Below are 57,671 nucleotides of genomic sequence, written 5' to 3'. Positions count from 1 at the left end.
AAGAGGCAGTTTTTTTATTAGAAAAATAGCGTCAAATATTGTTGGTAAGTCGATATTTTGAAATAATCGTTTATATAATTTCACGTACCATAATAAAAATATACAAAAAAGGAGCACCACATAATTAAAAAGGGCGCTCCTGCATTAAAATGTTACTTCTTCTTGTCTTTATCCAATATATTTTGTTCTTCAGCAAACTCCGTACCATATGCAAAGCGGCGATTAATACGAATGTTATCATTGTTGTGCCTTGTATGAGAGTTAGAGAAGCGATGAACGATTACTTCAGATAAAGTGAAGACGATGGCAGAAAGGATACTGCCCCATGCAATTTGCATATAGTTGTCTAATAAAATATTACCGAAAATCCATACGCTTAAATATGTTAATAAGAAATCCGACATAATGGCACCAGTATTGCCAATTCGATTTAAAATAATTTTATCAACGAACATGTAGGATACGATTGTAACAAAGAGACTGAATGAAATAATTTGAACAAACGTTGCAGGGAAAAATAAAGCAAGCCCAATGCTAAATGCGATAATGCACGATATAAACTTGATAAGCACTACTGTGAAATCATTCAAAATTTACACCTCCGATTTATACATAGTTTTGCAATAAATTCTGGAGTTCATACATTGTAACGGATTTATTTACATAAAACTTTTTCATGTTCGGAATTTAGTCTAAATATTATAAAAATAACGAAAAAATGTTATAGTAAAATGAGAGTGTATGACATTTTTAGGTAAGGGGGAATCCAGGATGTGGATTACTTCAGAAGTAGAAATTCCAGATGAGTTAATTGATCACATTGAGCAAGGAAAGTTAGTGTTATTTGTTGGAGCGGGAGTTTCTATGAAAGGGAAATCAAACTTACCAAATTTTGATGATTTAGTTGATGAAATTGCAAAAACGTTATATGTCGAAAAGCGTGAAATAACAGAACCACATGATTATTATCTTGGTAAAATTGCGAAAACAAAAGATGTACATCAAGTCGCAAGAGATCTTGTTCATATAGAGAAATCAAAACCGAATCCATTACATTATGCAATTCCAAGGTTATTTCCTTTAGATACAGATATCCGCATTGTAACAACAAATTTTGATCAACATTTTACAACTGCAATTAAAGAAATAAATAGAGATATCAATGTTTATTACGCTCCAGCTTTACCGACTGGGAGAGCTTTTAAAGGTCTTGCTTATATACATGGTAATGTAGAACAGGAGAAAGAGGCTTTAATTTTAACAGACGGTGATTTTGGAAGGGCTTACTTAACGGAAGGGTGGGCGAGAAGATTTTTAGTCGATCTATTCTCAAATTACACCGTTTTATTCGTTGGATATAGTCATAATGACCCAGTAATGAAATATTTAGCAACTGGTTTACCACCAAGTACAAGACGATTTGCTTTCGTCGCACAAGGAGAAAATACGTACCACTGGGAACATTTGGGGATAAGACCGATTGTGTATCCGAATAAAGTGAATAATCATCAATCCCTCGTAAAAGCGGTAAAACGCTGGGCGGAATTAATGGGTGATAATTATATTACGAAAAGAATGCGTATTCGGGATATTGTAACGGTTCCCCCGTCAGTAGAACAGGAACAATTATCATACATAAAGCAATCAATTAAAAAAATTGAAACAGTTCGTTACTTTGTGGAATTTGCTCACGATTATGAATGGGTCGAATGGTTAGAAGCAGAAGGTAAATTACAAAATTTGTTTATGCTTACGCCAAACTATAATGAAGTAGATGAATTACTTGCAGAATGGTTAGTGGAACAATTTCTTTTTAGTCATCAGATAGAATTATTTCAATTAATTTATAAAAACTATTCTAAAATATCACCGTTATTATGGAGAACAATTTGTAACTACTTAAACGAAACGAAGAGTAAGATGGACCCATTGTTGTTTGCCAGGTGGACACTCCTTTTATTAGAAACTGCTGAAAAAGATAGTAGCTCTATAGAAAAGATTTCTAAGTTACTGCAAAAATGTTCTTTTCCTGAGCATAAGGAAATTGCGTTATTGTTACTAACTTTTATTTTAGACGGAAAGCTGAAGTTGAAACGTGTAAGAAAATGGGGAAATGATACGCAAGAAGCAATAGAACTCGAGGAATCGAGTCGCTTGCCAGTATCAACATTTTCTCATGTGGAGCAAATTTGGAATGAAAAGATGAGGCCATATATCGCCTATTATGCTGTTCCAATTATGATGATTGGATTAGAAAAATTGAGAATGTTGTCATTAAGACAAACGGCACTGAAAAAAAGAAATACGGAAGATGTAGAAAAAGAGTTTCATCAAAATGATCTTGCATTTTTAATACAAATTGTAAAAGAGTGTCTAACTTATTTATGTGAAAACAATGAGAAAAAAGCGGATTATTATATTACAGAAATGATAGAAGCGAATAGTGTACTTCAAAAGCGAATTGCAATTGATGCGATGAATAAAAATATTTTTGTTCGTGTAGATGACAAAATGAAATGGTTGTTACATGAAGGACTTCTTTTAGATTTCACTTATAAACACGAAGTTTTCCAACTTTTAAAAAGTCATTATGCAAATTGTTTGGAAAAAACAAAAGAAGAAGTCACTCGAACTGTAATAAAGCGTCTTACAGAAGAGAGAGTATTTGATGCATGTCTCGTATTAGACTTATTATTCAAGTGTGATTCAAATAGTCCATCTACGGCAAATGGGTATGAGTTAATGAAGCAAAAGCATCCTCATTTTCATTCTGAACAATACAGTGTACAAAAGAAAGAGGATACAGCGCAAAGCATTACTTGTAATGTAACAGCTGACGGATTATTGCAGCTGAAAGATGTTGAAATTATGAAGCAAGTTCGGCAATTTTCGCAAGATGGTGTTTTTGAACAACGCCATTTTTTAGAGATGTTATCAAAAGCATGTAAATTGAATACGGAGTGGAGTATTTCATTCGCATATCAATTAGTAGGAGTGCAAGAAATAAGTAATGAAGTATGGTTTGTTTGTATTAGAGAATGGCGAAATAACAGAGGATTGACAAATGATCAAATCCAAAAAATTATTCCGTTATTGCAGAAATTTGTTAGAAATACTGCTTTTCATTGGTTAATTAGTAGTTTTCTATATGAAATTAGTAATCGACTAGAAGAGTTAGAAGAGAATAGTATACGTGTTGTAAAACGCTTTGCTTTTTCAGTGTTTCCTCAAGTTATGAAGAGTGATACGGATTTTAAGCTTGGAAAACAAGATTTTTACAATGAATCAATTCAGCATCCTGTTGGAAAAATGACGGCTGTATTATTAAAGTTGTTATCATATGATCATTTATACGATCGTAATGTATATGAATATTTATTTTTATTTGAAGAACAAGTAAGAGTTAATTCAGTACGAACAAACTTTATGTTTGCTCGTTTAATAGCAGATATTACATTTCTATATCATATTGAAAAGCAATGGTGCCGAAAATATTTGTTACCATACTTAGATTTAAAAAAACAAAATGAAATTACGGAATATGCATGGGCTGGTTTATGTTACACGCAAATAAATTTACCTTTATTTACAGAAATGAAGCGTTTTATTAAGTATGCGATAGAACATTTGGAAGTATTACATCCGCATACGAGGGAAGCTTTCTTGAAGTGGCTTAGCTTTGTATTTATTAAATGTGTACTATATTGGGAGCAAAAAACAGATTGGTTATACCCTTTACTCGTATTAGAAAATGAAGAAAATAAAATTAAATTTATGCAGTTTTTATGCTATTACGTCAAAACATTAAGTGTAAAAGAACAACAAAAATTTTGGACAGCTTGGCTCAGTGTATTTTTGCGAGAACGACCAAAAATGGGTGAGATAACAGCGAGAGAATATGTAATGCTTTTACGTATTATTTTATACATGGATGAAATATTAGAAAAAGGATTATGTATTATGTCTCGTGCATTTTCAAGTGTAAATGGTAAATGTACAGGTGAGGAAATGAAGCAGTTATTGATTGAAATGCTTCATAAGAAAGAAAGTATGAAAGCGCATAAAGAAATGTTTGCAAATGTGTTTTTTATTTTACTACAAACATGTCAAGAAGCCGTTTTATTTGAAAAAGAAATCATAAAAATAAAAGAATTATTAGTTCAGTATGGAGTAGAGGAATATGTTTTACATTTACTAGAAAATGAAATAATTCGCATAGGAATTGTAATGGGTGATTTACAAGAAGAATTATAGGACGAAAGTGGAATTTTAAAAAATATATAAAAAGTTGTTGACAGTGTTTTGAAAAGCGTTCTATAATACGAATCATACTTATTCAATTTCAAAAACATTTGAATAAACAAAGTGCAATGAAGAGATCACAGTAGTGGTTAGTCTTACTGTAACAGAGAGCTGGTGGTTGGTGTGAACCAGTACAGGGATAATCATGAATTACAGTCTTGGAGCATCTTTTTCGTAATAAAGATAGTTTGTCTTTATGAGGAAAAAGCGGTCAATTGATCGTTAACAGTGAAGAGAGGTAGACAGAAAGTTAGTCTACAACTAGGGTGGTACCGCGATAAATATCGTCCCTACTGATTTATTCAGTAGGGACTTTTTGTATTTTAGTGGTCCAACTTGAAAATAAAATAGTCATGCATTGAAAGGAAAAGCAGTAGTTGTTGTTTCCCTGTAACAGAGAGCTGGTGGTTGGTGCGAACCAGTACAAAAACAAGAGCGAATTACAGTCCTGGAGCATCTTTTTCGTAGTAAAGATAGTATTGTCTTTATGAAGGGAAAGACGGTCAGATGATCGTTAACAATGAAGAGAGGTAGACGAAAGAAGTCTACAACTAGGGTGGTACCGCGATAAATATCGTCCCTACTGATTGGATCAGTAGGGCTTTTTTGTACAAAAAAGTGGCTTTTTAACTAGTAGTTCATGTCTTTGTACGAATTATTAGTTTAAAATAAGAAGAGGTATCGATTCCACTATAAATTTGTATAATTAACCAGTTCAGAAAATAGAGAATCTTTTATTCTCTTACTATACTTTTAAAACATTAGAGGAGGATTTCCAAATGGCAAATCATGAATTAGATCAATTACGTAAACAGGTAGATGAAATTAACTTACAACTATTACACCTTTTAAACAAACGTGGTGAAATCGTTCAAAAAATTGGAGAACAAAAGCAAGTACAAGGTACGAAACGCTTTGATCCAGTACGTGAGCGTGAAGTACTTGATATGATCGCAGAGCATAACGAAGGACCATTCGAAACATCAACAGTTCAACATATTTTCAAAACGATTTTCAAAGCAAGCTTAGAGTTACAAGAAGATGATAACCGTAAAGCGTTACTAGTATCACGTAAAAAGAAACAAGAAAATACAATCGTTGATGTAAAAGGTGAATTGATTGGAAACGGAACACAAACGTTCATCATGGGACCTTGTGCAGTAGAAAGCTTAGAGCAAGTTCGTCAAGTAGGGCAAGCGATGAAAGACCAAGGCTTAAAATTAATGCGCGGTGGTGCATTCAAACCGAGAACATCTCCATACGATTTCCAAGGTTTAGGAGTAGAAGGACTACAAATTTTACGCCAAGTAGCAGACGAGTTCGACTTAGCAATTATTAGTGAAATTTTAAATCCGAACGATGTTGAAATGGCATTAGACTACGTTGATGTAATTCAAGTTGGCGCACGTAACATGCAAAACTTCGATTTATTACGAGCTGTAGGTAAAGTTAACAAACCAGTATTATTAAAACGTGGATTAGCAGCAACAATTGATGAGTTCATTAATGCAGCGGAATACATCATTGCGCAAGGTAACGATCAAATTATTCTTTGTGAGCGTGGTATCCGCACATACGAAAGAGCAACACGTAACACATTAGACATTTCTGCAGTACCAATTTTAAAGAAAGAAACACATTTACCAGTTATCGTTGATGTAACACATTCAACTGGACGCAGAGATTTATTATTACCAACAGCGAAAGCGGCACTTGCAATTGGCGCAGATGCAGTAATGGCTGAAGTTCATCCAGATCCAGCAGTTGCATTGTCAGATTCTGCACAACAAATGGACATTCCAGAATTCCATAGATTCATGGATGAGTTAAAAGGTTTCAAAAATAAATTATCTTAATTCCATATTATATATGCGTTGAAGAGGAAACAGTAGTGCTTATCTCACTGTTAAAGAGAGCTGATGGCTGGTGTGAATCAGTACAAAGGTAAGCATGAATTACAGCCTTGGAGCATCTTTCTCGACAACTTATGGAGGGGAAGACGGTCAAACGATCGTTAAAGAAGAAGAGAGGTAGACGACAGTTGTCTACAACTAGGGTGGTACCGCGATAAACATCGTCCCTACTGAGCGCTCAGTAGGGACTTTTTTGTACAAAAAAATAGTAAAGGGGCAAGAGAAATGAGATACATTACAGCTGGAGAATCACATGGACCGCAGTTAACAGTTATTTTAGAAGGTGTACCAGCAGGTTTGACACTTACGGCGGAACATATTAATAAAGAATTATTAAGAAGACAAAAAGGTCATGGACGCGGAAGACGCATGCAAATTGAAACAGATACAGTTGAAATTGTAAGTGGTGTTCGTCACGGGATGACACTTGGATCACCGATTACGTTAATCGTAAAAAATGATGATTTCAAACATTGGACGAAAGTAATGGGTGCTGAGCCAATTTCTGAAAAAGAAAGTAAAGACATGAAACGTACAATTACAAAACCACGTCCAGGACATGCGGATTTAAATGGAGCAATTAAATATGGTCATCGTGATATAAGAAACGTATTAGAGCGCTCATCTGCAAGAGAAACGACAGTTCGTGTAGCTGCTGGTGCAGTTGCAAAACAAATTTTAAGCGAATTAGGCGTAAAAATTGCAGGACATGTTCTTGAAATTGGTGGAGTAAAAGCAAAACATATTTCAAACTTACCGATTGAAGAAATTCAAACGATAACTGAAAACTCACCAGTTCGATGTTTAGATAAAGAAGTAGAGCAAGAAATGATGGATGCGATTGACAACGCAAAAAGTAGCGGAGATTCAATCGGTGGTATTGTGGAAGTTATTGCAGAAGGTATGCCAATTGGCGTTGGTAGTTACGTTCATTACGATCGTAAATTAGATGCAAAACTTGCTGGTGCAATTATGAGTATAAATGCATTTAAAGGTGCTGAAATTGGCGTAGGTTTTGAAGCGGCAAGACAACCAGGAAGTAAAGTGCATGATGAAATTCTGTGGGATGAAGAAAAAGGATACACGAGAAAAACGAATAATGCCGGCGGTTTAGAAGGCGGTATGACAACAGGTATGCCAATTGTCGTAAGAGGCGTTATGAAGCCAATTCCTACATTATACAAACCGTTAGCAAGCGTTGATATTGATACGAAGGAAGCATTCCAAGCGAGTATTGAAAGATCTGATAGTTGCGCAGTACCAGCAGCGGGTGTAGTAGCTGAATCTGTTGTAGCATGGGAACTTGCAGATGCACTAGTCGAACAATTCGGAAAAGATCGTATGGAATTATTAAAACAAAACATTATGCAACACAATAACTACGCAAAAGAATTTTAATAAAAAGGTGGGTTTAACGTGCAAGTAAAAGATCAACTATCATCATTACAACCATATAAACCAGGTAAATCACCAGAACAAATGAAAGAAGTGTACGGAGATCATTCGTTTGTGAAATTAGCATCGAATGAAAATCCATTCGGTTGTTCACCGAAAGTTTTAGAAGAGTTGCAAAAATCTTGGTTGGAACATGCTTTATATCCTGACGGAGGTGCTACGACGCTCCGTCAAACAATCGCGGATAAGTTGCATGTGCAAATGGAACAAGTACTTTGTGGTAGTGGTTTAGATGAAATCATTCAAATAATAAGTCGCGCCGTATTACGAGCGGGAGATAACATTGTAACAGCAGGTGCAACATTCCCGCAATACCGTCATCATGCGATTATTGAAGGCTGTGAAGTGAAAGAAATTCCTTTAAATAATGGTGTATACGATTTAGACGAAATTTTGTCAGCGGTAAATAATAATACGAAAATCGTATGGATTTGTAATCCGAACAACCCGACGGGCACATATGTGAATGAGCAAAAATTAACTCAATTTATTGAAGGCATTAGTGAAAATACGTTAATTGTCATTGATGAAGCGTACTATGAATACGTAACAGCAAAAGATTTCCCTGAGACATTACCGCTTTTAGAAAAACATAAAAATATTCTTGTACTTAGAACGTTTTCTAAAGCATACGGATTAGCTTCTTTCCGCGTTGGATATGCGATCGGACAGGAAGAGCTAATTGAGAAATTAAATGTCGTACGTTTACCATTTAACGTATCTTCATTAGCGCAAAAAGCAGCGACGATTGCTTTTGGTGATAACGAGTTTATTGAAGAAATAGTTCACGTGAATACAGAAGGATTACAGCAATACGAGAGTTTCTGTAAGGAAAACGAAATACCATTTTATTCGTCACAAACTAATTTCATCTTCTTACCGGTAGAGAATGCTGGAGAGATTTATGAAGCTTGTGCACATGCAGGGTTTATTATTCGTCCATTCCCAAATGGTGTCCGTATTACAGTTGGAACAAGGGAGCAAAATGAAGGAGTGATTTCAGTGTTAAAACAACACTTTGAAAACAAAAAAAGTAAGTCTCGAGATGAGACAAATGCGTAAAAAGGTAGTATTAATTGGAACAGGTTTAATAGGAGGCTCTCTCGCCTTAGCAATTAAGAAAGAGCACGATGTAACGATAACAGGGTACGATATATTTCAAGAGCAAGTAGAGCGTGCAAAAGAATTACACGTAGTAGATGAAATAGCAGTTGATTTACAGCGTGCATGTGAAGAGGCACATTTAATTGTTTTTGCTTCTCCAGTTGAAGAAACGAAGAAGCTATTACACAAACTTGCGTCATTCCGTTTACGAGAAGATGTTATAGTGACTGATGTTGGTAGTACAAAAGGGTCTATTATGAACGAAGCGGAAACTTTATTTTCAAAGGAAGTTTCTTTCATTGGGGGACATCCGATGGCGGGTTCTCATAAAACGGGAGTTGAAAGCGCAAAGGCGCATTTATTTGAAAATGCATTTTACATTTTAACACCGATGAATCATATACCAAATGAACAAGTGGAAGACCTTAAAGTATGGTTAAAAGGAACAGGATCTCATTTTCTTGTTTTAAATACAGAAGAACATGATTATGTAACAGGGATTGTTAGTCATTTCCCGCATCTTATCGCAGCAGGTTTAGTAAAGCAAGTTGAGAAACATGCAGGAGATAATCCGCTCATTCATCAACTCGCTGCTGGTGGTTTCAAAGACATTACACGTATCGCATCTAGTAGTCCTAAAATGTGGAGTGATATTGTAAAGCAAAATCGAGAGCATTTAATGGTATTATTAAAAGAGTGGATCTCTGAAATGGAAGGTTTATATAAGACAGTTTCTACCGGAGATGCAGGCGAGATTCAAAACTATTTTGCAGATGCGAAAGAATACCGTGATTCTTTACCAGTAAGAAAGAGTGGTGCAATTCCTGCCTATCACGACTTATACGTTGATGTATTAGATAAGGTGGGGGCATTGGCTCATATTACGAGTATTTTAGCGCGCGAGGAAATTAGTATTACGAACTTGCAAATATTAGAAGCGCGTGAAGGACTGCTTGGGGTATTACGTATTAGTTTCCAAAGGGAAGAAGATCGTATGAAAGCAAAGCTAGCGCTTGGAGAAGAAGAATACCAAACTTATGAAACAATTTAAATGAGAAGGTGAAAAACGTGAAAGAAAGAACAATACAACCTGTTAATAACGGATTGAATGGCAATATTACAATCCCAGGTGATAAATCCATTTCACACCGTGCTGTTATGTTCGGTTCGATTGCAGAAGGGAAAACAACAATTAAAGGTTTCTTGCCCGGTGCAGACTGTTTAAGTACGATTTCATGTTTTAAAGAAATGGGAGTAGAAATTACGCAAAACGGTGATGAAGTTACTGTAGTTGGTAAAGGATTAGAAGGTTTACAGGAACCGAAAGCTGTATTAGATGTTGGTAATTCTGGTACAACAATTCGATTAATGTCAGGTATATTAGCTAACACACCATTTTTCTCTTGCGTACAAGGTGATGAGTCAATCGCAAAAAGACCGATGAAGCGTGTAACAAACCCATTAAAACAAATGGGTGCAAACATTGACGGCAGAGAAGAAGGAACATTTACACCGCTAACAATACGTGGCGGAGATTTAAAAGCAATTGAATATATTTCTCCTGTTGCAAGTGCACAAGTAAAGTCAGCTATTTTACTTGCAGGTCTTCGTGCAGAAGGTGTAACAGCTGTTACAGAACCACATATTTCACGCGACCATACGGAAAGAATGCTTGAAGCATTTGGTGTTAAAGTAACTCGCGAAGGGAAAACAGTGAAGCTGTCAGGTGGACAAAAATTAACAGCAACAGACATTCAAGTGCCAGGTGACGTATCATCAGCAGCATTTTTCTTAGTAGCAGGTGCAATCATCCCAAATAGTAAACTAGTATTACAAAATGTAGGAATGAATCCAACTCGTACAGGTATTATTGATGTTTTAGAGAAAATGGGTGCTACGTTCACTGTAGATCTAATTAACGAAGGGGCATCAGAACCAGCTGCAAATATTACAATTGAAACATCTTCATTAAAAGGAATTGAAATTGGCGGAGATATTATCCCTAGATTAATCGATGAGATTCCTGTAATCGCATTAGCGGCAACGCAAGCGGAAGGAATTACAGTAATTAAAGATGCACACGAATTAAAAGTAAAAGAAACAAATCGTATTGATACAGTCGTTGCTGAGTTAACGAAACTAGGAGCTCGCATAGAAGCAACTGATGACGGCATGATCATTTACGGAAAATCAGCTCTAAAAGGCAATACAGTAAATAGTTATGGTGATCATCGCATCGGAATGATGCTTGCGATTGCTGGCTGCCTGGCAGAAGGAAAAACAATTATTGAAGATGCAGAAGCAGTAGGTGTATCATATCCTACATTCTTTGATGAACTTCAAAAGTTAGCTAAATAATAAGGATGGAAAGCAGATACGTGATGTATCTGCTTTTTTTGTTAAAACGTCTTTCTAATTTCACTTACCGAACTACAATAGAAAGAATTGTGATACAATTCAAACAGGGAATGGAGGAGAATTATATGAATGTCATACAATTAAAAGAAGATAAGTTCAGAGAAGCATTATGTTTATCAGAATACGCTTTTCAATATAAAGTAGATGAGGAACGATTACAGCAGCAACTTACAAAGATGAAGGAAAGTCATGAAATATACGGCATTATGGAAGGGGAAGACTTAGCAGCAAAACTACATCTTATTCCGTTTCATATTTACATAGGTAAAGAAAAATTTAAAATGGGTGGCGTTGCAGGGGTAGCGACGTATCCTGAGTATAGAAGAAGTGGGTATGTAAAAGAGCTACTTCAATATTCACTTCAAACGATGAAAAAAGATGGCTATACAGTCTCTATGTTACATCCATTTGCGGTTTCATTTTACCGTAAATACGGCTGGGAACTTTGTGCGAATTTAGTCACATGTCATATGACTAAGAGCGATTTAGTGATGAAAAAACAAGTAAATGGCACTGTGAAACGTTTCAATAAAGAAAATCATCCAGAAGAAGTCGAGAAGCTCTATGAAGCATTTGCAGAACGTTTTTCAGGTATGTTAGTTCGAGAGAAGAACTGGTGGTTTCAAGCGGTTTATGATGATTTAACATTAGCGATTTACTATGATGAAAATAAAAAGGCAGCCGGTTACATGTTATACAAAATAGAAAACTATAAAATGACAGTAGAAGAATTTGTACCACTGCATAATGAAGCACGAAATGGTCTGTGGAACTTTATTTGCCAGCATGATTCTATGATTAAAGAACTTGAAATGACAGTAAGTGAAAACGAACCGTTGCTATATTCATTGCAAGAGCCACGCGTGAAGACAGAAATAAAACCATATTTTATGGGAAGAATTGTAGATGTAGAGCAGTTCTTAAAACAATATGAGTTGAGCTGGAACAATGTACAGCAAGAAGTGATTCTACACATTACAGACGCATTTGCTCCGTGGAACAACGTATCAGTGAGGCTTGCGAATCATGAAATAACAATTATGAAAGAGGAAACAATAGATAAAGGAATTAAGCTGGATATTAACGCATTATCTACAATAATGTTTGGCTACAAGCGTCCGTTAGAACTTAATGAACTAGAATTCATTAGCGGAAGCGAAGAGGAAATACAAGCATTTGAGAATATAGTTCCAGTACGTAAAGCTTTTATTTATGATTTCTTTTAAGCTTTAAATAGGAAATGGGGCTGTCCCAAACAAAATTTGGGACGGTTTTCTCTTTGGTTCTCGTTTTTGTCGGTAAGTGGATGTATTCTAAAAACCGCTGATATAAATTGATTCACAAACAAGGGATTAAAATTGCAACTATACGTAGTTACGCACTTGACTTTTAGTCCTTGTAATTTATAATTAAAAACGGAATGAATTTTCATTCCTAAAAATAGAGGTGGAAAAAATGGCTAAAAACAAACAAGAGGATATTTTTGATGCTGCGATGCAACTTTTTGCAGAGCGTGGTTACGATGGTACGACAATTCCAATGATCGCTGAAAAGGCAAAAGTCGGTGCGGGTACTATTTATCGCTATTTTGAAAATAAAGAGGCACTAGTTAACTCATTATTTTCAAAAAGTATGTTAGAGCTTTCTGAAATGATAAAAACAGATTTTCCTGTTGAAGCAAATATTCGTGAACAGTTTAGTCATACGTACAACCGTTTATTTGAATTTGCGAGAAACAATGTGGACGCTTTTTTATTTACAAATTCTCACTGTGACAGTTATTTTCTTGATGAACAAAGTAAGAAAATATTTGACGATTTTATAGGCTTCTTTATGAATATTATTGAAGATGGAATCGCAAAAGGTTTTCTTCGTCCATTGCCTCCAGTTGCTTTAATTATTATTGTATATCAGCCGCTAGAAGCATTAACGAAAGTAATTGCAACAGGGCAATTAGAATACTCGAAAGAGTTAGTAAAAGAATTGGAAGAAAGCTCTTGGAATGCTATTAGAATCATTTGATTCTATAGCTTTATAAGGACAGGAATGAACATTCATTCCGGAAAAGATTAGTTTAATAGGGTCTATAGAATAAATCAATAGAATGATAGGAATGAACGTTCATTCCTAAAAATAGTTTCGAAATAATAGGAATGAATATTCATTCCGGAACTAACATTATACTTTCAAAACGGGAGATGATTAAAATGAGTAAGCTAAAAAATTGGAGAAGTTTATCTTTTCTATTATGGATAGTTATTACTATTACAATGATCGTAACGATGCCTAATATGGATAAATTAGTGAAAGAAAAAGGGCATATTACGATTCCGAATACAGAGCAAAGTAGTATCGCTGACAAAATGATAAGAGAGATGGATAAAGACGGGACAGAAAAATATGATGTTATAGCTGTTTTTAATAGTGGAAGTAAAGCAGCTTTAACAACTGAGCAAAAAGATGAAATAATAAAAACAATCAACGCTTTACAAAATGAAAAAGAGCAATTAGGAATTAAGGAAGTTGTTTCACATTTAGATAATAAAGACTTGGAAAAACAATTGATATCTAAAGACAATACGACCATTTTAACGCAAATTTCTGTAGATAAAAAACATGGTGAAATATCAAAAATTGCAAATGGGCTTCATAATAAAATTAAACCGAAGGGAGTTAAAACGTACTTAACAGGAAGTGATTTAATAGCGGGTGATTTTCTTACATCCTCTCAAGAGGGAGTGAAAAAGACAGAAGTTATTTCTATCATTTTCATTTTAGTTGTATTAATCATTGTATTTCGTTCACCAATTGTTCCAATCGTTTCTCTGCTTACAGTGGGTGTATCATATTTAGTTTCAATGGGGATTATTGCCCATCTAGTAGATCAATTTAATTTTCCGTTTTCTAACTTTACACAAGTGTTTGTAGTTGTTGTCCTGTTTGGGGTTGGAACAGACTATAACATTTTATTATATACAAGGTTTAAGGAAGAATTAAGTAAACAAGAAAATGCATTTTTAGCTACGAAAGAAACGTTTAAATCGGCAGGGAAAACCGTTTTATATAGTGGGATAGCAGTACTAATTGGTTTTGCATCTCTTGCTTTAGCGAGTTTTAAATTATATCAATCTACTTCAGCCGTAGCAATTGGTGTCGCAGTATTATTACTCGTATTAACTACGTTAAATCCATTTTTTATGGTGCTTTTAGGAAAAGGAATGTTTTATCCAGTAAAAACATTTAAAGGTCATGAGGATAGTCGTTTATGGGGATTTCTTGCGAAAAACTCAGTAGTAAGACCATTCGCAGCTTTAATCATTGTATTTGTGATATCGATTCCTTTCCTAATGAAATATTCTAACACACTAAATTACAATGATTTATTTGAAGTAGATAATAAATATGAATCGAAAAAGGGGATTAACGTAATAGAAGAACATTTTCCACCTGGTTTTTCTTCACCAAGTACGTTAGTCATTCAATCGGATAACAAGTTAGACGAGGCGAGTTCTCTTCAAACTTTAGATGAACTAACTGATAAGATTTTGAAAGTGAAAGGTGTGTCAGAAGTATATTCACCGACGCGTCCAACTGGGGAAAGGATAAAAGAACTATATATAAATAAACAAGCTGGAGAACTAAATACGGGGTTAGGAGATGCCAATGGTGGTATAAAGGACATTAATGATGGGTTAACTGCTGCGAAAGATAAAATGGGTAGTAAAGACTCAAATAGTCTTGCAAACGTTCAAAAGTTAATTGATGGAACAAACGAAGCGAAAAACGGTGTAACGGCATTAGGAACAGCTTTACATCAACTATCAAGTGGTATAAATGACGGAGCACAAGGTGCGCAACAAATTGAGGGTGGATTAACTTCAGTAAATGAAAATATAAATGTTTTATCTAATGCAACTTCACAACTTCATGCTGGTTATGCACAGTTAGAAAAAGGTTTAAGCTCTTACGATCAATACTTTGGAAGTATTTCTCAAGCAATTGATGGTGCGAAAAAAGGTTATGAACAAATTGAAGTGTTAATGACCAATTTTATTCAAACGAAACCAGAATTAGCAAATGATCCGAACATACTACAAACGATAGGAATTGCTAAAGAGGCTCAGAAGCAATTAGGTGTGCTTTCAAATGAATTAAATCAATTAGCAACGCATCATAAAGCGGCGATGGGCTCATTTAAAGAAGCGAATCAATCGTTATTGAAAGTGGATAACGGTTTAAAAGAAATGAACAATGGAGTTACTAAATTACAAAAAGGAGCAGCTGATCTTAAAAATGGATTAGATGAAGGTGCTTCAGGTTCTAAACAAATTGCGAACAAGTCATCTGAGTTACAAACCGGATTAACAAAAATAAATGATGGGCAAGGCCAGTTATTAACCGGGCTGAAAGACTTGCAAGAACAGATGGGGCAATTACAATCAGGATTATCTAAAAGTACAGAAGGGCTCGAAAAGATAAGTAACGGACTAGGGGATGCTCAGAAATATTTAGGAGAATTGAATGAATCAAAAAGCTCTGAGAAATTTTATATTCCAAAAGAAGTTTTAGAGGGAGAAGATTTCCAAAAAGCATTGAATACGTACATGTCACATGATAGAAAGACTGCTAAAATGACAATCATTTTAGACGTAAATCCGTATTCAAAAGAAGCGATGCCAATCATTGAAGAAATTAATAAAACGATAGACGGTACATTAAATGGTACAGAATTAAAATCAACAAAAAAAGCGATTGGCGGTACAACAGCAAGAAACGTTGATTTAAAAGAAGTAACGGGCCAAGATTTCTTACGTACAGCTACAATTATGTTAATTGGAATTGCGGTTGTATTACTCGTTATTACACGGTCATTTTTAAATACAATCTTCATTATTGGATCTTTAATATTAGCTTATTTTGCATCACTTGGTATAAGTGAACAAATTAGTACACACATACTAAACGTAGAGTCATTGAGCTGGAATGTACCATTCTTTAGTTTTATAATGATAGTCGCTTTAGGTGTGGATTATAGCATTTTCGTAATGATGAGATACAATGAGCTAGAGGGGGACCCAGCAACGAAAATTGTAAATGCATCTCGTCACATAGGAGGAGTCGTATTATCAGCGGCACTTATTTTAGGTGGTACATTTGCTGCATTAATCCCTTCAGGTGTATTGACGCTTATACAAGTAGCATCTGTTGTTGGTGTTGCACTGTTATTATTAGCTATTATTGTGATGCCAATATTGATACCTGCGTTAATAGGGTTAACGAATAAAATGAAGAATTATACGAAAAAATTAAGTAAAAGAAAGTAAAGAATCCCCTTTTAAAAGGGGATTCTTCTTATTTAATAAATTTGTCCATCACATCTTTATATTTTGCGAATTTTTCATCTTTCATATCTCTGTTCATTATGAAATATGCTTCTATATAATATTATTTCGTTAAAAACGTACATTTTATTCAAGATAGAAAAGGGATGAATAGTAATCAACCGTTGCTATTCATCCAGCTTCTACTATATAATAGCTATAGTCTACAATAATTGAGTCGTAATATGCGATTTTTTAAGACAATCGGTGAGAAAACGCTGAAATAAGCGGTATTAGTAGGAGGACACAAATGATTACAGTAAGTAACGTTAGTTTGCGTTTCGCGGATCGCAAATTATTTGAAGATGTTAACATAAAATTCACGCCAGGTAACTGCTACGGTTTAATCGGAGCAAACGGTGCTGGTAAATCAACATTTCTAAAGATTTTATCTGGAGAAATTGAACCATCAACAGGTGATATACATATTACGCCAGGTGAGCGTCTAGCAGTATTAAAACAGAACCACTTCGAATATGAAGAGTTCCCAGTATTAGAAACAGTAATTATGGGTCACACGCAACTTTACAAAGTAATGCAAGAGAAAAATGCTATTTACATGAAAGAAGACTTTAGTGATGAAGATGGAATGCGTGCTGCAGAACTTGAAGGTGAGTTCGCTGAGCTTAACGGTTGGGAAGCTGAGTCAGAAGCTGCAATCCTTCTAAAAGGTCTTGGTATTGGTGAAGATCTTCATGACAAAAAATTATCAGAATTGACTGGTGCAGAGAAAGTAAAAGTATTACTTGCTCAAGCATTATTCGGTAAACCTGATATTCTATTACTAGATGAGCCTACCAACCACTTGGACTTAAAAGCGATTCAATGGTTAGAAAACTTCTTAATGAACTTTGAAAATACAGTAATCGTTGTATCCCATGACCGTCACTTCTTAAATAAAGTATGTACGCACATGGCTGATCTTGATTTCGGTAAAATTCAACTTTATGTTGGTAACTATGACTTCTGGTATGAGTCAAGCCAATTAGCTTTAAAATTAACACAAGATGCTAATAAGAAAAAAGAAGAGAAAGTAAAAGAGTTACAAAACTTCATTGCACGCTTTAGCTCAAACGCATCTAAAGCGAAACAAGCAACTTCTCGTAAAAAATTATTAGATAAAATTACATTAGATGATATTAGACCATCATCACGTCGTTACCCATTCGTTGGCTTCACACCTGAGCGTGAAATAGGAAATGACTTATTAACTGTTGAAGGCCTTTCTAAAACAATTGATGGCGAAAAAGTGTTAGATAATGTGTACTTCACTTTAAATAAAGGTGATAAAGTTGCATTTATCGGTCGTAACGATATCGCGATGACAACATTATTTAAAATCCTTATGGGTGAAATGGAGCCAGATAGCGGTTCATTCAAATGGGGTGTTACAACATCTCAATCTTACTTCCCAAGAGATAACTCTAAATACTTTGAGAACAGTGACTATAACTTAGTTGATTGGTTACGCCAATTCTCTCCACAAGATGAGTCAGAAAGCTTCTTACGTGGTTTCTTAGGCCGTATGTTATTCTCAGGTGAAGAAGTTAAGAAGAACGTTTCTGTATTATCTGGAGGCGAAAAAGTTCGTTGTATGTTATCTAAAATGATGTTAAGTGGTGCGAACGTAATCACACTTGACGATCCAACGAACCACTTAGACCTTGAGTCTATCACTGCATTAAACAACGGTTTAATTGCTTTCAAAGGTACAATGTTATTCACATCTCATGACCATCAGTTCGTACAAACAATTGCAAACCGCATTATCGAAGTAACACCAAACGGTGTAATCGATAAAGAGGCAACTTACGATGAGTACTTAGAAAATGAAGAACTTCAAAAACAAGTAGATGCAATGTACAAAGGTCAATAATATATCATGAAAAAACTCGCTCTTTTTAGAGCGAGTTTTTTTGTCGAGAAAACATAACACCACTGGTGGGGCAAATGAATAATTATTCAAATATAATATTAGTGAACATGAGGATTTTTCATGTACGGAAGAGATGTAATGACTTTAAGATTTAGTTGAAGCAGGGGAATGTAAGGTGAGCAATATAATTAAATAACATTATTTTGTCATGTGAAATATGTACCAAAATTGGAGATAGAATAGTTTGCGAATGAGTTTATAAAGGTATATAGTATGGGATGTCATAATTAGTGGATTAATCTTGGGAGAAAACAGGAAATGTTACAAATTTATTTTGTTAAATAGAAACCAAGGTCAAAATGTTTAAAAAGAAATAGTTGAATAAATACTAGCTTCAAATTATAATTACTAATATTCTTCATATAGTTAAATAAAGATAATCTATTTGAAGAAGAAAATTTGAATAGAGAGACAGACTTATAAAAAATAAGCCTTGGATGATTAAAAGAGGTGGAGAAATGAAACAGTTCTTATTAAAGAGCAAAAGTGTGTTAAGCAATCATTTTGGATTCTTTCTGTTTGCCGTTATTTTATTTTGGCTCAAAACATATGCCGCGTATGTAACGGAATTTAATTTAGGAATTTCAAACACAATCCAAAAATTCTTGCTGTTTTTCAACCCGCTTAGTTCAGCAGTTCTATTTTTAGGACTTGCATTATTTGCAAAAGGGAAACGATCTTATATTTGGTTAATCGTTATCAACTTGTTATTGTCGATTCTTTTATACGCAAACGTAGTATACTATCGCTTTTTCAGTGACTTTATTACGTTCCCGACATTAACACAAACGAATAACTTTGGAGATTTAGGTGGTAGTATTCTTGCGTTGCTACATCTTTATGATCCACTATACTTTTTAGACACGATTATATTAATTGTGTTAGTCGCAACAAAATTTGCAAATCCAAAACCAATTCGTGTTGCGAAGCATAAATTATCTCTAGTATTTGTAGCAGGTATTTTATTATTCAGTGTTAACTTAGGTCTTGCAGAGTCTGACCGTCCTGAATTATTAACAAGAACGTTTGACCGTAATTATATTGTGAAATATTTAGGGGCATACAACTACACAATTTATGATGGAATTCAAAGTGCGAAAGCAACGACAGAACGAGCATTAGCTGATGGCGATAATATGACAGAAGTACGAAATTATTTAACATCAACTTATGCAAGTCCAAATCCTGAGTATTTCGGTAAAGGAAAGGGAATGAACGTAATTTATATTCATTTAGAGTCATTCCAAAACTTCTTAATTGATTACAAATTAAATGGTCAAGAAGTTACACCGTTCTTAAACTCATTTACAAAAGATGCGAATACACTATACTTTGATAACTTCTTCCATCAAACAGGACAAGGGAAAACATCTGATGCGGAGTTTATGTTAGAGAATTCAATGTTTGGTTTACCGCAAGGTTCTGTCTTTACAACGAAATCTCATAATACGTATCAATCAGCACCAGCTATTTTAGGACAACAAGGATACACATCAGCAGTATTCCACGGTAACTACAAAACATTCTGGAACCGTGACGATATTTATAAATCATTTGGTTTTAATAAATTCTTTGATGCGTCATACTACGATATGAATGAAAAAGATGTAGTAAACTACGGATTAAAAGATAAACCGTTCTTTAATGAATCTATTCCGTTATTACAAACGTTGAAACAGCCTTTCTATACGAAGTTTATTACGTTATCGAACCATTTCCCTTATCCAATCGATAAGGCAGAAGCAACGATTGAACCAGCAACAACAGGTGATTCATCAGTAGATACGTACTTCCAAACAGCACGCTATTTAGATGAATCTGTAAAAGGCTTCATCAATTACTTGAAACAATCTGGTTTATATGATAACTCAATTATCGTTATGTACGGAGACCATTACGGTATTTCAGATAATCATAATGCAGCAATGTCAAAAGTAATGGGTAAAGAAATGAACTCATTTGAAAATGCACAGTTACAACGTGTGCCTTTAATCGTTCGTGTACCAGGGGTGAAAGGTGGCGTACAACATCAATATGGCGGTGAAATTGACGTTCTTCCTACGTTATTACACTTACTAGGTACAGATACGAAAAACTATGTTCAATTCGGTTCAGATTTATTATCACCAGAGCATAAACAAGTCGTTGCGTTCCGTAACGGTAACTACGTAAGCCCAACTGTTACTGCACTAAACGGCAAATACTATGATACAACAACTGGAAAACCTGTAGAATTTACAGATGAAATAAAGAAAAATGAACAAATGGTTCAAAACTCACTAAAATACTCTGACCAAGTCGTAAATGGTGACTTATTACGATTCTACACACCGGAAGGATTCACTCCAGTAGATCGTTCGAAGTATAACTATAACAATCGTGATAAAAACAAAACGAAGGTAAAAACGACTCCGGAAGGGGAAGCTAAATAATAAAAGGCGCTATTCATATGAATAGCGCTTTTTATTTGTAAATATACCATCATTATTAGACAGAACTAGCTGTTGCTTTTTGTTTTGCTTTTCCGAAGAAAACTACACCGACGATGATAATAATGATAAATGCCCATTTAATGAAAGGGTTACTTTCGAAAAATCCAGCAAACCATTTCTCATCTACAATCATTTTTGCAGCAGTATAAGCTAAAACGGCTGCTCCAATCGTAATGATGACAGGAAAACGATCCACCCATTTTAAAATCAATGTGCTGCCCCATACGACTACAGGAATAGACACTAATAATCCAATGATTACTAAAGAAAAGTTACCATGGGCAGCTCCTGCAACAGCGAGTACATTATCAATGCCCATTAACGCATCAGCGATAATAATGGTTTTAATAGCAGACCAAAATCCTTCTTCGGCTTTAATATCATGATTTTTACCCTCAGCAATCAACTTGTAAGCGATCCATATAAGAAGTATACCGCCAATTAGGAGTAAACCAGGTATTTTTAATAACCAAACGACAACTAAGGTAGCGAGGGCTCTAATAGCGATCGCCCCGACAGTACCCCATATGATAACTTTTTTTTGTTGGTCTTTCGGTAATCTTCTTGCTGCTAATCCAATTACGATGGCATTATCTCCGGCTAACACTAAATCGATTACAATGATGGCAAGCAAGGCAGACAAATATTCAGATGAGAGAAACTCCATATACATATCACTCCTTATGGTTAATATGTGCTAAAGTGTTGATAATATAAAAAGGGTTGAAATTTTATATTCAATCCATAATTTCTTAATATATTTTGATAAATCTGTTTTAATTTCGTATAAGTCGCTTTTGCAATCTTTTTTGTTTTTCGATTCTTTTTCTTAATTTTCGATTCATCTTTTTAATACGGTTTTCTTTTCTACTATCCCAGTTATCACTTCTGATTTCATTAATAGATGTATCTTCCTTAGCGCGAAAACGCCTTACTTTTTTTACGAAGGAAAGGGGGATGTTGCCGATAACACCTTGTTTTTCTAACGAATCCTCTTTACCTAGACACCAATCAGGATGAGATAATAAATAATCGAAATCAAATATTATCTCGTATTTTTTATCCATATATGTATACCATTCATCTAAAGTACACTTATTTTTTGTATGTAAATATATTGATCCATCAGTCATAGCGCAGCACCAATAGTCAAAATAGCTCCATAGTACCCATTCTTTCGGTACATCTAGTGTTAAAATTACCATTTTTGAATTTGTTCTACCCCAAGCTTTATGATTTCGATTTGGGTGATTATTTGCTTCCCAGACCCAAATAGGATAGTTACCTTCGTAATGAGGCAATCTTGTTTTAGCAACGCGCACCATCCAGTCATATGAATATAAATCGTCTGGATCGATGAATTCTTTATTACCTTCTAAATAATCAAGTTTCTTAAATTGTTTCCAAGCTTCTTCAGTTTGTACTGTATATACGATCATATGGCACCTACTTATTTAAACTAAATTTTAGTATAACATGTGATTTTGAATTTTTATTGATATTAGAGAAGGGGGAATTTGAGTCGAATATACGAAGAGAAATTCCCAAAACGACAAAAAGGCTTGATTCCCAGCTAAAGGGAATCAAGTCTTTTCATTACATACGATTATCATGCCAGAAGTTTAATGGGAAATGTTCGTTCTCATTATATGCTTCTAATTCATATCCTTTTTCTTTCAGTCCTTTAATAATTCCAGGTACTGCTTTTACTGATTGTGGATGAATATCATGCATAAGGATAACTTCTGTTGGATTTGTAGCACCATGTAACACGTTCTCTACAATTTTAGCAGATGCAGCATCAACTTGCATTTTGTTGTATTTCCAGTCTAAAGAATCAATTGTCCAATCCCAAACTTTTAAGCCATTTTCTACAACTTTGTTGCGAAGAGCTTCGTTTAATCCTGGCATAGAGCCGTAAGATGGACGAGTTAATACTGGTGATTTACCTAAAACACCAGCGATTAAGCCTTGGTCTTCCTTCATTTCATCTACGTAATGACCTTCTGTGTAAAGTTTCTTGTAGTTATGAGTCATACTGTGCATCCCAACGTAGTGGCCTTCAGCATCTTCGCGTTTTACAAGATCAGGGAAAGCTTTTACGTTTGAACCAATTAGGAAGAATGTTGCTTTTGCATTTTCTTTCTTTAACATATCTAAAAGCTCAGCTGTGTATTTTCCAGGACCATCATCAAATGTTAAATAAGCGACTTTTCTAACTTGCCCGTTATAATGTTTAGGAGCTTCTTTCGGAGCAAGAGATGTTTGAATCTCACTTACAAGTTGAACAGATTTTGCTTCATCCTCTGTACTAGCTAGAGCAGTATGTACTGATCCCAAAGCCGCTTCGTATGTGAATAATACCCCCGCACAAACTAACATAGCCCTTTTTACTAAAGTTGTCATTCGAATTCCATTGTGCATAATTTTCCTTCTCTCTATAAAAGTTCTACTCTACTATATTAGCAATTATAGGTAGGGAAATGCAAAAAAACTTTTTTACAAGTGTAAAAAAGTTTACTCAAAAGTATGCAAGATTGTATATCAATTGCAGTTTTGAAAAATAGGATGAATTTAAACTTTATTATTTAAACTTTCAATCATCAAATTTAAATCTTCTAATAAGGATGCATGCGCTTTTTTAGGAGAACCTGTATCAAAGGGAGGCTGAGGGTCGTATTCTAACATGAGTTGAACTGCTTTGCTTTTTTCATCTCCAAATTCCCAAGCTATTAACTGAAGGGCCATATCAATACCTGCAGATACACCAGCAGCTGTTATAATTTTTTCATGGCGCACGAATCTCTCTTCAGTTGGAACAGCTCCGAGAGAACGAAGTAAGTTAAAACAGCTCCAATGACTAGTAGCATTAACACCATTTAGTAGACCAGTAGCACCTAAGATTAAGGAGCCCGTACATACAGTTGTAGTCCACTTTGTCGTTTTATGTATTTGGAGAATCCAATTAAGAGTTTCTTCATCCTTCATAAGTTGTGTAAAGTTTGGTGGACGACATCCGGGAATAATAAGAATATCTGCTGAAGTAATTTCATTAAAATTGTAATCAGCATGTAAATAGCCCATTTTCGAATCTAATTTTATTAATCCCTTCGTTTTAGCAACAAATTTTATGTTGTTGTTGCTTTCTGCAGCAAATACTTCGTATGGACCAATAGCATCTAATGCAGTAATTCCATCATAGAGCATAATAACGATTTCCATTAAAACCTCTCCTTTATTTGTTACGAATTGAATCTAGTAACGATAAGGAAGATAAAATTATTGAATATTCTTTTATCGTTACTTTAAATATACTATACCCCTAATGTGTATCGCTTAGTGCAACTGTGTCAAAGGTGTGACGAAATCTATGAATAGGTTCATTTATTTTGAAAAGATGTATTCACTTATTTAATGGGTAAAAGTTTAATTTACTTGGAATTTCTATTAAAAACGATATGCAACTTTCACAGAAAGAAGAAATGAAAAATATAGTACTTAGGCTAAAGTCTTAAAACGAAAGGAGACTAATCATACTTTCGTATCATTTCATTTTCGTTCCAATTATTGATTCGAATATTTTTGTTTTTTATTAAAATATTGGTAAAGAAACAATTACATGAAAAAAGGAGTGGGAATATGGATAATTATATTTGCACTACATGTGGAGTACAGTATCCCGAAAATGAAGAAGCACCTTCTCGCTGTAAAATTTGTAATGAGGAAAGACAATATGTTAATCCAATTGGGCAGTCATGGACAACATTAGAAACGATGCAAAATAGCAATTTATACAAAAACGAAATAATAAAAGAAGAAAGCGGTTTGTATAGCATTACTACTAAACCTAAATTTGCGATTGGACAAACAGCATTTTTAATACAAAGTAAAACTCTAAATATTATGTGGGATTGCATTAGTTATTTAGATGATAAAACGATACAACGTATATATGATTTAGGTGGTATTCAAGCAATAGCACTTTCTCATCCACATTATTACTCTACACAAGTTAAATGGGCGGAAACATTCAATGTACCTATTTATATTCATGAAGATGATAAAGAGTGGGTGGTTCGTCCGAGTAAGCAAATTAAATTTTGGTCTGGGGAGCATCTGATATTATCGGAAGAACTTACATTGCATCGCTTAGGAGGCCATTTTAAGGGGGGAACTGTTATACATTGGAAAGACGGTAATGAAGGGAAAGGCATTTTGTTATCAGGTGATATTATACAAGTAGTTTCGGATCGAAAATGGGTAAGTTTTATGTATAGTTATCCCAATCTCATTCCATTACCAGCGAATAAAGTTAGAGATATGGCAGAGAAAGTAAAAGATATCCAATTTAGTCGACTATATAATGCATTTCATGGTGTGGTGGAAGATGCGAATAAAGCTGTACAAAGATCTGCTGATCGGTATATAAAGGCCCTGCAAGGAGAACTATTTCATACGTAATAGCTTGTAATTCATCTCTACATTTATATAACTAACTTTATATGAATTTTATACTAAAGTCCTATTGTTTATTAACTAATAGGTCTTTCAACTTAGGAAGTTCACACTAATGAGGGATGTTAAAGGGAATATATGTAACCTATACTAATTACTATAAAGCTTTGGAAAATGAAAAGGAGGAGATTTGCATGAAGAATTGGGTTCAATTTAGAATTGCAAGACCAACAGATAAATTTGAAGAAGTGATAAATTTTTATGAAACAGGATTAGGTTTAAAACGTATAGGGGAATTTCACAATCATGAAGGATATGATGGGGTTATGTTTGGCTTACCAGATGAAGAGTATCATTTGGAGTTTACTACACATGTTAATGGAAGTCCATGTCCGGCACCGACAAAAGATAATTTACTAGTTTTTTATATGCCTAATAAAGATGAAATTGAAAAGATAGTGAATCGATTAAGTAATATGGGCTATCATGAGGTGGAACCAGAAAACCCGTATTGGATAGAGAAAGGAACCACAATAGAGGATCCAGATGGTTGGAGAATTGTGCTTATGAATGCATCTGAATAAAGAAACTATTTTCATATGAAATAGAGTGTAACAAAATGATTTAGACATAAATCCCTACAGTGTTTGTAGGGATTTTTATATAAGAAGATCTTATTGAGAGAGTTATTAAAATGTAGAAAGTATTTTGGCTAAGAACAAATGTAATAAACATAATTTATGAAGGAGGTATAAAAGTATGATAGTAAACCATTTTGAAGAGTTTTCTAAACATGTTGGAAATACACCTCTCATGAAATTAAAATGCGAAGAAACGAAGGATCTTTCTATTTATGCTAAATGTGAATGGCATAACCCTACAGGGTCAATTAAGGATAGGGCAGCACTTGGAATGATTAATAAATATTTACAAGAAGCGGACAAAAAACAAAATATTTTAGAGTATAGTGGTGGAAGCTTAGCGAGGTCAATTGGGTGTATTTGTAATTATTTAGGGATTCAATGCACGTTAGTTTTAAGTTCTGGAACCGGTAAATCTCTATTAAATGAACTTGATCGTTATGGTGCTAACGTAATCTTAGTTGATAAATGTAAAGGGTTCTACGCAGTAATTGAGAAAACAATAGAGATTAGCAAACAAAAGCCAGAATTATACTTTTTATTCCAACATTATAATAATGCAAATCTAGTAAGTCATATAGAAGGTACAGGGCGAGAAATTATTGCACAAATGAATGGAAAACCAATACATGCATGGGTAGCATCTGCTGGTACTGGTGGGACTCTAATGGGAGTCTATACAGCAATAAAGAATTATACAAAAAATGTTGAACTACATTTAGTAATGCCTGCTGAATTGCCTTATGGTTCGGAACAACCACCAAATGATTTAAAGAAATATGCTGGATCAGGTGGGTTCGGCTTAGGAAGGAAACAACATTTCATAGAACAGGAAGAAAATTTGATAGAAAAACAATGGACTTATTCATATGAAGATACCCTGTATGAAATGGCACGTTTTTACAAAGATACTGGTATAAAAATAGGAACTTCTGCGGCAGCGAATTTATTAGCAGCTAAACAAATTGGGAAAGAAAAAGGTGCGAATTTTAATGTAGTTACAGTTTTTCCGGACGCAGGGTCAATAGAAGAGTGGTCAGATGTAAAAAATTTAGTTGAAAAAATAGGTGATTGAGAGGACCATTAAAAGTTCTTTCGTAGTTTATATCTTATTCTACGCAAAATTGATACCATCAAAAAACTGTATGTTTAACATGTACAGTTTTTTAATGGTATAGCTGTGCAATGTTTAGAAATTTCACATACCGTATTTTAAAAATAAATATAGGAAAAACAAAAAGTAATGTAGAATATATCGTACATACATATATACAGTCAACATAAAAGATAAAGAGGTGGGTATATGTTACTTGAGGAAGTAATGCAGCAACTAGAGGAATATGGAACAGAACAAAATCGAAAAACGTATAAAAACCACGGAGCGAAAGAGCCATTATTCGGAGTTAGTTTTGCGAATCTAAAATTGTTAAAAAAGAAAATAAAAAAAGATCACGATTTAGCAGTTGAATTGTGGGAAACAAAAAATATGGACGCGATGACATTAGCAACTTATATTTTAGACCCGAAGAATATAACAGCAGAACAGCTTAATAGTTGGGTTCAGGATGTTGATTATTACTGTTTAATGGATGTTTTTATGACATCTATATGTACTTCGCCAATTGCAATAGAAAGAATGGAAGAGTGGACAAAGTCTAATGATGAATGGATTGGAAGAGCTGGCTGGTCTTTATTAGCAAATATATCGATTAAAAATAAAGCGTTACATGATGATTTCTTCTCTCCATACTTAGAAGAGATTAAAGAAAATATACATAATGAAAAAAATAGAAAAAAAGAAGCGATGAATAGTGCTTTAATCGCAATAGGAATTCGTAATGAAGACTTAGAGCGACAAGCGATTGAAATCGCACGTGAAATTGGAAAAGTAGAGGTTGATCACGGTACAACATCATGTAAAACACCAGATGCAGAAAGCTATATAAAAAAAGCGAGAGAAAGAGCTGAAAAAAGAAAATGAAATAAGAAAAGAGGAACGGTTATGAAACCCATTGAAGCAGCACAAGGCATAATTACATCACAATTTCCGAATTGTGATGTAGCTTTACTCGGCGGAAGCGTTGCACGAGGAGAAGCGACGAAAACATCTGACCTTGATATTGTAATAGTTGACCAAAGTTTAACTTCTTGTTATAGAGAATCTTTCTATAGTAATGGATGGCCTGTTGAAGTGTTTGTTCATAATTTTACAACATATAAAACCTTTTTCAAAATGGATTGTGATCGAGGGAGACCGTCGTTACCACAATTAGTTTCAGAAGGGGTTGTATTAAAAGGGGAAAAGGAAATTGTTGAGAAATTAAAAAAAGAAGCGAATGATTTACTACATAAAGGACCAGCTAAATGGACCGAAGAAACGATTAAGCAGAAGCGATATTTTATTACGGATACTTTAGATGACTTTATTGGTGCAACAAAAAGAGAAGAAGAATTGTTTATCGCTAATTTATTAGCGGATTTAGTACATGAATATGTATTAAGAGTAAATGGTAGGTGGCTTGGGAGTTCAAAATGGTTTATTAGAGTGCTAAGAAGATATGATGAGCAATATGCAAACAAATTTGTAGCGGCTTTTGATCATTTTTATAAAACGGGAGAGAAAAATGAATTAATTCATTTTATAGAAATGACGTTAGAACAGTATGGTGGAAGAGTGTTCGAAGGATTTTCTATTGGTAAATAAAAAGGGGAGAGAAAAATGAATGTACCATATGTTCAATTAAGAGAATTGACACTAGATGATGTAGAAGATCGCTATCAATGGTCGTTAGATAGCGATGTAACAAAGCATTTAGTCGTACCAGACCAATATCCTCCGTTCACTCGTGGAGATACGAGAATCTGGATTGAAGCTTGTATAAGCCGAAAAAATGGTTATGAACAAAGGGCGATCGTTACTGAGAAAGGTATACATATTGGATGGGTAGACCTTAAAAATTTTGATAAAACAAATAAAAATGCAGAACTAGGAATTGCGATTGGAAATAAAGACTATTGGGGTAAAGGATTTGGAATGGCAGCTCTAAACAGCATGTTACAAATAGGTTTTTCCCAGTTTGAATTGGAGAAAATTTGGTTACGTGTAGATGAAGATAATACACAAGCTAAAAAGAGTTATGAAAATGCCGGATTTGTATGCGAAGGGTTAATGAGAAATGATCGATTGAGACAGGGAAAGTTCATTCATCGCTATCGTTACAGTATATTAAAAGAAGAGTATGAATTAAAAAATAATAACCTATAAAAATATTATGTCAATTAAAAAGGGGAAGATAAAATGATTCGATTACTTACAAAAGCGGATGCAAAACAATATTGGGAGTTACGTTTACAAGCACTACAAGTAAATCCAGAAGCATTTGTAACGACTTATGAAGAAGCAGTACGTCAAGAAAACCCTCTTGAACGCGTTGCTAGTAATCTTTCATCCAACAGTAGTTTTACATTTGGTGCTTTTAATAATGAAAATCGTTTAGTTGGGGTTGTTACTTTATTAACAGAAGAAAAGGACGCATATAAGCATAAAGGGCATATCGTTGCAATGTATGTAGATACTGAAAATCGAAGAAGTGGTCTTGCACGTGATTTAATACGTAAAGCAATTGAAAGGGCAAAAGAGATGAAGCTAGAGCAATTGAATTTAGGGGTTGTGTCAACGAACGAACCAGCCAAACGATTATATGAATCAATGGGATTTAAAACGTACGGAATTGAAAAAAGGGCTATAAAAATGAATGGTGTGTATAGTGATGATGAACATATGGTGTTGTTCTTTTAAGAGAGGAAGTTTTGTATGAAAGATCTCCATTTAGAAAGAAATCTGGACCCTCAAGTAGCGATTTTGTATGCGACGGTTGCTGATACGTTTAATAGATTGCAAAGGTTAGTAGAAGGTACTGAAGAGAACGAACTATCCTATAAAGGGTCTGAAAATAATGAAAATAGTATTGGGCAGTTACTTCAGCATTTAGCAGTTGTCGATTTACATTGGGTGTATCGTTTCAAGGGAGAAGATGTTCCAACAGCATTTGAAAATAAATATGGTCCTATGTTGAATGAAGTAGGAGAAATACCGAGTTTAAGAAAATACACGTTGCAAGAGTTAATGCAAGATTATGAAGCAGTGCAAAAATTGTTTTATGAAGAATGTATGAAACTAACAGAAACTGATTTAACGCGGGAAGTTTTGTATGAAAAAGGGGAAAATGCGACTATAAGATGGGGAATTTGGCATATAGCAGATCATAATCGGTATCATCAAGCACATATAAGTCGATTGAGGAAATTATATAGAGAATATAAACTACATATTCTTTAATTTTTGAATGAACAAACGCCCCTAAATAATAATTAAAGGAGGCGTTTATTTTTATTTGTTTGCTTTTCTTCCCAAGCTATCATTAAATTTTTATGATAATCTTTTGGTTTTTCAATAGAAAACCAGTAAATTGAATGTGCAATAGTTGGTAGTCATCTTTTATGGCGGATTCGTATATTTTCATGGTGAGTATAGTGGGTCGAGATTAAGGTAGATTTTGACCCTTGAAAATTTTGGTATGTAATATCCTTGATTTCATACCAATACACTTTATTCCCATGCAAATCTACTACAATTCTTTCATCATCCCAATAGGAACCTATATCGTTTGCACGTGTTTTCCATAAGGTTAGGGCATACTTTAGTAGCCATAAGGAGAAAAATATTGAAATAATTCCTAGTAAATCAAATTCTTCCATTAAAGATAAAACACTTATTAGAAGGAAAAAAACTCCGAAAGAAAGAACAAATAAAATAGATTGTATAGAGGCTCTGTATATTTTCAGTGTTATCACATCCATAGAAGTAACTTATTTTTAAAATTATTTCTGTTTAATGTTTTTATATTAAGTATAATAAATGAATGTATTATTATCTTTTTCATTGCAAGTGAATGGAAAGTGAAATGTAAGTTTGTATGTAGATTTTTCATCGCGTATACTAAAATATATGTTATAGAGATTAAAAATTAAATACAAGGGGTTTTACAATGAAAGCAATTGTTATAGGGATACTGGCATCATTTTTCTTTGCCTTTACCTTTGTTTTAAACCGGGCAATGGACTTAGAAGGTGGAAGCTGGATTTGGAGTGCATCATTACGGTATTATTTTATGGTTCCAATGCTATTACTTATTGTTATGTATAGAGGGAACTTAAAGCAACTCTTTCAATATATGAAAAACAATCCGAAAGAATGGTTAGTATGGAGTATCGTTGGATTTGGTCTCTTTTATGCACCGCTTAGTTTTGCTGGAGCGTTCGGACCAGGTTGGCTCGTTGCATCAACATGGCAAATTACAATCGTTGCAGGGATTTTGTTAACACCATTTTTTGCGGTGGATCCACTACATAAAAAACTTCCGATGAAGGAATTAGTTATGTCGGGCATTATTTTATTCGGTGTTGTTCTCATGCAAGTAGAACATGCTTCTTCATTAGGTATTCGTGAAACCGTTTTATGTGTAGTTCCTGTACTTATTGCAGCATTTGCGTATCCTCTTGGAAATCGAAAAATGATGCAAGTTTGTAAAGGGGAATTAGATGTATTTCAGCGAGTACTCGGTATGACATTAGCAAGTTTACCATTTTGGTTTTTATTATCTGGTTACGAAGTATTAACTGGCGGATTACCGTCAAGTAACCAAGTTTTTCAATGTTTTATTGTAGCAGTTAGTTCTGGGTTAATCGCGACAATATTATTTTTCTTTGCAACAGATCTTGTAAAAGATAATCCACAAAAACTAGCAACAGTGGAAGCGACGCAGTCTGGTGAAGTTTTATTTGCGCTAGTAGGAGAGCTGATATGGTTATCTGCACCAATTCCGTCATCTTTATCTTGGGTTGGTATGAGTCTCGTTATTATTGGAATGATACTTCATAGTTATGTGGCTGTCGTTGTAAAAAAAGAAGAAAAAATAACGGCGTAATGAGATTAGCTCTTTTTATTAAGAGTTAGTCTTTTTTCATAGAAAGGGATGAAAATATGAATTTACAGCGTGTTGAACAAATTGAAAAAGATTCAATATTAAATGTGCTACAATATGCGGTCGGTCCAAATGAAATAAGCTTAAAGAAGGCAGTAATATTTTATCAAAGTAATAAAGGGACTTTGTACAAATATGAAGAAAAAGCTTGTATAGGTATTGAAGTAATCGGAGCAACTAAAGCACGAGTATGTCATATAGCAGTGGCTTCAGATTATCGTCAAAAAGGAATTGCACTGCAAATGATTAAAGAAGTGGTAAGGATATATCAATTGACTTATATAGAAGCAGAGACAGACGATGGGGCGGTAGAATTTTATAAAAGAATTGGTTTTCAAGTTAAAAGTTTAGGAGAAAAATATATGGGAATCGAAAGATTTCATTGTTATTTGGAAAAATAGTATAAAAATATGCATATGGAGTATAGCTTGAAAAAATAAGATTTACATTTTTCTTCATTTAATAAAACTCTCGCTTATCATTCTCTACGATTTTAATAGAGTTTTGAGGCTTCAGTACACCCATATACATATTTTTGTAGTAATGAATATGATTAAGTTAAAAATTAAGAAAAATATGATAATATATTTATATAAAAGTTTAAATTTACGTGGCTAGTGAGGGAACCAATATGAAAATGAATGAAATAGTAGCAAGCACACAATTTCCAAATACAATCGAAACAATAACAAAAGATTTAAAAGCATTAGGAATCGAAAAAGGAATGACAATTATCGTTCATTCATCACTAAGTTCTATCGGATGGATATCTGGTGGTGCGGTTGCCGTAGTAGAAGCATTAATGAAAGTTGTTACGGAAGAAGGAACGATAATAATGCCAACGCAATCTTCGGATTTGTCCGATCCGAAACATTGGTCAAGACCACCTGTACCGGAAGACTGGTGGCAAATTATCCGAGATAACGTCCCTGCATTTGATTCACGTATAACCCCAACAAGGGGAATGGGTGAAATAGTTGAATGTTTTCGTACATATCCGAATGTAGTACGTAGTAATCATCCGTTAGGAAGTTTTGCTGCATGGGGAAAACATGCAGTAGAGATAACAATGAACCATTCATTATCAATGAGCTTTGGAGAAGAATCTCCATTAAGAAAAATATACGATTTAGACGGGTACGTATTATTAATTGGTGTTGGATATGATTCAAATACGTCTGTTCATTTATCCGAGGTGCGTACTGGTGCATGTGAGTTAATACAAGTAGGAGCACCTATTATAGAAAACGGTGAAAGAGTGTGGAAAGAGTTTGTTGAAATGGATTACGAATCTGAGAAGTTTGTAGAAATTGGTGTGGAGTTTGAGCGAAAAGGAACTGTAAAAAACGGGAAGATAGGTAATGCAACGTGTCGTCTAATGAAACAGCGTGATATAGTTGACTTTGGAACAGAATGGTTTCGTAAGAAAAATTAGTAAGGGATGGTTACAATGAAGGGGAAAAAGGTATTAATTACGAGCGGTGGTTGTCTAGAAAAATGGGATCAAGTACGCGGGCATACGAATATGGCTAAAGGTACAATCGGAAGGATAATCGCAGAAGAACTTCTAGCTAAAGGGGCACATGTTATATATTTACACGGTTATTTTGCGGAGAAACCGAGCGATGTACATAGAGGGTTAGAATTACATCCATTTGAAGGGATTGTTGATTTACAAGATAAAATGAAAAGTATCATCACACATGAAAAGGTTGATGCGGTTATTATGGCAGCGGCTGGATCAGATTGGATTGTGGAGAAGATCTGTGATCAAGATGGTAATGTTCTTAATATGAACGGAAAAATTTCAAGTGATATAGCACCGATTATTCACTTTCAAAAGGCTCCAAAAGTATTAAAACAAATAAAAGAATGGGACCCAGAAACAGTACTTATTGGTTTTAAACTTGAAAGTGATTTAAATGAAGAAGAACTGTTTGAAAGAGCGAAAAATAGAATGAAAGAAGCAAGGGCGAATGTAATGATTGCGAATTCACCACATTCTTTATATTCGCGCGGAGCTGTGCATTATGTAATTGGACAAGATGGTAAAGGGAAGTTGTGTAATGGGAAAGATGAAACAGCGAAAGAAATTGTCAAAAGCTTAGAGGTATTATGTAATCGTGTCACTGCTTTTTAAAATTAAGTTTTTAGATAAGAATGAATCCGCATAGTAATAAGTAAGCGAAACTTTAATTGGTGGGAATTTTACTTTTACACGAATGTGAAGCGTATATCAATCAAGAGCTATACACAGAATAATTGGTGAGGAGTGGATTCTATGGAACATTTATTAAAGCAAGCTATTAAACTTAGAAACGAAAAGAAATATGCGCAGTCTAAAGAGATGCTTATAGGATTAACAAACTTTACAAAGGATGCAGAAGTACTGTATCAGTGTGCGTGGATACATGATGTAATGGGGCTAGAAACAGAAGCAGTTCCGTATTATGAGCAGGCAATCGCAAATGGACTTGATGGCGAATCCCTTTGCGGTGCTTATATTGGTCTAGGAAGTACATATCGTTGTATAGGGGAATATGAAAAGGCAATTACAGTATTAGAAGCTGGGGTGAAAAAATTCCCAGAGAACGATCCGATGAAAGTATTTTTATCATTAGCAAAATATAACGTAAACGATCACGAGTCAGCGATGAAATTATTACTTGAAACTGTCGTGAAAGTAGAGGAAGTAAAAGAATTTGAACGTGCCATTTCATTTTATAAAGACCACTTAAATGAGGTTTTTAAATAAAGGAGTGAACGTATGAATGTTACACTATCGCGAAGGCGAAAAGGTATTTGGATTGGACTCGTCTCTTTAATTATGCTATCAAACTATTTATTGTATGCTCTTCCAATAGTACCAGCTGCGCCGAAAGAAGTTGTACTTGGGTCATTATTAGATTGCATGTTTGTCATTCCAATCATCACGTATTTCTTCATTATTCGAAAAAGGTACTCGTTAACGTATATAGTTCCTGTTGTAATAGCTGGTTATATTTTTGCAAGATTTATTATTCCAAGTGACTATTTACAAGATTTTTCATACGTTTCTTATATTATAGTTGCAGGAGAAATTGCTTTTGTATGTTTAGAGTTATTCCTTCTATATAAAATTGTTAGAAAGCTTCCTACCATAATAAAAAAATATAAAGAATATAAAAGTGAGTACTCTTCATTTTCTTATGCAATTGATGCTGCGTTTGACGCTACTATGAAAAGAAATAAATTAATAGATATCATTGTAACGGAGTGTAAGTTAATCTATTATGCATTTTTATCGTGGCGTGAAAAAGTACCAGAAGGTGAATACGTATACTCATATCACAAAAAGACTGGTGCAATAGGTGTATATATCATGATCATCCATGCGACCTTAATAGAAAGTATTGGTTTTCATTATTTGCTACACCAGTGGAATCCAGTAATAGCATGGATTTTACTTATTTTAAATGTATACGCGATGATTTATTTTATAGCTGAAATACAAGCGATGCGTAAAAATCCACTTATCGTAACAGAAGAACAAGTAATCATTCAAATTGGATTAGGAAAGAAAATTGTTATACCATTTACACAAATTGATAATATTGCGTTTTACAAGGATGAATTGCTAACGGCAAAAGAAGGGAAACAGGTATTGGATGCAACTGTTATGGAGTTCATAAAAGAACCTGCTACTTTTGAAATAACATTAAAAGAGCCAGTGAAAGCACAGTTGTTATATGGATTTTCTAAAACAGTAAGTCGTGTGCACTTAAATGTTGATGAAGAACGAAAATTTTATGATGCGGTTAAGGAAAAGTTAAAACATGAGTAATAGTGCTGTTAGTTACATAAAAACAAATGAGTTTCCGTTAGAAGTGAAAAAATATGAAACATGGATAGTGAAAAACTCTTTCTAAATAAGAAGGAGTTTTTCTTGTGCATTTGTATAAATCATTATATAAAGAAGTATGTAATTGAGGATAGAACTAGTATGAGGGGAAACAAAATAATGAATAAGTTACTTACATCGAAAAGTGAAATTATAGAAAGAAAAATCCGGTATAACTCAACAATAGTAGATCACAATTGTTTATTACTTGAAAAGCAATCACAAAGTATCGTTTTATTTCACGAGGTGCAGTATTCATTTACAATGACTGCAAAAGATACTAAGTTAACAATCCCAAAAGGAAGTTATACAATCGCATATTATTGGAAAGATCGTCCGTACAATTTATACGTATGGAGAGATATAAAAGGGAAGTATTTAGGTTCCTATTTTAATATCGTAAAAAACACACAAATAAAAGACGAAGTGGTTTCCTTCGAAGATTTAATCATCGATATTATGGTACTTCCAAATGGAGAATACTTCCTATTAGATGAGGATGAATTACCAGAACCATTAGGAAATTTCGAAGGTGGTTATGTGAACGAAGCTCTTCATTTATTAACGGATACAATTAAAACGTTCCTTCCAAAAATAATAAAAGGGACTGCTGATATCTTTAAAAATAAATAATGTTCGCTAAAACCTAGTTGACTTATCGGAAATATTTGTATAATATGTACTTAATTCCATAACGTATTGCTGATTGGAGAAACCAAAGGCATTTTATCTGTTGATAAAATGCCTTTGGTTTTTTTATTGCACAAATACTGAATCTGTTCATTTATATGAATCATTTTAAGGAGGAGAAGAAATGACTGTTTCAATTGATGGGGTATCAAAATATTTTTTGAAACAAACTGGTACTGTTCAAGTATTAGAGAATATTAATTTTCAATTAGAGAAAGGGGATTTTGTTACAGTAATTGGTCCGAGTGGGTGCGGAAAAAGTACATTACTAAAAATTGTTGCAGGTCTAGATAATGATTTTGAAGGTGAAGTTATTATTGACGGGGAGCCTATCTTAAAAACGAGCAAGAAACAAGGTTTTATTTTTCAAGAGCATAGGCTTTTTCCATGGTTAACAGTTGAAGAAAATATAGCGGCAGATTTGTCGTTAAAAGATAAGTATGTGAAAGATAAGGTGAGAGAATGGGTTGAAATCGTTCGGTTAGATGGCTTTGAAAAATCGTATCCGAAAGAAATTTCAGGCGGGATGTCACAACGTGTTGCGATAGCGAGAGCGTTATTAAGAGATCCGAATGTATTATTACTTGATGAACCTTTTGGAGCGCTGGATGCTTTTACTCGAAGTCATTTACAAGAAGTATTGCTGAATATTTGGGAGCAGAAGAAAACAACAATGATATTCGTTACACATGATATAGACGAAGCGATATATCTTTCAAACCGAATTATCATTATGAGTGCAAAACCAGGGAAAATACATAAAGTGATTGAAAATAATTTGCCTTATCCGCGAAATAAAACTTCTCAATCGTTCCAACAACTTCGAACGAAAGTATTACAGCAGTTTGAATATGGAGGGTTGATTCAAACAAGTATATAGGAAAAGGGTGATTTTATATGTATAAAAAATTTAAAATTCTTTCTTTTGCTTTAGCTATATCAGTATTTTTATTAGGATGTGAAAAAAGTACAGTAAGTAGTAAGAAAGAAGATGTAACAATACAAATTGGTATACAACAAGGATTAAGCCCGCTATTACTAGCAAAGAAAAAGGGGTGGTTTGAAGAGGAGTTTAAAAAAGAAGGAGTTAAAGTGAAATGGACAGAGTTCCAAAGTGGACCTCCTTATTTTGAAGCAATCGCATCAAACCGATTAGACTTTGGTGAAGTAGGGAATTCTCCAGTCATTTCAGCGCAAGCAGCAGGTATTGGATTTACCGAAATCGCCAATACAAGTTATGCGAGAAAAGGAACTGGAATTCTCGTTCAAAAAGATAGCAAAATTGCGAGTGTAAAAGAGTTAAAAGGTAAAAAAATTGCAGTAGCAAAAGGAAGTAGTGCTTTTAATTTATTGTATCGAGCACTTGATAAAGAAGGTATTGATGCAAAAGATGTAAATGTCATTCAATTACAACCAGATGAAGCTCAGCCTGCATTCGAATCAGGATCAGTAGATGCATGGGCGATTTGGGACCCTTTCATATCATTACATACGTTAAATAAAGGTGCGAAGGTGATTGCAGACGGTGAAACATTAAATGTCTCTTCACCAGAATTTTTAATTACGAGAACAAAATTTGCGAAAGAACATCCAGAATTAGTTGAGAAATTCCTCAAAGTTTATGAGAAAGCACGTGTATGGCAAGATGCTAACTTAGATGAAGCAATAAAAGTATATACTTCTGTAAAAAAGATAGATGCGAAGATCGTAAAAGAAGTGTTTAATCACGACAAACCAATTTTAGTTCCAGTAACGAAGGAAATAATAGCAGAACAACAAAAGACAGCGGATTTTCAATATAAGCTCGGTTCTATAAAGAAAGAAATTAAGACGGAAAAAGTTGTAGATAATTCTTTCGTAGAAAAAGCATTGAAAGCGAAGTGAAAAGAGGTTTTGTAAAGTGGAAAATACGAAAGCTGTTATGAAACCAGCGAGTATAACGATTAAGAAAAATGACATAAAGAAGGTACGAAAGTTAAATGTAAAAGTTTTAGTAAGGGCGATTACTATACCGGTTATTATATTAATAATTTGGCAGTTGGCTGGCGTATTCGGTCTTGTTTCTAAAACAGTTTTACCAACACCATTAGATATTTTTCTAGCTTTCCAAGAGCTTATTAAAACAGGAGAGTTATTCGGCCATTTAAGTATTAGTGTATTCAGGGCTGCGGCTGGTTTCTTTATTGGTGGGGGCTTAGGAATCATTTTAGGAACAATTGTTGGATTTTCAACGAGAAGTGAGCAATATTTAGACCCATCTGTGCAAATGTTAAGAACTGTACCTCATTTAGCTGTTGCGCCGCTTTTTGTATTATGGTTCGGTTTTGGTGAAACATCGAAAGTGTTATTAATTGCAGATGGTGCATTTTTTCCTTTATACGTAAACGCATTTTTAGGTATTAGAGGTGTGGATTCAAAGTTATTTGATGTTGCGAGAGTGTTAGAGTTTAGCAAAAGAAAACTAATTACGAAACTAATTTTACCATCTGCATTGCCTAACCTTTTACTAGGAGCAAGGTTATCGTTAGGTGTTGCATGGGTGAGTTTAGTAGTAGCAGAACTTATGGGATCTACAGAAGGTATTGGTTATATGATTATGGATGCAAGGCAATTTTCAAATACAGATATCGTATTTGTCGGCATAATTATCTTTGCATTTGTTGGGAAGTTTTCTGACTCTCTAGTACGTTTACTAGAAGTGAAGTTTTTAAGATGGCGAGATAATTTTAAAGGTGAGACTGGGAATTAACATATAAATTATTAGGGGTAATTTATATAGAATTTGTTAGTATACGTTTCAAAATAAATAAGGGGTGTGTAAAGGTATGGAATTATTATGGTTTATTCCGGCTTATGGAGATGGTCGATATTTAGGAACGACAAAACGAGGAAGAGCAGCTGAATATGGTTATTATAAGCAAGTTGCTGCGGCAGCTGATTATTTAGGATATACGGGTGTTTTACTTCCAACTGGTCAAGGATGTGAAGACCCTTGGGTGTTAGCTTCAGCTCTTGCTGCTGAAACAGAAAAACTAAAATTTTTAGTAGCAGTGAGACCAGGACTAATGTCACCTACAGTTGCAGCGAGGATGGCATCTACATTTGATAGAATTTCAGATGGGAGACTACTTATTAATGTAGTAGCTGGAGGAGATCCAGTTGAACTACAAGGAGATGGATTATATCTTGAGCATGATGAAAGATATGAAGCAGCGGATGAATTTTTAAAGGTTTGGAAATCGACATTGCAAGGTGAAACGATCTCTTTAGAAGGAAAACATATTCAAGTTACAGATAGTAAAGTTGTATTCCCGCCAGTTCAAACACCATATCCTCCTATATATTTCGGAGGATCATCAGCTGCTGGAAAAGAAGTAGCAGCTGAACATAGTGATGTATATTTAACGTGGGGAGAGCCACCAGAGCAAGTGAAAGAGAAAATAGAAGAAGTAAGAAAACTTGCAGAAGAGAAGGGGCGTACAGTACGATTTGGCATTAGATTACACGTAATTGTAAGAGAAACAGAAGAAGAAGCGTGGGAAGAGGCAGAACGTTTAATTCAATATGTGGATAATGAAACAATTGAGCTTGCTCAAAAGACATTTGCAAGATATGATTCGGTTGGTCAAAAGAGGATGACACATTTAAATAAAGGTACGAGAGAGTCGTTAGAGATAAGCCCTAATTTATGGGCTGGAATCGGACTTGTAAGAGGTGGGGCAGGTACTGCACTTGTAGGCAATCCACATACAGTAGCAGAAAGGATAAAAGAATATGAATCGTTAGGAATTGATACGTTTGTTTTATCAGGATATCCGCATTTAGAAGAAGCGTATGAGGTCGCAGAATTGTTATTCCCATTATTGAAAGACGAGAAGAAAGAAGAAAATAAAATTGTTGGTGAAATGATTGCTGATGCATATGCATTAAAAAAATAGTGAGAAATAAAGTTTCACATATTTATTGCTTTATTTTGTTCACTGCCTGTTAATACGGGATAAAAAACCCGCAAGTTATTCGCTTGCGGGTTTTCATCGTAAATTATTAGAAAATATGGTAAAATTAAAGGGTAACTTAAGGTGCGGTTGGTTGTTCAATTATCACTTCTCCGAGTAGGAGGGGGGTGATAATACGTGAGTGAAATAGCGTTGCTACTGCAAGGTGGACTGTTTCTCGTTGCATTGTTAACGTTCGTCGTCGTTTTAATAGACAAGCTCAAAAAATAACAACCCACCTATGCTTATAGAATGTGGGTTGTTTTGTTTGTAAGAAACAAATAGGATAAATGAACAATCCAATCTGCTAAGTTACGTGGACTAGTGTGTAGCCGCACACTAGTCTTTTTTATTTATATACAATTTATAATTGGTTTATGTGATTGTATTGTTCTTTTCATACTCATTATAACACAGTGTCTTTTCATCAAGAAAGGAGACCGTATGTTCTGGTTCCTGTTATATAGTAGGTGCTTTTTCTTTAAACAGCCCATCCATATACTGTTTTAAACTTTGGACATAAAATTTCTGCGTATTCACATTATTTACACCGACAATCGGCGATGGAAGGTCAAATCTTTTTTCTGATAAATGAACGACAACATCAAAGATGTCAAACAAACGAATGAAGCAAAACAGGCCGTCTTTATCGCTAAGTAAAATAAAGTAATGATTTTCACTACTTGTATTTAGCGTATTCCATAAAGAACTTTTGCTTAAATCACGTACAATGCTTTTTTCTTTTAGTTCCACGAAATCTGCATTTGAGAGAATGGTAGAAATATCAATTGCATCTTGATCTTCAAAGTAGCCATCAACTGTTTGTACAGCGAATGTATAAGCCATTTTTAATACACTCATTTTATATTTACGGTTATCTAATAGTAATTCACGTTGAATAGAACTCGCTACTTTCGTTACACGTTCCTCCTTCCAAATTTCATTATGTAAGGAAATATCGTGCTTTTTACATAGTTTCATAATTAATGCATTAGAATAAAGAATCTCGTCGCTTACTTCGACAACATCAGTCTCAGCAGCCGCAAGTTCCTCACCGTGCTCATTCGTATAGAGTGGGGAATCAATTTGTCTTTTCATTTGTTCAATCTTAAATTGACTCAATTTATGCCTAATTAAAGGACGATCAATATCTGTTGTCATTTGTTCATGACAAGTATCACAAATTGAGTTTGTGAAATAATATCCACATAATATTTCTGGAATGACATATTGTTCACTAAGTTCTTTCGTATCTTTTCTGCAAATGATGCATTGTGTCATTTTTATCACCTTTACCTGCAAATTTGTATGTAATCTCATTGTAGTGTATTTATTGGTATTTTGGAATATTGTAAAGGAAAATATTATGTGAAATTCATACTTATTTTGGTACAATGAAGAGAAGTGCTAGTTTAAAGGAGGCCGTTTTTTTGAAATCAAAAGTGCACTTTTGGACATTAGAAGTGCTAATGGTTGTAGGAATCATATTTATTTGCACAAAAATATCATTTTTATTTCAACCGATTGGTATCTTCATATCAACATTGTTTTTCCCAATCTTAATCGCGCTTTTTTTATACTTCATATTTAATCCTGTATTAATCTTTTTGGAGAATAAAAAAGTACCTAGAAATTTAGCGATATTACTGTTATATCTTTTTATCATAACATTAACTGCGGTTGGCGTTGGAGTAGTTGTTCCTACGATTTCACAACAGCTAATGGACTTAGTAAAAAATATGCCAGGCTACATAAAAGAGGGGAAAGTATACATACAAGAATTATCACATCATAGGTTGTTTGAATGGTTATCTACACAAAACTACGTTTCCATTGAAACAATTGAAAAAAATGCGATTGAATACTTAAAAGATATTCCAAATACAATTACGTCGAGTGCAACGGCTTTATTTGGTATTATCACGAACGTTGCATTAGTTGTATTTACAGTACCGTTCATTTTATTTTACATGTTTAAAGATGGACATGCCTTTCCAGGAAAAGCGGTAAGTTTATTACCTGAGTCTTACCGCGAAGAGGGGCTTCGTATCATTAAGGAAACGAACGAAACATTATCTGCATATATTCAAGGGCAAGCGCTCGTTTGTATATTTGTAGGTGCGTTTACTTTTATCGGTTATTTAATTATCGATTTACCGTACGCTTTTGTTTTAGGAATTATTGCAGCATTTACAAACATCATTCCTAACTTAGGGCCATTTATTGGGGCAGCACCAGCTGTTATTGTAGGACTGTTCGTTTCTCCGATGCAAGCCTTATACGTAATTATTATCGTAACAATTGTACAACAGTTTGAAAGTAATATTATTTCACCGCGTATTATGAGCTCGAAATTAAACATTCACCCATTAACAATTATTATCCTAATTTTAGGGGTAGGTAATTTTGCTGGAATCATCGGAATGATTTTAGCAGTACCAGTTTATGCAGTAACAAAAACTGTTGTTTCGAACTTAGTGAGATTGTTTAAGACAAAGAGAAGTAATCGGAAATAGTGAAACCTGAGAAAGATACACCGCTTTTTAAGTGGTGTATCTTTTGTTTATAAATAAATAATTAAAAGTGGGTTGATTTGATTTTATTATATATTTTTTATACATCAAATTCAGTGATAAACTTGTGTGATATAAGCTCTATAAAACTATGTGGAATCCCTCTGAACTATCCAAATCATTTCCTTACAGCGTGCTATCAACATCATAATCGACTCCTTTCAATTCTATATAGTTAAACGATTAAAGGTGAGTGTAGTATTTGCTTCTACGATCTCGAATTTCATCAATAACTTGTTTATATTGTCTTTCTTGTTTTAATTCATTTTGAGATATTGTTTCTTTTTGAATTGTAATCGTTAAAAAGAAAAGGTGAAACTTCATATGTGAATTCCTCCTTTCGAATTGGAATTACAGATGACTACAGTAATGACTTTGTCTTTCTTTTACATGATCTATAGCCTGATTAATTTGTCGTTCATGAAACATTTCAGACTCAGAAAATTTATTTTTTTGAATGGTAATGGTTAAAAAGAATACTTTAAATTTCATTAGATAATTGCCCCTTTATAAGTGATTTAGAAAAAACGAGTGTAATAAGAAATTACAGATGACTACAGTAATGACTTTGTCTTTCTTTTACATGATCCATAGCCTGATTAATTTGTCGCTCATGAAACATTTCAGACTCGGAAAATGTATTTTTTTGAATGGTAATGGTTAAAAAGAATACTTTAAATTTCATTGGATAATGACCCCTTTATAAGTGATTTAGAAAAGACGAGTGTAATAAGAAGATTGGCGCTCTTTTACTTCGTCCATAATGTTTTGAATGTGTTGCTCACGTAAAATCTCTTTCTGTGAAAGTTTACGTTTTTGAATAGTGATAGTTAAAAAGAATGCTTTAAATTTCATTAGATTTATGACCCCTTTATAAGTGATTTAGAAAAGACGAGTGTAATAAGAAGATTGGCGCTCTTTTACTTCGTCCATAATGCTTTGGATGTGTTGCTCACGTAAAATCTCTTTCTGTGAAAGCTTACGTTTTTGAATGGTGATTGTTAAAAAGAATGCTTTAAATTTCATGAATATATTGCCCCTTTAAAATATATTTTTAATACATTTGAGTGTAGTATGAACTTTTAATGTCAGTTATTTTATCAGTCAGTTGTTTTAACTGTTGTTTACGATTGATTTCAGTTTCAGATAAAGTATTTTTTTGAAGCACAGTCGTAAAAAAGAAAATATGAAAAGTCATAAATGAATTCCTCCTTTCGAAAAGGAATTACAGGTGATCACAGTAAAGTGCTTGGCGCTCCTTAACATCATTCATAGCTTTTTCAATTTGCTCATTATGAAGAATTTCCCCTTTGGAAATTGTATTTCTTTGAATCGTAATACTTAAAAACAATACGCTAATAGTCATTGAATGTTGCTCCTTTCTTAGAAAAATAATGTAAGAGACTAAAAAACCGCGCAAAAAAACCACAGGAAGATACAGTTCTCCTATGGCTGGGCGTGAAAAAGCCACAGGAAAGTATACGACCTCCTGTGGCGAATTTATGAATTAAATGAAATAAAGTACGATTTTCAATTCTCCATTAGGGTGGTCGAATTCATATTTAATTGTCCAGAAAACACAGGTGCAGTTAACGCTAAAGTTAATGCATGTAATTGTAATTTCATCATTTCCTTCGACCTCCTTTTAGAATTTTTTTCTTACGTTAGTAAGTATATACAATTAATGGATAATTGTAAACATAAAAAATGAAAATTTTTAATTTTGATTAAAATGCGTATATTTAAAAAGGGATTTGAAAGTAAATATTGTAATTAACGAAATATCGATAAAAATGGGGGATGCTAAATGAAATATATGCATCATAACATAATCGTTATGCTAACAATTTTTTTATTTATTACGGCTTGTTCTAATGGAGAAAGAATAAAAGATATATATGATGTTAGTTCAGATGATTTTAAGAAATATACTGGGACATACGTTGGTAATAATTCAGATGTGGTTGCAATTATTAATCATTTACCCGGTGGTGGAACAGTTCAAAGTATAAGTTTAGAAAATGAAAATATAAAAGTGAACTATGGCGCAAAAGAGAGTGGGGCTCTTACAGAAGAAATGATTGAGACGTATTGGTTTGATGAGAAAGATACGATGAAGAAGAATTTTCTCTTTAACATTATTTATCTTGTAGTTTTAGTGCCAAATGCAAACAGTTACGAGTTTCAGGTAGAGAATATAAAATTTATGATGAAAAGGGAGGAAATCCTATCAATCTTGCATGGAAAATTTGATGATTTTCCAAAAGAAGATGATATATGGGATAAAAAGAAAGTAGTAAAGTTTCTTAACGATAATAATGAAAAAATTAAAATGCTTGTGGAAGATAAAGATTTTCGGAAATCTTTATTTGCTAAATATCCAGTGAGCCAGTTGAAATAATGGAGGGGAGAAGATGGAGTTAGTATACAAAATTTCTTATCATAGAATACAGGACCTTTATTACAATTTTTGAAAGAAGACATTCCGTACATCCCGCATGTAACAGTTGGAAGAAAAGAAAGTGTCGCGTTAGCTGCTGAAGTAGTGAAGGAGATTCCTAGTTTTCATGGGAAGTTAAATTGTGTGATTGATAGAATAAGCGTGGAGCGAATTGGAGAGAACGGGGAATCAATTATTGAATTTGAAGTGCCATTTCTAAAAAGCTGACAAAAGTCAGCTTTTTATTTCGTAGCATGAAGTAATGCACCAATTGCACCGCTATTACCACCATCTTGTAAAAAGATTGGTGTTTTATTTTGATATTCGGTGTAGCTACTAATAATATGTTGAAGTTGTACGTTATTACATAAAGTCGAACCAATATAAATAATATGTTCAATGTTTTTTGTTTCAGCGAATTGAAGGCTTAATGCAGTAACGACTTCACCGACAAGTCCTTGTACAGTAGCTAGTATATCGGAGCTACTATTATTTGATTCTGTAATGGCTGCTTTTCCGAAGTTACTAGCAGTTAAGTTATTATCGATAGGGGAAAGAATACCACCATAAATATCTCCAACCGTAATATCTAGTTCTTTTCTAGATCCTACTTTTGTTAGAGGGATTACATCTTCAAAATGATCTATATTTGTTAACAATTTTGAAAGTCCCATAATAGTCCCACCGCCAACTCCGGTTCCACCAGCGCGAATATATTGTTCATTATAAACGTAATGGATAGAAGTACCTGTACCGATATTGGTTAAAATAAAATTGCGTATAGCATGTTTTTCTTCTTTTAATATGTATTGGACACCTGCAAGAGTAGCTTCAAATTCGTTTAGCTCTATTATTTTATATGAACTTGTAAGCAGTTGCTGTAATAGTTTCGATTTACCACCCGTAATACATATTTGTTTTATGCCATTGTTGTTTTTAATCCAATCTATTATTTTATGTTGTTCATGCGAATAAAATTTTTCAAAAGTTAATAGCCTTTTTTCGTTAAAATAAGCTATTTTCGTTAATGTGCCTCCAGCATCGATACCGATAGTGCGTTCCATTTTCCTGCTCCTAACTACGTAATATGTTTTCCTATTTATTTTTAATTGGTTGAGAATAGATATTCCCAACTGATATAAGGAACAATTTAATCTGCTTGATATATTAATAGTTTTTCTATAGTTACAATAGGCTGGTCGTTTACAGTTGCAATACCTTTACCAAGAACAAAACCTCGGCGATTGCGCGTTAGTTCATAATGTAAATCAAGTTTATCACCGGGATATGCTTTTCCTTGGAATTCAACTCCATCTAAAGAGGAGAGGAATCCTAGTCCTTCAGAATCACTTGTATGTACAAATGCACTAAGCTGAGCAAGTGCTTCTACAATTAACATATGAGGCATATGTTTTTGATTATCATTTATAAACCATTCGTTATTTGTAATGAGTTTATATCCTGTAACGGATTCACCTTGTTTTACATTTGTTACTTTATCAGTCATTAAAAATGGATAACGATGGGGAAGAGTGTCTTTAATATGCATATGAAAGTACCTCCAATTAATAATACCCCTGCTAAATTTAAGCAGGGGAGTGGGAACTAATTTTTAACTAATTCATTTACTTTTTCAAGAGTGAAAATGCCGCTATTTCTAATGTTTTCAACAACTTGTTGCAACACTTCTTTATCTTGAACGAGTGCAATACGTACGAAGCCTTCTCCATGAGGTCCAAATGCATGACCAGGTGTAACAACGACATTCGCACGATCCATTAATGCATAAGCGAAGTCTAGAGAAGTCCATCCTTGTGGAATTTCAGCCCAGACAAACATACTACCAGCTGGCTTATCGACATTCCAGCCAAATGTTCGGAATCCATCGACTAAAGTATCTCTCCGTTCTTGATAAATATCGCGGTTTTTCTCACAAAATACAGCGCCATTTCTTAGTGCTGCAGATGCCGCTTTTTGAATTGGTAAAAATACACCGTAATCGGTATTAGATTTAAATTGAGTAAGTGCACGAACAATTTCTTCGTTTCCAATCATATATCCAATACGGCTACCTGCTAAACTATAACTTTTTGACAAAGAATTGATTTCTACACCAACTTCTTTAGCACCATGTACAGAGAGGAAGCTAATTGGCTTATTACCATCGAAATAAAATTCAGCATAAGCAAAATCATGGACAACGATAATATTATGCTTTTTCGCGAATGCGATTACTTCTTTAAAGAAATCTTCATGAGCCATTGCTGGAACGGGATTCCCTGGGAAGTTTAAAATCATCATCTTCGCTTGATCGGCAATTTCTTCAGGGATGACTCCTAAGTCTGGTAAGAAATCATTCTCTTTCTTTAAAGGCATGTAGTAAGATGTTGCACCAGCCATTTGAATACCTGTTTCATAAGCTGTATATCCTGGATCAGGAACTAATATAATATCACCTGGATTTGCATAAACCATAGGTAAATGAACGAGCCCGTCTTGTGAACCCATTAATAATAAAACTTCTTTATCCGCATTTAATAAAACGTTATGAGTGTTGTTGTAATATTCAGTTACAGCTTCGTGAAATTCTTGAATACCTGATAATGTATACCCGTAGCTCTCTTTCTCACTCGCTGTATGTACCATTGTTTCTCTTACAAAATCAGCGGGCGGCATATCAGGATTTCCGATGCTCAAATCAATCATGTTATGACCTGCTGCAATTTTTTCTTTTTTATAGGCTCCTAATTCACTAAATATAGAAGATTGGAATGCTTTCATTCTAGTTGCTAACGTGTAAGTCATCAAAACCCCTCCTAAAACAGTGCTTTCATTCTGCGTTTTTAATTATTCTGAAAACACATGTTTATATTTTATCATTTTTTTATGAAAATTAAAACGATTGACAAATTTAGAGGAAGGATTAGCCTATTTTGAAAAGTATCGATGTAAATAACGTAGACGTGTTAATTGAAATGTCTATTATAGGATTCATTTTATATAACTTAAGTTATTTTATAGTTTTTATTAAGTATTTGTGGAAGATTTCTAAAGTGAAATAACGCAGAAAATATTTTCTGCGTTTCCTCTGAAATGTAATCATTTCTTTTTATACGTGCATAATTTTTCAGCTGTCAAAAAGTATACATTTAATGTACCGTCGGCAACTTTTAAAGTTTGCTCTGATGTAAATGAATTACCATAATCAATGTGATATACATTAGAATTTTTGACAAATGAGCCTTTATATAAATCGTCTTTATTCTTTGTGGTTTGCATTTCTACTAAATTTTGCACAATTTCCTCTTTATTTTCTTTTTTGACAACTGTTTCAAATTTATAATATACAGGGCATTCACCATTTTTATTGTCAACGACTTCCCAAGAACCGTATATATCGTTATTGCTGCATCCACTAAGTAGGATGATTAGTATAGGAATTGTAAGTAGAACCTTTTTCATTTTGTGCTCCTTTCTTTTAAATTTGAATAAACGTGCGAATACGATAGGGATATTATAATAAATAAAGTTTAAATTTTTTTAAAGAATTATTTAATTTCATATAAAAATTTAGGAGAAATTAAATAAGCATGAATCTAGTGTAAAGTCAGATTCATGCTAGTACTATAGCCTATGTTATGTCTTTTTTGAGGATATATAAAGAGGAAAGCAGAAGCACTATTCCATTTATTATATATACGCTTGCGATCATAAAGGCTAACGTACCTGCGCCAAATCCTGCTTTATCGAATATAGAAGCAAATGTTGCGATAGTCAAAAAGATAATGGGAGTCAGTAGTAAAAATATGAAACCTGCCACGATTCTTTTTTTAAAACTATGTCCAGATAAGGAAATGGCTAAAAAGTTTAGGATGCTAAACAGAGCAATTGCAAAGAGCAGGACAATAAATACTTGGATGCCATCAGACATTTTACCACTCCTTTTATAAAGAGTACTCTTTATAATCTATTCGAAATAAAAGAGGGCTACTCCTTTAGATAATTTCAATAAACGTAATAAATAGGCGTATTATAAAACAAAGAAGTATGGATTCAATATTATATCCATACTTCTTTGTTTATTTTATAAATTCGCAGATTGCGAATGCTGTTTTTCATAATGTTTCTGCTTAGAAAGGGAAATAGAAATAATCAATAATGAAACGACTCCGAAGATGAGAACCATATATTGTAACCCAATTGTATCTAAGAAGAACCCTGTGCCAAGTAAGACGATTTGGAACATAACCCTCTCAAACATATTACGGAATGAGAAGAGGCGACCGTGATAACTTTTTTCAACTTTCGTTTGGAAAATTGTCGACATAATAGGGAAGAAGCAGCCAACGCTAAACCCAAACAAACCAAATGATGTAAGAGCCATCCATTTTATATCGCTAAAGAACAATGAAAGGTGTGCAAAAGCAGTACAAACTGCGAAGAAATATAGTAATTTTTCAGGTTTGAAATGATCAGATAGACGTTTAATTACGAAGGCACCTAACATAAATGCGACACCTTCAATTGTATATATGAACCCTTTAATCGTAGGATCATGTTGCATTTCGCTAATGTTAATAACCATTAAATTAAACCCAGCTATAAATAATAGAGGGATAATACTTAATATAAGTGCTGTAAAAGCAATAGGAATTCCTTTTAAAATACGAAATACTTCCATAAAGCTATTATCTTTTGCAGCTTGTTTACTTGGTGTTGTTGATTTCTTGTCTTCGAATTGTAGGAAGAAAGTCGAGAGGAATAATAAGGCGTATGCTGCCATTGAGAAGGCATACATGTACTGTAAACTCATCACAACTAAAAGAATTCCACCTAGTGAAGTACCTGCAATACGAGCGATTGTACCAACATTCATATGTACACCATTCATTTGTAATAACTCATGCTCACGTACGATGAGTGGAATTACAGATTGTAATGCAGGGAAATAAAATGCTGCTGAAATTTGAAGAGCAACCATAAATGCAATCATAAATGCGATACTTTCAAATTGAATAGCAAAAAACATGAAAATAACACTTAAAACTCGACCAAACCCAGCGTAAAGAAGAACTTTTTTCTTTTCATACTGATCGATGACACGGCCAGCCATAGGTCCAACTAGAACACCGGCTAATAGTCCGATAAATAATATAACTGATTTCATGAAATCAGAAGGGACATATTTTTGCATAAATTCAAGGTTGCCAAGAATACCAAGCCATAATCCTAGACCTGCAATAAACTCCCCAATTAAAACAATCCAAACGTTTTTATTACGCCACATAACATAAAACCTCTCCGTCTTTTAAAATGAAAAACTCGTATATAAAACCTCCTTATTTATGTAGTATTTTTATACGAACTTTTTTAGAGTCAGAGTCTATATTACGTGTTTCATAATTGGATTTCAATCTTTTTGATTTGTCAAAAATTTGATGCGTTAATTGATGAAATAAGTGAATTAAAACATAAAAAATTTATGATTAAAGCTAATAGAAAGTAAGGGTACATATAAAAAAGCAAGAACGTATAACTACGCCTCGCTTTTCTCAAGTACAAACTTAAATATTAGATTCACTTAGCAACATTTACGCTCTTGTCCAATAGCTAAAGCGCTAAAAGATAGTGGGCCAACAACTTCTGCGCTTGCACCACTAGTAAGGTTTTCTACAGTTAATGAATATTCGTGTGTTCCACTGCTAACGTTTTGATCTATAGCTTGAAATGTTTGTACGTAGAATTGTTCAGAATCTGTAGATTCAATACCTACTTGTGCATTAAAAATTTCAATATTATCACGGAAAATTCGGAATAAAACTTGTGAAGTCTCAGTTATACCTTCTACACCAATTGTAGCGATTAATTCTACTCGATTATTACGTGAATCTCTACTTGAAATTCGCAATTTCAAATTTGCTAAAATTGCTTTATTTGGAGAAGCTGGGATTGCAAAAGTTGTTTCACCAGTTTTACTTATAGGCTGAGTAGCTTGGTAATCAATGATATGAGTCATATTCTTCACCTCCTCATATACTAGAATATGAAAATAGTGAATAATTAGTTTGGACAAATACTAGATTATTTAATAGAGTCAACAATAATTATTGAAAAGAAGAAATTCACATAAAAGCATTAAGAATATATCACAATAAGATGATATTTTTCTTAATGCTTTTTGTAATTAAGCAGAATATTCTTCTTTACGTACTTCAAAAAATTCATTACGTCGTAAGTAATTATAAATTTTCTCTGAAACCTCTTCTTCTTCAGACACTAAGAAACGATGATCAAAAGCGTAGAAAGATTGACCTTTAATTAATTTTACGTAATACATATTAAACGCCTCCTGACACTAGATTATTACTTGCTTCATATTATGATGGCCTATATGTCTGCTAAAAATACTTGGAGTTTCAAAGGGGATAAGTAAAGGGATGAAAGAGCTTACAATTCTGTAAGGTTTATGTCACCTTTTTCGATAGTTTGTATTTACCAGTTTCTTCTATAATGCAAATAGGTTACATAAAATAAGGGGGTAAAAAGATGGATCAAATAATTGGAGAAGTTGTAGCTGGTATTTGTGAATTTGTAGTGGAAGTAACAGCGGATGCTATAGGAAATTTAGTTTCTGGAAATGATGAGGAAAAAGAAACATTATAATAATTTGTAAAAGAATAAAGTTGATCAAATTATAAAGGCTGATTTCTAAAGGGAAATCAGCTTTTTTATTTTTTACATTATATTAATTTAATTTGAATATTCATTTGTTATCATATTTAAGAAGCCTATATAAGGAGGTGAATAAACAAATATGTCGAATTCAGGGCCTGATTTATCTGTTTCTCGTTTGATTGTGGTAAATATAGAGGAAAAAGAATATCATTTTATTGTTCGTGAACATCCGATTGTAGGGAAATTTATATCGCTATTTGAAAATGGGAAAGAATACGGTTTAATAGATAAACAAATCGCTAATAAAGAGAAATTTATTACAGCGGAGCTTACTAAGTTAGATTATTTTAATATAGATGTTTTATATCTTACACCTGGGTGGATATGGATTGGTATGGATCAATTTGGTTTACATGCTCGTGAGGCTACTTATAACGAAGTAGATGTTATTATGAAGTTGAAAGAGGATTTATATTATATAGATATATACGAAGAAATAAAAATGTAGTAAATATTTATTCAGGTTAGGGGGGAAGTTCCCATAGTCTTTTTTTTGTTTAATAATAAAGTGAAAAATTATATTATTTTAATGAAAGGTAAATATGATAAGAAGTGAGATGAAAAGAGGATTTGAAAATACATTAAGAGAATTGTAGTAATTATATGAGTCGTATATGTAAATAACAATAGAAAGAAGATGATAATATGAGTAAAGAAGAGCTTGTGAAAAAACAGTTTGGCAGCAATGCAGATAAATATGTAAATAGTAAAATACATGCTAAAGGACTGGATTTACAATATGTAGTTCAACAAGTTGAGTCTCGTCATAATAATCGTCTTCTTGATGTTGCTACTGGTGGCGGGCATGTGGCAAATATGTTAGCACCTATGTTTGAAGAAGTAGTTACACTTGATTTAACAGAACAGATGTTAGAAAAAGCAAAAGTTTTTATAAAGCAGAATGGTCATGAAAATGTATCTTTTGTAGCAGGAAATGCAGAGAATTTACCATTTGCAGACCATTTTTTTGATACAATTACATGCCGGATTGCAGCCCATCATTTTACGAATCCGGCTCAATTTATTTATGAAGTAAATCGTACGTTGGAGGATAATGGATTATTCATCTTAATAGATAATGTTTCGCCAGAAAATAATGAATATGATACATTTTATAATTTTATAGAAAAGAAGCGGGACCCAAGTCATGAACGAGCTCTAAAAAAGACAGAATGGCTTACTTTATTAGAAAAAAACGGTTTGCAAATGCAGTCATGTCTTACTTTTGATAAGAAGTTTGATTTTGACTGGTGGTGTAATATGATGGATGTCCCTGTACAAAAGCGTGAAAAATTAACAGAATGTATGATGAAAGCACCAAACGAAATGAAGGAATATTTTAATATTCAACTTAAAAATAATAAAGTAGATTCGTTCTATACTGAAATGGCTATGTTTATATGTAAAAAAAGTACAACATTAAAAAGATAAATGTGTTGCAGTCTTTCTGAAGTACGATATACTTAGTACAGAGAAACTGTGAATTGAGGAATAGTTATTATGATTCGTGTACGCATTGAAGGTACTGAGGAAGAAATGCTTGAATTTATGGGGAAAATGCCAGACATTCCTGGATTTGAAAAGACACATATGAGAGAGCCAAGAAAAGGAAATAACCCGAAATACGATTCAAGTAAAAATGTACTAGCATATTTGTCTTATAAAAAGATTGAAGTCGCCAATAAATAGGCGGCTTTTTTAGTTTGCACTGTTTCACCGCCTTGTCTTTTTCACATAATAATAATAGTAGATTATGCTGAAGAGGGGTGAGAATAGTTAATAAGAAAATCATCTTTTTTGGAGACTTTGGTATTGATGACGCCGTAGCGTTAATTTATGCAAATAAAACATGTAAATTAGATATTCTAGGTATTGTTGCAGAGTACGGGAATGTATCACGAGATATCGTTACGGAAAATGTTTATTTTTTAGAAAGGTACTATGCTACACAAGTGAAAATTATTGAAGGTGCGAGTAGGCCGATGACAGCTGAAGAACCTTTGTTTTTCCCTGAAATCCATGGGGATCATGGTTTAGGTCCTATTATTCCACCTGAAATGAGAATTTGTAAACGAGAAAATTTTTGTGAATTAATCAAATTAATCGAACCTTGTCCAGAAGATATTATAATTGTGGCGACAGGAAGACTAACGACGCTTGCTACGTTATTTTTATTGTATCCAAATATAATGGATCGTATTTGTTCGTATTATATAATGGGCGGCGCTTTCCTATTTCCAGGTAATGTTACACCAGTATCTGAAGCGAATTTTTATGGTGATCCAATTGCAGCAAATATTGTTATGAAATATGCGAAAAACGCTACTATATACCCGTTAAATGTAACACAGGGTGCGCTTATTACGCCTGAAATGGCCAATATAATAGATAAACAAGGAACTGGACAGGCGAAACTCATTAAACCAATGATTGATTTTTATTATGAGAATTTTTATAAAAAAGAATATCCAGGTATTGGTGGAAGTCCCATACACGATTTACTACCGTTTGTCTCGTTTATAAACGATAGTATTTTCGAATATAAAAAATCGGCAGTGTGGATTAGTACGACAAATGATGTGACTAGGGGCCAAAGTGTAGCAGACTTTAGAAAAATAGCTGAACCAACAAGGTTTGATGATCGGCCGATTCAAAGAATTGCTGTTGGTTTTAACTATCTTGCTTTTAAAGAAGAGTTTATGCGAACAATATTGAAGCCAGATTGTCCTTAATGTGTGTAATAAAAAGTCGGATAAATCGTTAGTTCGAAAAATAGTTTATCGGTGTGTATTATTCTCAAAAATCTTATAGTTGAGCAGTATGAATAACTTATGAAAAATGTCACATAACTAATGGTAAGCAATTGTTTCTAATTATATTTTGATTGGTTAAATATAAAGGAGGTTATTATATGATTTGGTCTTTAATCGTTGGTGGTTTATTAGGATGGTTTGCAAGCTTAATTACTGGAAGGGATGTACCAGGTGGTGTAATTGGTAATATTATTGCTGGTATTATCGGTTCTTGGGTTGGTTCGAAATTACTTGGTAGTTTTGGTCCAGTCATTGGCGGATATGCAATTATTCCAGCTTTAATCGGTGCGATCATTTTAATTTTCATCGTAAGCTTCTTATTACGAGCAATGCGAAAATGAATGTAAGGACTGTTTACATTTGTAAGCAGTCCTTTTTATATGTTATGCTAGTATTATACAATCAGGAGGTGTCAGCATTGAAAACATTCACAGTAAATTTCCATCAAGAAGATAATGCTAAAGCGACAACAGTACATAAATTAAGTGAAGAGGACTTCAATAAAGCAACTGAAAAAGGTACTCGTCATTTATTTGATTTAGATACAAACGTTGGCTTCTTCGTATTCTTTGATGCAGAAGATGCAGAAGGAAATGATCAATACTTAATGTTACAATATGAAGGAGATCATGAAGAACCAACTGCGTGTTATGGATTTGATTTAAAACTATACTATCAATTTTTAGCACTATACTTAAATGATCTGGAATACCAAGGTGAAACAGATGAGGAAGAGGAAGAATATGGTCCAATTCATCATTTAGCTCACTTACTTTATCATATTGTTGAAGACGGTAAGTCAATCGAAGTGTAATATACATATTTAAAGCTGTCCTTTTGGGGCAGCTTTTTTATATGACATTGAAATGGTGTACTTTGAGCTAAATAAAGTGAAGCTTTAATCAGTGGGTGGTTCATCCCCACTGATTATTAGCCCTACCAATCGGGCTTTTACGGGCAGCCCTTACCCCCATCTAACTTCTTTGCTTCGAAGTGGGGATCTTACTGCCCGGCAAATAGCGGGATAAATTAATAATAGAAATTTATTTATTACTTTCATGTTAGCATCGTAAAACACCTGTTATAATGATTGTAATTAAATTCATGGAGGCTAATTTTATGCTTGTAGATGTAAAAGCTTTTATTAAAGCTGCAGGTTTAACATGTATTTCATCATTAAGTGGAGATAACACGTTTGCTTATAATTTTGAAACTGTAAAAAATACTATCGCTACATTTTTTAAGAAGCTAAGATTTACCGTATAATTTTATTTTAACCAGTAGGAAAAGAGTAATCACTTCCTACTGTTTTTTTTGTTTCAAGGAGTTGTTGTGACGGCATATTTTCAGCTATAGATAGAGGATATTATCATTGAGAAGAGAAGGTTTAAATAAGGAGATGAATACAGTGATTAACAATATAATTCCAAGTTTTTTGAAATTATGGGAAAGTGACGATTTAGAATTAGAACTCCTTAATCGATACTTTACTTCGCATTCAAGAGATATTTGAAGAATACTTTAAGTATCATTGTCCTAAAACGAAAGAACGTCTTTCTAATGCCATTAAACAATATCCCGCAAAAATAGAAGATATTCATATTATTGCAGAATCATTACCAATCATTATTCAAGAGGTAACAAATGAATATCGTAATAAATATAACTTTGATGTAAATATGAAATTCCATGTATTCGTTGGAGGATTTGGTTCAAATGCATTTGTAGAAAGGGAAATCATTGGAGACATATTTTTTGCGGCAGAAAAATTATCTCCAGATTTGAATCATCTTCGTGTTATTGCTGCTCACGAAATAGGTCATATATATCATAATGTTATGCTACAAAATACTGGAATGGATTGGACTAGGGCTGAATGGACCGATGCGTCGGTAAGTTTGTATCGTGAAGGTGTTGCAACTTATTTATCAAAAAAAATCGTTAAAGATTTAAATGAGTCTGTTTACTACTCATATAATAGTGACGGTGAGTGCGAGACGTTCTCGAGTAAGTAAAACGTTTATATATTAACGTTTAAGCGACAACGAGGACTGTTCTTATAAGAATTAAATTCTTAATAAAAAAGAACAGGATAACTGTTCAGACGAGCGGTAGGAATGAGGGAGTAACGACCTGAAACTACCCCAGTGAGATTCCCGACTGCATAATCTAGGCATAGATTGATGTGGAAAGCAGGGTAAAATATGCGAGCACCTTCCGAAGTGCCTGAAGAGGTAACCGAAAGCCATTAGGAGTAATAAACCTAATGGAACTGAAGAAGTTTCGTATGCTGTTAACCGACATGGTGAGAATGTGTAAACACTGACGAACTTGCGAATGTACGCTTCGATACACTAAGGGGTCAGAAATGACTCACAATCTGAAAATAAGATTTGCCTAACGG

63 protein-coding genes, 2 pseudogenes and 3 other annotated features (1 of these 68 running past the window's edge) are annotated in these 57,671 nt (G+C 33.8%); of the genes and pseudogenes, 43 read left to right on the top strand and 22 right to left on the bottom strand.

Going from position 1 to position 57,671, the window contains the following annotated elements; translation table 11 throughout:
- Positions 1-2, top strand: a 2-nt sliver of a protein-coding gene (locus ATL10_RS12655; RefSeq protein ID WP_016081173.1) for a cysteine hydrolase family protein. 529 nt of this gene lie to the left of the window's left edge; only 2 of the gene's 531 nt are visible here; its start codon lies beyond the left edge, outside the window; its stop codon straddles the left edge of the window (only 2 of its three bases are visible, at positions 1-2).
- A gap of 150 nt (positions 3-152) precedes the next feature.
- On the opposite strand, the gene ATL10_RS12645 is transcribed toward ATL10_RS12655, so the two are convergent.
- A complete protein-coding gene (locus ATL10_RS12645) occupies positions 153-590 on the bottom strand; it encodes a YndM family protein (protein WP_000997702.1) in 438 nt (145 codons plus the stop codon).
- Positions 591-771: 181 nt separating this feature from the next.
- Between ATL10_RS12645 and ATL10_RS12640 the strand changes: the two genes are divergently transcribed.
- From ATL10_RS12640 to ltaS, 11 genes are all read left to right on the top strand, one after another.
- A complete protein-coding gene (locus ATL10_RS12640) occupies positions 772-4,254 on the top strand; it encodes a DUF4020 domain-containing protein (protein ID WP_110496967.1) in 3,483 nt (1,160 codons plus the stop codon).
- A gap of 107 nt (positions 4,255-4,361) precedes the next feature.
- Positions 4,362-4,597 (top strand) — a binding site (T-box leader).
- Positions 4,598-4,651: 54 nt separating this feature from the next.
- Positions 4,652-4,887: a binding site (T-box leader), on the top strand.
- 194 nt (positions 4,888-5,081) lie between these two features.
- Positions 5,082-6,158, top strand: coding sequence for a bifunctional 3-deoxy-7-phosphoheptulonate synthase/chorismate mutase (locus tag ATL10_RS12635; RefSeq protein WP_001273575.1), 1,077 nt, complete (start codon positions 5,082-5,084; stop codon positions 6,156-6,158).
- A 9-nt stretch (positions 6,159-6,167) separates the two neighbouring features.
- Positions 6,168-6,387, top strand: a binding site (T-box leader).
- A gap of 53 nt (positions 6,388-6,440) precedes the next feature.
- A complete protein-coding gene (gene aroC / locus ATL10_RS12625) occupies positions 6,441-7,613 on the top strand; it encodes a chorismate synthase (RefSeq protein WP_001269431.1) in 1,173 nt (390 codons plus the stop codon).
- An 18-nt stretch (positions 7,614-7,631) separates the two neighbouring features.
- Complete coding sequence (gene hisC, locus ATL10_RS12620; RefSeq protein WP_075717735.1) at positions 7,632-8,732, top strand: histidinol-phosphate transaminase; 1,101 nt, start codon at positions 7,632-7,634, stop codon at positions 8,730-8,732.
- Complete coding sequence (gene tyrA, locus ATL10_RS12615; protein ID WP_075717745.1) at positions 8,725-9,825, top strand: prephenate dehydrogenase; 1,101 nt, start codon at positions 8,725-8,727, stop codon at positions 9,823-9,825. Before hisC ends, tyrA begins: the two co-directional genes overlap by 8 nt.
- A gap of 17 nt (positions 9,826-9,842) precedes the next feature.
- Positions 9,843-11,132 carry a 3-phosphoshikimate 1-carboxyvinyltransferase gene (gene aroA / locus ATL10_RS12610; protein WP_000664630.1) on the top strand — a complete coding sequence of 430 codons (1,290 nt, stop codon included), beginning with the start codon at positions 9,843-9,845 and terminating at the stop codon, positions 11,130-11,132.
- 125 nt (positions 11,133-11,257) lie between these two features.
- Positions 11,258-12,418 carry a GNAT family N-acetyltransferase gene (locus ATL10_RS12605; protein WP_001100911.1) on the top strand — a complete coding sequence of 387 codons (1,161 nt, stop codon included), beginning with the start codon at positions 11,258-11,260 and terminating at the stop codon, positions 12,416-12,418.
- A 229-nt stretch (positions 12,419-12,647) separates the two neighbouring features.
- Positions 12,648-13,214 (top strand): TetR/AcrR family transcriptional regulator, encoded by a 567-nt coding sequence (locus tag ATL10_RS12600; protein ID WP_001107300.1) that lies wholly within the window; start codon positions 12,648-12,650, stop codon positions 13,212-13,214.
- Between the two features lie 185 nt (positions 13,215-13,399).
- Complete coding sequence (locus tag ATL10_RS12595) at positions 13,400-16,516, top strand: MMPL family transporter (RefSeq protein WP_141534632.1); 3,117 nt, start codon at positions 13,400-13,402, stop codon at positions 16,514-16,516.
- 307 nt (positions 16,517-16,823) lie between these two features.
- On the top strand, positions 16,824-18,449 hold the full coding sequence (locus ATL10_RS12590; protein ID WP_000633860.1) for an ABC-F family ATP-binding cassette domain-containing protein: 1,626 nt from the start codon (positions 16,824-16,826) through the stop codon (positions 18,447-18,449).
- A 518-nt stretch (positions 18,450-18,967) separates the two neighbouring features.
- A complete protein-coding gene (ltaS, locus tag ATL10_RS12585) occupies positions 18,968-20,941 on the top strand; it encodes a lipoteichoic acid synthase (protein ID WP_110496965.1) in 1,974 nt (657 codons plus the stop codon).
- A 55-nt stretch (positions 20,942-20,996) separates the two neighbouring features.
- On the opposite strand, the gene ATL10_RS12580 is transcribed toward ltaS, so the two are convergent.
- The 4 genes from ATL10_RS12580 to ATL10_RS12565 form a co-directional block, all read right to left on the bottom strand.
- Entirely contained in the window at positions 20,997-21,668 is a 672-nt protein-coding gene (locus tag ATL10_RS12580) for a TerC family protein (RefSeq protein WP_000395169.1), read from the bottom strand.
- 109 nt (positions 21,669-21,777) lie between these two features.
- Positions 21,778-22,440 (bottom strand): DUF3841 domain-containing protein, encoded by a 663-nt coding sequence (locus ATL10_RS12575; protein ID WP_097923909.1) that lies wholly within the window; start codon positions 22,438-22,440, stop codon positions 21,778-21,780.
- A 157-nt stretch (positions 22,441-22,597) separates the two neighbouring features.
- The gene (locus ATL10_RS12570) at positions 22,598-23,425 is read right to left on the bottom strand and encodes a peptidoglycan-N-acetylglucosamine deacetylase (RefSeq protein WP_000551449.1); all 828 of its coding nucleotides are present in this window, start codon (positions 23,423-23,425) and stop codon (positions 22,598-22,600) included.
- 150 nt (positions 23,426-23,575) lie between these two features.
- A complete protein-coding gene (locus ATL10_RS12565) occupies positions 23,576-24,223 on the bottom strand; it encodes a DJ-1/PfpI family protein (RefSeq protein ID WP_075717741.1) in 648 nt (215 codons plus the stop codon).
- Positions 24,224-24,640: 417 nt separating this feature from the next.
- On the opposite strand from ATL10_RS12565, the gene ATL10_RS12560 reads away from it, so the two are divergent.
- The 8 genes from ATL10_RS12560 (at position 24,641) to ATL10_RS12525 (ending at position 30,436) form a co-directional block, all read left to right on the top strand.
- Entirely contained in the window at positions 24,641-25,462 is an 822-nt protein-coding gene (locus ATL10_RS12560) for an MBL fold metallo-hydrolase (protein ID WP_110496963.1), read from the top strand.
- A gap of 188 nt (positions 25,463-25,650) precedes the next feature.
- A complete protein-coding gene (locus tag ATL10_RS12555) occupies positions 25,651-26,040 on the top strand; it encodes a VOC family protein (protein ID WP_000800663.1) in 390 nt (129 codons plus the stop codon).
- 175 nt (positions 26,041-26,215) lie between these two features.
- Complete coding sequence (locus tag ATL10_RS12550; protein ID WP_075720272.1) at positions 26,216-27,172, top strand: PLP-dependent cysteine synthase family protein; 957 nt, start codon at positions 26,216-26,218, stop codon at positions 27,170-27,172.
- 228 nt (positions 27,173-27,400) lie between these two features.
- Positions 27,401-28,078 carry a DNA alkylation repair protein gene (locus ATL10_RS12545; RefSeq protein WP_075720274.1) on the top strand — a complete coding sequence of 226 codons (678 nt, stop codon included), beginning with the start codon at positions 27,401-27,403 and terminating at the stop codon, positions 28,076-28,078.
- A gap of 21 nt (positions 28,079-28,099) precedes the next feature.
- Positions 28,100-28,801 (top strand): nucleotidyltransferase domain-containing protein, encoded by a 702-nt coding sequence (locus tag ATL10_RS12540; protein ID WP_075720276.1) that lies wholly within the window; start codon positions 28,100-28,102, stop codon positions 28,799-28,801.
- 15 nt (positions 28,802-28,816) lie between these two features.
- Positions 28,817-29,362 carry a GNAT family N-acetyltransferase gene (locus ATL10_RS12535; protein WP_075720278.1) on the top strand — a complete coding sequence of 182 codons (546 nt, stop codon included), beginning with the start codon at positions 28,817-28,819 and terminating at the stop codon, positions 29,360-29,362.
- Positions 29,363-29,395: 33 nt separating this feature from the next.
- The gene (locus ATL10_RS12530) at positions 29,396-29,896 is read left to right on the top strand and encodes a GNAT family N-acetyltransferase (protein WP_000620322.1); all 501 of its coding nucleotides are present in this window, start codon (positions 29,396-29,398) and stop codon (positions 29,894-29,896) included.
- Between the two features lie 15 nt (positions 29,897-29,911).
- Complete coding sequence (locus ATL10_RS12525; protein ID WP_000653846.1) at positions 29,912-30,436, top strand: DinB family protein; 525 nt, start codon at positions 29,912-29,914, stop codon at positions 30,434-30,436.
- A 152-nt stretch (positions 30,437-30,588) separates the two neighbouring features.
- Here the strand turns inward: ATL10_RS12525 and ATL10_RS12520 are convergent, their stop codons facing one another.
- Positions 30,589-30,957: a hypothetical protein gene (locus ATL10_RS12520; RefSeq protein WP_257129873.1), complete on the bottom strand. Its 369-nt coding sequence runs from the start codon at positions 30,955-30,957 to the stop codon at positions 30,589-30,591.
- A gap of 188 nt (positions 30,958-31,145) precedes the next feature.
- On the opposite strand from ATL10_RS12520, the gene ATL10_RS12515 reads away from it, so the two are divergent.
- The 12 genes from ATL10_RS12515 to ATL10_RS31620 all read left to right on the top strand — a co-directional run bounded on the left by ATL10_RS12515 (position 31,146) and on the right by ATL10_RS31620 (position 40,937).
- Complete coding sequence (locus tag ATL10_RS12515; RefSeq protein ID WP_110496961.1) at positions 31,146-32,084, top strand: DMT family transporter; 939 nt, start codon at positions 31,146-31,148, stop codon at positions 32,082-32,084.
- 56 nt (positions 32,085-32,140) lie between these two features.
- Positions 32,141-32,542 (top strand): GNAT family N-acetyltransferase, encoded by a 402-nt coding sequence (locus tag ATL10_RS12510; RefSeq protein ID WP_023522256.1) that lies wholly within the window; start codon positions 32,141-32,143, stop codon positions 32,540-32,542.
- Positions 32,543-32,772: 230 nt separating this feature from the next.
- A complete protein-coding gene (locus ATL10_RS12505; RefSeq protein WP_000783341.1) occupies positions 32,773-33,576 on the top strand; it encodes an AAC(3) family N-acetyltransferase in 804 nt (267 codons plus the stop codon).
- A 15-nt stretch (positions 33,577-33,591) separates the two neighbouring features.
- Complete coding sequence (locus ATL10_RS12500; protein ID WP_000676727.1) at positions 33,592-34,281, top strand: phosphopantothenoylcysteine decarboxylase domain-containing protein; 690 nt, start codon at positions 33,592-33,594, stop codon at positions 34,279-34,281.
- A 141-nt stretch (positions 34,282-34,422) separates the two neighbouring features.
- On the top strand, positions 34,423-34,896 hold the full coding sequence (locus ATL10_RS12495; RefSeq protein WP_000400637.1) for a tetratricopeptide repeat protein: 474 nt from the start codon (positions 34,423-34,425) through the stop codon (positions 34,894-34,896).
- 12 nt (positions 34,897-34,908) lie between these two features.
- Positions 34,909-35,964: a hypothetical protein gene (locus tag ATL10_RS12490; RefSeq protein ID WP_001103387.1), complete on the top strand. Its 1,056-nt coding sequence runs from the start codon at positions 34,909-34,911 to the stop codon at positions 35,962-35,964.
- A 177-nt stretch (positions 35,965-36,141) separates the two neighbouring features.
- Positions 36,142-36,654, top strand: coding sequence for a ribonuclease FAU-1 family protein (locus tag ATL10_RS12485; protein ID WP_097924029.1), 513 nt, complete (start codon positions 36,142-36,144; stop codon positions 36,652-36,654).
- Positions 36,655-36,835: 181 nt separating this feature from the next.
- Positions 36,836-37,591: an ABC transporter ATP-binding protein gene (locus ATL10_RS12480; protein ID WP_000218578.1), complete on the top strand. Its 756-nt coding sequence runs from the start codon at positions 36,836-36,838 to the stop codon at positions 37,589-37,591.
- 17 nt (positions 37,592-37,608) lie between these two features.
- The gene (locus ATL10_RS12475) at positions 37,609-38,595 is read left to right on the top strand and encodes an aliphatic sulfonate ABC transporter substrate-binding protein (protein WP_090977750.1); all 987 of its coding nucleotides are present in this window, start codon (positions 37,609-37,611) and stop codon (positions 38,593-38,595) included.
- Positions 38,596-38,611: 16 nt separating this feature from the next.
- Positions 38,612-39,460: an ABC transporter permease gene (locus ATL10_RS12470; RefSeq protein ID WP_090977753.1), complete on the top strand. Its 849-nt coding sequence runs from the start codon at positions 38,612-38,614 to the stop codon at positions 39,458-39,460.
- 76 nt (positions 39,461-39,536) lie between these two features.
- On the top strand, positions 39,537-40,649 hold the full coding sequence (gene ssuD, locus ATL10_RS12465) for an FMNH2-dependent alkanesulfonate monooxygenase (protein ID WP_043938042.1): 1,113 nt from the start codon (positions 39,537-39,539) through the stop codon (positions 40,647-40,649).
- Positions 40,650-40,844: 195 nt separating this feature from the next.
- Positions 40,845-40,937 carry a putative holin-like toxin gene (locus tag ATL10_RS31620; protein ID WP_001289320.1) on the top strand — a complete coding sequence of 31 codons (93 nt, stop codon included), beginning with the start codon at positions 40,845-40,847 and terminating at the stop codon, positions 40,935-40,937.
- 228 nt (positions 40,938-41,165) lie between these two features.
- Here ATL10_RS31620 and ATL10_RS12455 read toward each other — a convergent pair whose 3' ends face one another.
- Complete coding sequence (locus tag ATL10_RS12455) at positions 41,166-41,987, bottom strand: HNH endonuclease (RefSeq protein ID WP_000189684.1); 822 nt, start codon at positions 41,985-41,987, stop codon at positions 41,166-41,168.
- A 149-nt stretch (positions 41,988-42,136) separates the two neighbouring features.
- On the opposite strand from ATL10_RS12455, the gene ATL10_RS12450 reads away from it, so the two are divergent.
- Complete coding sequence (locus ATL10_RS12450; protein WP_000837892.1) at positions 42,137-43,222, top strand: AI-2E family transporter; 1,086 nt, start codon at positions 42,137-42,139, stop codon at positions 43,220-43,222.
- Positions 43,223-43,462: 240 nt separating this feature from the next.
- Here the strand turns inward: ATL10_RS12450 and ATL10_RS12445 are convergent, their stop codons facing one another.
- From ATL10_RS12445 to ATL10_RS12415, 7 genes are read right to left on the bottom strand one after another with little or no spacing between them, the layout of a single operon-like run.
- Positions 43,463-43,603, bottom strand: a complete 141-nt coding sequence (locus ATL10_RS12445) for a YrzI family small protein (RefSeq protein ID WP_000668497.1) — start codon at positions 43,601-43,603, stop codon at positions 43,463-43,465.
- 27 nt (positions 43,604-43,630) lie between these two features.
- The gene (locus ATL10_RS12440; RefSeq protein WP_000669802.1) at positions 43,631-43,771 is read right to left on the bottom strand and encodes a YrzI family small protein; all 141 of its coding nucleotides are present in this window, start codon (positions 43,769-43,771) and stop codon (positions 43,631-43,633) included.
- Between the two features lie 52 nt (positions 43,772-43,823).
- Complete coding sequence (locus tag ATL10_RS12435; RefSeq protein WP_063547616.1) at positions 43,824-43,964, bottom strand: YrzI family small protein; 141 nt, start codon at positions 43,962-43,964, stop codon at positions 43,824-43,826.
- A 26-nt stretch (positions 43,965-43,990) separates the two neighbouring features.
- Positions 43,991-44,134 carry a YrzI family small protein gene (locus ATL10_RS12430; protein WP_000668963.1) on the bottom strand — a complete coding sequence of 48 codons (144 nt, stop codon included), beginning with the start codon at positions 44,132-44,134 and terminating at the stop codon, positions 43,991-43,993.
- Between the two features lie 27 nt (positions 44,135-44,161).
- On the bottom strand, positions 44,162-44,305 hold the full coding sequence (locus ATL10_RS12425) for a YrzI family small protein (protein WP_000668965.1): 144 nt from the start codon (positions 44,303-44,305) through the stop codon (positions 44,162-44,164).
- A 28-nt stretch (positions 44,306-44,333) separates the two neighbouring features.
- Positions 44,334-44,477 carry a YrzI family small protein gene (locus tag ATL10_RS12420; protein WP_000142729.1) on the bottom strand — a complete coding sequence of 48 codons (144 nt, stop codon included), beginning with the start codon at positions 44,475-44,477 and terminating at the stop codon, positions 44,334-44,336.
- Between the two features lie 27 nt (positions 44,478-44,504).
- Entirely contained in the window at positions 44,505-44,645 is a 141-nt protein-coding gene (locus tag ATL10_RS12415) for a YrzI family small protein (RefSeq protein WP_000156197.1), read from the bottom strand.
- A 441-nt stretch (positions 44,646-45,086) separates the two neighbouring features.
- Between ATL10_RS12415 and ATL10_RS12405 the strand changes: the two genes are divergently transcribed.
- Both ATL10_RS12405 and ATL10_RS12400 read left to right on the top strand, forming a co-directional pair.
- Complete coding sequence (locus tag ATL10_RS12405; RefSeq protein WP_086409237.1) at positions 45,087-45,680, top strand: DUF4825 domain-containing protein; 594 nt, start codon at positions 45,087-45,089, stop codon at positions 45,678-45,680.
- A 48-nt stretch (positions 45,681-45,728) separates the two neighbouring features.
- A pseudogene (locus tag ATL10_RS12400) lies at positions 45,729-45,947 on the top strand (2'-5' RNA ligase family protein); the annotation flags it as partial.
- Positions 45,948-45,961: 14 nt separating this feature from the next.
- Here the strand turns inward: ATL10_RS12400 and coaW are convergent.
- The 8 genes from coaW to ATL10_RS12360 form a co-directional block, all read right to left on the bottom strand.
- Complete coding sequence (gene coaW / locus ATL10_RS12395) at positions 45,962-46,783, bottom strand: type II pantothenate kinase (protein WP_090977761.1); 822 nt, start codon at positions 46,781-46,783, stop codon at positions 45,962-45,964.
- A gap of 86 nt (positions 46,784-46,869) precedes the next feature.
- Entirely contained in the window at positions 46,870-47,268 is a 399-nt protein-coding gene (locus ATL10_RS12390; RefSeq protein WP_000547673.1) for a 3-hydroxyacyl-ACP dehydratase FabZ family protein, read from the bottom strand.
- A gap of 56 nt (positions 47,269-47,324) precedes the next feature.
- Positions 47,325-48,524 (bottom strand): LL-diaminopimelate aminotransferase, encoded by a 1,200-nt coding sequence (locus ATL10_RS12385; RefSeq protein ID WP_000222704.1) that lies wholly within the window; start codon positions 48,522-48,524, stop codon positions 47,325-47,327.
- Between the two features lie 294 nt (positions 48,525-48,818).
- Positions 48,819-49,181: a hypothetical protein gene (locus tag ATL10_RS12380; protein ID WP_000757024.1), complete on the bottom strand. Its 363-nt coding sequence runs from the start codon at positions 49,179-49,181 to the stop codon at positions 48,819-48,821.
- A 169-nt stretch (positions 49,182-49,350) separates the two neighbouring features.
- Positions 49,351-49,650, bottom strand: coding sequence for a hypothetical protein (locus ATL10_RS12375; protein WP_001279472.1), 300 nt, complete (start codon positions 49,648-49,650; stop codon positions 49,351-49,353).
- Positions 49,651-49,803: 153 nt separating this feature from the next.
- Positions 49,804-51,006, bottom strand: coding sequence for an MFS transporter (locus ATL10_RS12370; RefSeq protein WP_000269261.1), 1,203 nt, complete (start codon positions 51,004-51,006; stop codon positions 49,804-49,806).
- A 294-nt stretch (positions 51,007-51,300) separates the two neighbouring features.
- On the bottom strand, positions 51,301-51,735 hold the full coding sequence (gene exsC, locus ATL10_RS12365) for an exosporium protein ExsC (RefSeq protein ID WP_000148797.1): 435 nt from the start codon (positions 51,733-51,735) through the stop codon (positions 51,301-51,303).
- Between the two features lie 168 nt (positions 51,736-51,903).
- Positions 51,904-52,056, bottom strand: coding sequence for a YqbF domain-containing protein (locus ATL10_RS12360; RefSeq protein WP_000291905.1), 153 nt, complete (start codon positions 52,054-52,056; stop codon positions 51,904-51,906).
- 477 nt (positions 52,057-52,533) lie between these two features.
- On the opposite strand from ATL10_RS12360, the gene ATL10_RS12350 reads away from it, so the two are divergent.
- The 8 genes and pseudogenes from ATL10_RS12350 to ATL10_RS31865 all read left to right on the top strand — a co-directional run.
- Entirely contained in the window at positions 52,534-52,902 is a 369-nt protein-coding gene (locus ATL10_RS12350) for a hypothetical protein (protein ID WP_110496959.1), read from the top strand.
- A gap of 197 nt (positions 52,903-53,099) precedes the next feature.
- A complete protein-coding gene (locus tag ATL10_RS12345; RefSeq protein WP_090977764.1) occupies positions 53,100-53,885 on the top strand; it encodes a class I SAM-dependent methyltransferase in 786 nt (261 codons plus the stop codon).
- 69 nt (positions 53,886-53,954) lie between these two features.
- Positions 53,955-54,143 carry a DUF3970 family protein gene (locus ATL10_RS12340; protein WP_000621885.1) on the top strand — a complete coding sequence of 63 codons (189 nt, stop codon included), beginning with the start codon at positions 53,955-53,957 and terminating at the stop codon, positions 54,141-54,143.
- 77 nt (positions 54,144-54,220) lie between these two features.
- Positions 54,221-55,186, top strand: a complete 966-nt coding sequence (locus tag ATL10_RS12335) for a nucleoside hydrolase (protein WP_100910188.1) — start codon at positions 54,221-54,223, stop codon at positions 55,184-55,186.
- 179 nt (positions 55,187-55,365) lie between these two features.
- Positions 55,366-55,608, top strand: coding sequence for a GlsB/YeaQ/YmgE family stress response membrane protein (locus ATL10_RS12330; protein WP_025118015.1), 243 nt, complete (start codon positions 55,366-55,368; stop codon positions 55,606-55,608).
- Between the two features lie 77 nt (positions 55,609-55,685).
- Positions 55,686-56,081: a hypothetical protein gene (locus ATL10_RS12325; protein ID WP_025118014.1), complete on the top strand. Its 396-nt coding sequence runs from the start codon at positions 55,686-55,688 to the stop codon at positions 56,079-56,081.
- Positions 56,082-56,386: 305 nt separating this feature from the next.
- Positions 56,387-56,533, top strand: a complete 147-nt coding sequence (locus ATL10_RS12320) for a hypothetical protein (RefSeq protein WP_000959548.1) — start codon at positions 56,387-56,389, stop codon at positions 56,531-56,533.
- A 133-nt stretch (positions 56,534-56,666) separates the two neighbouring features.
- Positions 56,667-57,258: pseudogene (locus ATL10_RS31865) on the top strand (aminopeptidase); the annotation flags it as partial.
- Positions 57,259-57,671: the final 413 nt, after the last annotated feature.

The organism is Bacillus sp. 196mf (assembly GCF_003217275.1).
Classification (GTDB): domain Bacteria; phylum Bacillota; class Bacilli; order Bacillales; family Bacillaceae_G; genus Bacillus_A; species Bacillus_A thuringiensis_S.
The sequence above is the reverse complement of the archived record's forward strand: the minus strand, read 5'-3'. Positions and strand labels throughout refer to the sequence as shown.

What these genes read in the sequence shown, in the direction of transcription:
- ATL10_RS12535 (WP_075720278.1), top strand. Translation starts at nt 28,817, where the DNA reads ATGAATGTACCATATGTTCAATTAAGAGAATTGACACTAGATGATGTA.
- ATL10_RS12330 (WP_025118015.1), top strand. Translation starts at nt 55,366, where the DNA reads ATGATTTGGTCTTTAATCGTTGGTGGTTTATTAGGATGGTTTGCAAGC.
- ATL10_RS12525 (WP_000653846.1), top strand. Translation starts at nt 29,912, where the DNA reads ATGAAAGATCTCCATTTAGAAAGAAATCTGGACCCTCAAGTAGCGATT.
- ATL10_RS12345 (WP_090977764.1), top strand. Translation starts at nt 53,100, where the DNA reads ATGAGTAAAGAAGAGCTTGTGAAAAAACAGTTTGGCAGCAATGCAGAT.
- ATL10_RS12375 (WP_001279472.1), bottom strand. Translation starts at nt 49,650, where the DNA reads ATGTCTGATGGCATCCAAGTATTTATTGTCCTGCTCTTTGCAATTGCT.
- ATL10_RS12555 (WP_000800663.1), top strand. Translation starts at nt 25,651, where the DNA reads ATGAAGAATTGGGTTCAATTTAGAATTGCAAGACCAACAGATAAATTT.
- ATL10_RS12490 (WP_001103387.1), top strand. Translation starts at nt 34,909, where the DNA reads ATGAATGTTACACTATCGCGAAGGCGAAAAGGTATTTGGATTGGACTC.
- ATL10_RS12605 (WP_001100911.1), top strand. Translation starts at nt 11,258, where the DNA reads ATGAATGTCATACAATTAAAAGAAGATAAGTTCAGAGAAGCATTATGT.
- ATL10_RS12390 (WP_000547673.1), bottom strand. Translation starts at nt 47,268, where the DNA reads ATGCATATTAAAGACACTCTTCCCCATCGTTATCCATTTTTAATGACT.
- ATL10_RS12600 (WP_001107300.1), top strand. Translation starts at nt 12,648, where the DNA reads ATGGCTAAAAACAAACAAGAGGATATTTTTGATGCTGCGATGCAACTT.
- ATL10_RS12565 (WP_075717741.1), bottom strand. Translation starts at nt 24,223, where the DNA reads ATGGAAATCGTTATTATGCTCTATGATGGAATTACTGCATTAGATGCT.
- ltaS (WP_110496965.1), top strand. Translation starts at nt 18,968, where the DNA reads ATGAAACAGTTCTTATTAAAGAGCAAAAGTGTGTTAAGCAATCATTTT.
- ATL10_RS12575 (WP_097923909.1), bottom strand. Translation starts at nt 22,440, where the DNA reads ATGATCGTATATACAGTACAAACTGAAGAAGCTTGGAAACAATTTAAG.
- ATL10_RS12420 (WP_000142729.1), bottom strand. Translation starts at nt 44,477, where the DNA reads ATGACTTTTCATATTTTCTTTTTTACGACTGTGCTTCAAAAAAATACT.
- ATL10_RS12480 (WP_000218578.1), top strand. Translation starts at nt 36,836, where the DNA reads ATGACTGTTTCAATTGATGGGGTATCAAAATATTTTTTGAAACAAACT.
- ATL10_RS12380 (WP_000757024.1), bottom strand. Translation starts at nt 49,181, where the DNA reads ATGAAAAAGGTTCTACTTACAATTCCTATACTAATCATCCTACTTAGT.
- ATL10_RS12320 (WP_000959548.1), top strand. Translation starts at nt 56,387, where the DNA reads ATGCTTGTAGATGTAAAAGCTTTTATTAAAGCTGCAGGTTTAACATGT.
- ATL10_RS12405 (WP_086409237.1), top strand. Translation starts at nt 45,087, where the DNA reads ATGAAATATATGCATCATAACATAATCGTTATGCTAACAATTTTTTTA.
- ATL10_RS12385 (WP_000222704.1), bottom strand. Translation starts at nt 48,524, where the DNA reads ATGACTTACACGTTAGCAACTAGAATGAAAGCATTCCAATCTTCTATA.
- ATL10_RS12560 (WP_110496963.1), top strand. Translation starts at nt 24,641, where the DNA reads ATGGATAATTATATTTGCACTACATGTGGAGTACAGTATCCCGAAAAT.
- ATL10_RS12550 (WP_075720272.1), top strand. Translation starts at nt 26,216, where the DNA reads ATGATAGTAAACCATTTTGAAGAGTTTTCTAAACATGTTGGAAATACA.
- ATL10_RS12495 (WP_000400637.1), top strand. Translation starts at nt 34,423, where the DNA reads ATGGAACATTTATTAAAGCAAGCTATTAAACTTAGAAACGAAAAGAAA.
- ATL10_RS12580 (WP_000395169.1), bottom strand. Translation starts at nt 21,668, where the DNA reads ATGGAGTTTCTCTCATCTGAATATTTGTCTGCCTTGCTTGCCATCATT.
- ATL10_RS12370 (WP_000269261.1), bottom strand. Translation starts at nt 51,006, where the DNA reads ATGTGGCGTAATAAAAACGTTTGGATTGTTTTAATTGGGGAGTTTATT.
- coaW (WP_090977761.1), bottom strand. Translation starts at nt 46,783, where the DNA reads ATGGAACGCACTATCGGTATCGATGCTGGAGGCACATTAACGAAAATA.
- tyrA (WP_075717745.1), top strand. Translation starts at nt 8,725, where the DNA reads ATGCGTAAAAAGGTAGTATTAATTGGAACAGGTTTAATAGGAGGCTCT.
- ATL10_RS12415 (WP_000156197.1), bottom strand. Translation starts at nt 44,645, where the DNA reads ATGACTATTAGCGTATTGTTTTTAAGTATTACGATTCAAAGAAATACA.
- ATL10_RS12540 (WP_075720276.1), top strand. Translation starts at nt 28,100, where the DNA reads ATGAAACCCATTGAAGCAGCACAAGGCATAATTACATCACAATTTCCG.
- ATL10_RS12545 (WP_075720274.1), top strand. Translation starts at nt 27,401, where the DNA reads ATGTTACTTGAGGAAGTAATGCAGCAACTAGAGGAATATGGAACAGAA.
- ATL10_RS12435 (WP_063547616.1), bottom strand. Translation starts at nt 43,964, where the DNA reads ATGAAATTTAAAGTATTCTTTTTAACCATTACCATTCAAAAAAATACA.
- ATL10_RS12505 (WP_000783341.1), top strand. Translation starts at nt 32,773, where the DNA reads ATGAAAATGAATGAAATAGTAGCAAGCACACAATTTCCAAATACAATC.
- ATL10_RS12590 (WP_000633860.1), top strand. Translation starts at nt 16,824, where the DNA reads ATGATTACAGTAAGTAACGTTAGTTTGCGTTTCGCGGATCGCAAATTA.
- aroC (WP_001269431.1), top strand. Translation starts at nt 6,441, where the DNA reads ATGAGATACATTACAGCTGGAGAATCACATGGACCGCAGTTAACAGTT.
- ATL10_RS12530 (WP_000620322.1), top strand. Translation starts at nt 29,396, where the DNA reads ATGATTCGATTACTTACAAAAGCGGATGCAAAACAATATTGGGAGTTA.
- ATL10_RS12445 (WP_000668497.1), bottom strand. Translation starts at nt 43,603, where the DNA reads ATGAAGTTTCACCTTTTCTTTTTAACGATTACAATTCAAAAAGAAACA.
- ATL10_RS12430 (WP_000668963.1), bottom strand. Translation starts at nt 44,134, where the DNA reads ATGAAATTTAAAGCATTCTTTTTAACTATCACTATTCAAAAACGTAAA.
- ATL10_RS12350 (WP_110496959.1), top strand. Translation starts at nt 52,534, where the DNA reads ATGTCGAATTCAGGGCCTGATTTATCTGTTTCTCGTTTGATTGTGGTA.
- ATL10_RS12510 (WP_023522256.1), top strand. Translation starts at nt 32,141, where the DNA reads ATGAATTTACAGCGTGTTGAACAAATTGAAAAAGATTCAATATTAAAT.
- ATL10_RS12440 (WP_000669802.1), bottom strand. Translation starts at nt 43,771, where the DNA reads ATGAAATTTAAAGTATTCTTTTTAACCATTACCATTCAAAAAAATAAA.
- ATL10_RS12635 (WP_001273575.1), top strand. Translation starts at nt 5,082, where the DNA reads ATGGCAAATCATGAATTAGATCAATTACGTAAACAGGTAGATGAAATT.
- ssuD (WP_043938042.1), top strand. Translation starts at nt 39,537, where the DNA reads ATGGAATTATTATGGTTTATTCCGGCTTATGGAGATGGTCGATATTTA.
- ATL10_RS12570 (WP_000551449.1), bottom strand. Translation starts at nt 23,425, where the DNA reads ATGCACAATGGAATTCGAATGACAACTTTAGTAAAAAGGGCTATGTTA.
- ATL10_RS12425 (WP_000668965.1), bottom strand. Translation starts at nt 44,305, where the DNA reads ATGAAATTTAAAGCATTCTTTTTAACAATCACCATTCAAAAACGTAAG.
- ATL10_RS12640 (WP_110496967.1), top strand. Translation starts at nt 772, where the DNA reads ATGTGGATTACTTCAGAAGTAGAAATTCCAGATGAGTTAATTGATCAC.
- ATL10_RS12500 (WP_000676727.1), top strand. Translation starts at nt 33,592, where the DNA reads ATGAAGGGGAAAAAGGTATTAATTACGAGCGGTGGTTGTCTAGAAAAA.
- ATL10_RS12485 (WP_097924029.1), top strand. Translation starts at nt 36,142, where the DNA reads ATGAATAAGTTACTTACATCGAAAAGTGAAATTATAGAAAGAAAAATC.
- ATL10_RS12360 (WP_000291905.1), bottom strand. Translation starts at nt 52,056, where the DNA reads ATGTATTACGTAAAATTAATTAAAGGTCAATCTTTCTACGCTTTTGAT.
- ATL10_RS12340 (WP_000621885.1), top strand. Translation starts at nt 53,955, where the DNA reads ATGATTCGTGTACGCATTGAAGGTACTGAGGAAGAAATGCTTGAATTT.
- ATL10_RS12520 (WP_257129873.1), bottom strand. Translation starts at nt 30,957, where the DNA reads ATGGATGTGATAACACTGAAAATATACAGAGCCTCTATACAATCTATT.
- ATL10_RS12475 (WP_090977750.1), top strand. Translation starts at nt 37,609, where the DNA reads ATGTATAAAAAATTTAAAATTCTTTCTTTTGCTTTAGCTATATCAGTA.
- ATL10_RS12515 (WP_110496961.1), top strand. Translation starts at nt 31,146, where the DNA reads ATGAAAGCAATTGTTATAGGGATACTGGCATCATTTTTCTTTGCCTTT.
- ATL10_RS12455 (WP_000189684.1), bottom strand. Translation starts at nt 41,987, where the DNA reads ATGACACAATGCATCATTTGCAGAAAAGATACGAAAGAACTTAGTGAA.
- exsC (WP_000148797.1), bottom strand. Translation starts at nt 51,735, where the DNA reads ATGACTCATATCATTGATTACCAAGCTACTCAGCCTATAAGTAAAACT.
- ATL10_RS12595 (WP_141534632.1), top strand. Translation starts at nt 13,400, where the DNA reads ATGAGTAAGCTAAAAAATTGGAGAAGTTTATCTTTTCTATTATGGATA.